Source organism: [Chlorobium] sp. 445 (genome assembly GCA_002763895.1).
Classification (GTDB): domain Bacteria; phylum Bacteroidota; class Chlorobiia; order Chlorobiales; family Thermochlorobacteraceae; genus Thermochlorobacter.
In genome coordinates this window covers 1-57,671 of record NSLH01000013.1, presented here as the reverse complement: position 1 = coordinate 57,671, position 57,671 = coordinate 1, and the positions used below count along the sequence as shown (strand labels likewise).

50 protein-coding genes (1 of these 50 running past the window's edge) are annotated in these 57,671 nt (G+C 47.4%); 20 read left to right on the top strand and 30 right to left on the bottom strand.

Annotation, left to right across the window (positions count from 1 at the left end):
- The 11 genes from CMR00_06980 to CMR00_06930 form a co-directional block, all read left to right on the top strand.
- Positions 1-304, top strand: the end of a protein-coding gene (locus CMR00_06980) for a hypothetical protein (protein PIO48074.1). It extends 1,016 nt beyond the left edge of the window; 304 of the gene's 1,320 nt are visible here — the last part of the coding sequence; its start codon lies beyond the left edge, outside the window; its stop codon occupies positions 302-304.
- Complete coding sequence (locus tag CMR00_06975; GenBank protein PIO48073.1) at positions 301-1,245, top strand: hypothetical protein; 945 nt, start codon at positions 301-303, stop codon at positions 1,243-1,245. The genes CMR00_06980 and CMR00_06975 overlap by 4 nt, the downstream gene beginning before the upstream one ends.
- 77 nt (positions 1,246-1,322) lie before the next feature.
- On the top strand, positions 1,323-2,582 hold the full coding sequence (locus CMR00_06970) for a hypothetical protein (GenBank protein ID PIO48072.1): 1,260 nt from the start codon (positions 1,323-1,325) through the stop codon (positions 2,580-2,582).
- Positions 2,579-3,679 (top strand): hypothetical protein, encoded by a 1,101-nt coding sequence (locus tag CMR00_06965; protein PIO48071.1) that lies wholly within the window; start codon positions 2,579-2,581, stop codon positions 3,677-3,679. The genes CMR00_06970 and CMR00_06965 overlap by 4 nt, the downstream gene beginning before the upstream one ends.
- Positions 3,661-4,713 (top strand): glycosyl transferase, encoded by a 1,053-nt coding sequence (locus CMR00_06960; GenBank protein ID PIO48070.1) that lies wholly within the window; start codon positions 3,661-3,663, stop codon positions 4,711-4,713. Before CMR00_06965 ends, CMR00_06960 begins: the two co-directional genes overlap by 19 nt.
- Entirely contained in the window at positions 4,710-5,684 is a 975-nt protein-coding gene (locus tag CMR00_06955) for a hypothetical protein (GenBank protein ID PIO48069.1), read from the top strand. Before CMR00_06960 ends, CMR00_06955 begins: the two co-directional genes overlap by 4 nt.
- Positions 5,642-6,079, top strand: a complete 438-nt coding sequence (locus tag CMR00_06950; GenBank protein PIO48068.1) for a hypothetical protein — start codon at positions 5,642-5,644, stop codon at positions 6,077-6,079. The genes CMR00_06955 and CMR00_06950 overlap by 43 nt, the downstream gene beginning before the upstream one ends.
- Positions 6,022-10,470: a hypothetical protein gene (locus CMR00_06945; GenBank protein ID PIO48067.1), complete on the top strand. Its 4,449-nt coding sequence runs from the start codon at positions 6,022-6,024 to the stop codon at positions 10,468-10,470. The genes CMR00_06950 and CMR00_06945 overlap by 58 nt, the downstream gene beginning before the upstream one ends.
- Positions 10,194-11,624 carry a hypothetical protein gene (locus tag CMR00_06940; GenBank protein PIO48066.1) on the top strand — a complete coding sequence of 477 codons (1,431 nt, stop codon included), beginning with the start codon at positions 10,194-10,196 and terminating at the stop codon, positions 11,622-11,624. The genes CMR00_06945 and CMR00_06940 overlap by 277 nt, the downstream gene beginning before the upstream one ends.
- A 5-nt stretch (positions 11,625-11,629) precedes the next feature.
- Positions 11,630-12,751: a hypothetical protein gene (locus tag CMR00_06935; protein ID PIO48065.1), complete on the top strand. Its 1,122-nt coding sequence runs from the start codon at positions 11,630-11,632 to the stop codon at positions 12,749-12,751.
- A gap of 4 nt (positions 12,752-12,755) precedes the next feature.
- A complete protein-coding gene (locus CMR00_06930; GenBank protein PIO48064.1) occupies positions 12,756-13,877 on the top strand; it encodes a hypothetical protein in 1,122 nt (373 codons plus the stop codon).
- Here CMR00_06930 and CMR00_06925 read toward each other — a convergent pair.
- Positions 13,864-14,994: a glycosyl transferase gene (locus CMR00_06925; GenBank protein PIO48063.1), complete on the bottom strand. Its 1,131-nt coding sequence runs from the start codon at positions 14,992-14,994 to the stop codon at positions 13,864-13,866. The genes CMR00_06930 and CMR00_06925 overlap by 14 nt on opposite strands.
- Positions 14,987-15,478, bottom strand: a complete 492-nt coding sequence (locus tag CMR00_06920) for a hypothetical protein (GenBank protein ID PIO48062.1) — start codon at positions 15,476-15,478, stop codon at positions 14,987-14,989. Before CMR00_06920 ends, CMR00_06925 begins: the two co-directional genes overlap by 8 nt.
- 296 nt (positions 15,479-15,774) lie before the next feature.
- On the opposite strand from CMR00_06920, the gene CMR00_06915 reads away from it, so the two are divergent.
- The gene (locus CMR00_06915; protein ID PIO48061.1) at positions 15,775-17,244 is read left to right on the top strand and encodes a hypothetical protein; all 1,470 of its coding nucleotides are present in this window, start codon (positions 15,775-15,777) and stop codon (positions 17,242-17,244) included.
- 46 nt (positions 17,245-17,290) lie between these two features.
- Here the strand turns inward: CMR00_06915 and CMR00_06910 are convergent, their stop codons facing one another.
- The 6 genes from CMR00_06910 to CMR00_06885 all read right to left on the bottom strand — a co-directional run bounded on the left by CMR00_06910 (position 17,291) and on the right by CMR00_06885 (position 23,715).
- The gene (locus CMR00_06910) at positions 17,291-17,890 is read right to left on the bottom strand and encodes a phosphatase PAP2 family protein (protein PIO48093.1); all 600 of its coding nucleotides are present in this window, start codon (positions 17,888-17,890) and stop codon (positions 17,291-17,293) included.
- Positions 17,891-17,939: 49 nt separating this feature from the next.
- Complete coding sequence (locus CMR00_06905; GenBank protein ID PIO48060.1) at positions 17,940-19,733, bottom strand: protein translocase component YidC; 1,794 nt, start codon at positions 19,731-19,733, stop codon at positions 17,940-17,942.
- 12 nt (positions 19,734-19,745) lie between these two features.
- Complete coding sequence (locus tag CMR00_06900; GenBank protein PIO48059.1) at positions 19,746-20,066, bottom strand: membrane protein insertion efficiency factor YidD; 321 nt, start codon at positions 20,064-20,066, stop codon at positions 19,746-19,748.
- Positions 20,067-20,077: 11 nt separating this feature from the next.
- On the bottom strand, positions 20,078-20,785 hold the full coding sequence (locus CMR00_06895; protein PIO48058.1) for a hypothetical protein: 708 nt from the start codon (positions 20,783-20,785) through the stop codon (positions 20,078-20,080).
- A 47-nt stretch (positions 20,786-20,832) separates the two neighbouring features.
- Positions 20,833-21,498 carry a hypothetical protein gene (locus CMR00_06890; protein ID PIO48057.1) on the bottom strand — a complete coding sequence of 222 codons (666 nt, stop codon included), beginning with the start codon at positions 21,496-21,498 and terminating at the stop codon, positions 20,833-20,835.
- Positions 21,499-21,603: 105 nt separating this feature from the next.
- On the bottom strand, positions 21,604-23,715 hold the full coding sequence (locus CMR00_06885; GenBank protein PIO48056.1) for a hypothetical protein: 2,112 nt from the start codon (positions 23,713-23,715) through the stop codon (positions 21,604-21,606).
- Between the two features lie 173 nt (positions 23,716-23,888).
- Between CMR00_06885 and CMR00_06880 the strand changes: the two genes are divergently transcribed.
- Entirely contained in the window at positions 23,889-24,446 is a 558-nt protein-coding gene (locus CMR00_06880; GenBank protein PIO48055.1) for a thioredoxin family protein, read from the top strand.
- Positions 24,447-24,476: 30 nt separating this feature from the next.
- On the opposite strand, the gene CMR00_06875 is transcribed toward CMR00_06880, so the two are convergent.
- Both CMR00_06875 and CMR00_06870 read right to left on the bottom strand, forming a co-directional pair.
- On the bottom strand, positions 24,477-25,445 hold the full coding sequence (locus tag CMR00_06875) for a hypothetical protein (GenBank protein ID PIO48054.1): 969 nt from the start codon (positions 25,443-25,445) through the stop codon (positions 24,477-24,479).
- A 133-nt stretch (positions 25,446-25,578) separates the two neighbouring features.
- A complete protein-coding gene (locus CMR00_06870; GenBank protein ID PIO48053.1) occupies positions 25,579-26,568 on the bottom strand; it encodes a hypothetical protein in 990 nt (329 codons plus the stop codon).
- A gap of 117 nt (positions 26,569-26,685) precedes the next feature.
- Here CMR00_06870 and CMR00_06865 point away from each other — a divergent pair, with 117 nt between their 5' ends.
- Positions 26,686-27,006 (top strand): hypothetical protein, encoded by a 321-nt coding sequence (locus CMR00_06865; GenBank protein PIO48052.1) that lies wholly within the window; start codon positions 26,686-26,688, stop codon positions 27,004-27,006.
- 82 nt (positions 27,007-27,088) lie between these two features.
- Here the strand turns inward: CMR00_06865 and bchY are convergent, their stop codons facing one another.
- Both bchY and CMR00_06855 read right to left on the bottom strand, forming a co-directional pair.
- A complete protein-coding gene (gene bchY / locus CMR00_06860) occupies positions 27,089-28,282 on the bottom strand; it encodes a chlorophyllide a reductase subunit Y (GenBank protein ID PIO48092.1) in 1,194 nt (397 codons plus the stop codon).
- 176 nt (positions 28,283-28,458) lie between these two features.
- Positions 28,459-30,072, bottom strand: coding sequence for a hypothetical protein (locus tag CMR00_06855; protein PIO48051.1), 1,614 nt, complete (start codon positions 30,070-30,072; stop codon positions 28,459-28,461).
- Between the two features lie 75 nt (positions 30,073-30,147).
- Here CMR00_06855 and CMR00_06850 point away from each other — a divergent pair, with 75 nt between their 5' ends.
- Complete coding sequence (locus tag CMR00_06850) at positions 30,148-31,338, top strand: exodeoxyribonuclease VII large subunit (GenBank protein ID PIO48050.1); 1,191 nt, start codon at positions 30,148-30,150, stop codon at positions 31,336-31,338.
- An 86-nt stretch (positions 31,339-31,424) separates the two neighbouring features.
- Here CMR00_06850 and CMR00_06845 read toward each other — a convergent pair whose 3' ends face one another.
- From CMR00_06845 to CMR00_06835, 3 genes are all read right to left on the bottom strand, one after another.
- A complete protein-coding gene (locus CMR00_06845) occupies positions 31,425-32,393 on the bottom strand; it encodes a response regulator (protein ID PIO48049.1) in 969 nt (322 codons plus the stop codon).
- 169 nt (positions 32,394-32,562) lie between these two features.
- Positions 32,563-33,774, bottom strand: coding sequence for a proline dehydrogenase (locus CMR00_06840; protein PIO48091.1), 1,212 nt, complete (start codon positions 33,772-33,774; stop codon positions 32,563-32,565).
- 105 nt (positions 33,775-33,879) lie between these two features.
- The gene (locus CMR00_06835; protein ID PIO48048.1) at positions 33,880-35,046 is read right to left on the bottom strand and encodes a lipid-A-disaccharide synthase; all 1,167 of its coding nucleotides are present in this window, start codon (positions 35,044-35,046) and stop codon (positions 33,880-33,882) included.
- Between the two features lie 199 nt (positions 35,047-35,245).
- Here CMR00_06835 and CMR00_06830 point away from each other — a divergent pair, with 199 nt between their 5' ends.
- Positions 35,246-37,183, top strand: coding sequence for a hypothetical protein (locus CMR00_06830; GenBank protein PIO48047.1), 1,938 nt, complete (start codon positions 35,246-35,248; stop codon positions 37,181-37,183).
- Positions 37,184-37,234: 51 nt separating this feature from the next.
- Here CMR00_06830 and CMR00_06825 read toward each other — a convergent pair whose 3' ends face one another.
- From CMR00_06825 to CMR00_06810, 4 genes are read right to left on the bottom strand one after another with little or no spacing between them, the layout of a single operon-like run.
- Positions 37,235-38,455 carry a hypothetical protein gene (locus CMR00_06825; GenBank protein PIO48046.1) on the bottom strand — a complete coding sequence of 407 codons (1,221 nt, stop codon included), beginning with the start codon at positions 38,453-38,455 and terminating at the stop codon, positions 37,235-37,237.
- 12 nt (positions 38,456-38,467) lie between these two features.
- The gene (locus tag CMR00_06820) at positions 38,468-39,262 is read right to left on the bottom strand and encodes a hypothetical protein (protein ID PIO48045.1); all 795 of its coding nucleotides are present in this window, start codon (positions 39,260-39,262) and stop codon (positions 38,468-38,470) included.
- Positions 39,263-39,298: 36 nt separating this feature from the next.
- A complete protein-coding gene (locus CMR00_06815) occupies positions 39,299-39,910 on the bottom strand; it encodes a D,D-heptose 1,7-bisphosphate phosphatase (GenBank protein PIO48044.1) in 612 nt (203 codons plus the stop codon).
- A 30-nt stretch (positions 39,911-39,940) separates the two neighbouring features.
- Complete coding sequence (locus CMR00_06810; GenBank protein PIO48043.1) at positions 39,941-41,416, bottom strand: glycogen synthase GlgA; 1,476 nt, start codon at positions 41,414-41,416, stop codon at positions 39,941-39,943.
- Positions 41,417-41,474: 58 nt separating this feature from the next.
- On the opposite strand from CMR00_06810, the gene CMR00_06805 reads away from it, so the two are divergent.
- The gene (locus CMR00_06805; protein PIO48042.1) at positions 41,475-43,286 is read left to right on the top strand and encodes a hypothetical protein; all 1,812 of its coding nucleotides are present in this window, start codon (positions 41,475-41,477) and stop codon (positions 43,284-43,286) included.
- Here the strand turns inward: CMR00_06805 and CMR00_06800 are convergent.
- The 7 genes from CMR00_06800 to CMR00_06770 form a co-directional block, all read right to left on the bottom strand.
- Positions 43,255-43,557, bottom strand: a complete 303-nt coding sequence (locus CMR00_06800; protein PIO48041.1) for a hypothetical protein — start codon at positions 43,555-43,557, stop codon at positions 43,255-43,257. The two genes, CMR00_06805 and CMR00_06800, sit on opposite strands and share 32 nt — an antisense overlap.
- Positions 43,558-43,765: 208 nt before the next feature.
- The gene (locus tag CMR00_06795; protein PIO48040.1) at positions 43,766-44,203 is read right to left on the bottom strand and encodes a hypothetical protein; all 438 of its coding nucleotides are present in this window, start codon (positions 44,201-44,203) and stop codon (positions 43,766-43,768) included.
- Between the two features lie 92 nt (positions 44,204-44,295).
- Positions 44,296-45,735 (bottom strand): hypothetical protein, encoded by a 1,440-nt coding sequence (locus CMR00_06790; GenBank protein ID PIO48039.1) that lies wholly within the window; start codon positions 45,733-45,735, stop codon positions 44,296-44,298.
- A gap of 154 nt (positions 45,736-45,889) precedes the next feature.
- Entirely contained in the window at positions 45,890-48,103 is a 2,214-nt protein-coding gene (locus tag CMR00_06785) for a cation acetate symporter (GenBank protein ID PIO48090.1), read from the bottom strand.
- 11 nt (positions 48,104-48,114) lie between these two features.
- Positions 48,115-48,417 carry a hypothetical protein gene (locus CMR00_06780; GenBank protein PIO48038.1) on the bottom strand — a complete coding sequence of 101 codons (303 nt, stop codon included), beginning with the start codon at positions 48,415-48,417 and terminating at the stop codon, positions 48,115-48,117.
- A 469-nt stretch (positions 48,418-48,886) separates the two neighbouring features.
- On the bottom strand, positions 48,887-49,600 hold the full coding sequence (locus tag CMR00_06775; GenBank protein PIO48037.1) for a DNA polymerase III subunit epsilon: 714 nt from the start codon (positions 49,598-49,600) through the stop codon (positions 48,887-48,889).
- 72 nt (positions 49,601-49,672) lie between these two features.
- Positions 49,673-51,601: a hypothetical protein gene (locus CMR00_06770; protein ID PIO48036.1), complete on the bottom strand. Its 1,929-nt coding sequence runs from the start codon at positions 51,599-51,601 to the stop codon at positions 49,673-49,675.
- Positions 51,602-51,806: 205 nt separating this feature from the next.
- Here CMR00_06770 and CMR00_06765 point away from each other — a divergent pair, with 205 nt between their 5' ends.
- A complete protein-coding gene (locus CMR00_06765) occupies positions 51,807-52,064 on the top strand; it encodes a hypothetical protein (GenBank protein ID PIO48035.1) in 258 nt (85 codons plus the stop codon).
- A 39-nt stretch (positions 52,065-52,103) separates the two neighbouring features.
- On the opposite strand, the gene dprA is transcribed toward CMR00_06765, so the two are convergent.
- Together dprA and CMR00_06755 are read right to left on the bottom strand one after the other, a co-directional pair.
- Complete coding sequence (gene dprA, locus CMR00_06760) at positions 52,104-53,225, bottom strand: DNA-protecting protein DprA (GenBank protein ID PIO48089.1); 1,122 nt, start codon at positions 53,223-53,225, stop codon at positions 52,104-52,106.
- Positions 53,212-55,833: a hypothetical protein gene (locus CMR00_06755; protein PIO48034.1), complete on the bottom strand. Its 2,622-nt coding sequence runs from the start codon at positions 55,831-55,833 to the stop codon at positions 53,212-53,214. Before CMR00_06755 ends, dprA begins: the two co-directional genes overlap by 14 nt.
- Before the next feature lie 100 nt (positions 55,834-55,933).
- On the opposite strand from CMR00_06755, the gene CMR00_06750 reads away from it, so the two are divergent.
- On the top strand, positions 55,934-56,638 hold the full coding sequence (locus CMR00_06750) for a hypothetical protein (GenBank protein PIO48033.1): 705 nt from the start codon (positions 55,934-55,936) through the stop codon (positions 56,636-56,638).
- Positions 56,639-56,723: 85 nt separating this feature from the next.
- Complete coding sequence (locus tag CMR00_06745) at positions 56,724-57,002, top strand: hypothetical protein (protein PIO48032.1); 279 nt, start codon at positions 56,724-56,726, stop codon at positions 57,000-57,002.
- 67 nt (positions 57,003-57,069) lie between these two features.
- On the opposite strand, the gene CMR00_06740 is transcribed toward CMR00_06745, so the two are convergent.
- Both CMR00_06740 and CMR00_06735 read right to left on the bottom strand, forming a co-directional pair.
- Positions 57,070-57,336: a hypothetical protein gene (locus CMR00_06740; GenBank protein PIO48031.1), complete on the bottom strand. Its 267-nt coding sequence runs from the start codon at positions 57,334-57,336 to the stop codon at positions 57,070-57,072.
- A 107-nt stretch (positions 57,337-57,443) separates the two neighbouring features.
- Positions 57,444-57,671 (bottom strand): flavodoxin FldA (locus tag CMR00_06735; protein PIO48030.1); only part of this gene is annotated, 228 nt, incomplete at its 5' end.

The following is a 57,671-nucleotide window of genomic DNA, read 5'->3' as shown; positions in this document are numbered from 1 at the left end:
GTTCTATGATGTGTTTTTAGGTCGTGAGTTTTTAGTAGGTGCTGAAGCGTTTCGCATCTTAGCCATAGCCCGACTTACAGGTTTTATCGCCCAAGTGTATGTGCAAACGCTTGTAGCCATGAAGCGCGATCTTGATTTTTTGATGATCTGCGTTATCGGCTCCGCTACGAGCATTGGGCTAAGCATTGTTCTCATTCCAAATCTTGGGGCGCTTGGGGCAGCATGGAGCGCTGCAACTGGCGAGGTCTTGATTAACGTGGCTTCCGTCATCTGGGTGAAGATGTTTCAACGCAATGTCAGATGAGTGCTACAACTGTGCCGCGCTGTCCGCTAACTTATAGCACGAAGGTGGAATTGCTACAACGGATTGCGTCGTTAGATGTCATAAAACTGTACCGACGCATCGGGCTTGATGTCTCATCGGAGTTTGAGGGCATTGCGGAGTTTGGGTTTTACTATGCTCCGCACTCCTGCGTGAAGTTTTTTTATCCTGCAGTCTGTGGCTCGGCTTTATTTTATCAGCAATTGCAGTTGAAAGGAAATTATTATGAGGAACACAAATTTGAATTTGCACTTGCTGCTGATTTTATCAAGCCTTTTGCACGTGTCTTAGAAGTCGGCTGCGGTGATGGTGCATTTGCAAAATTTTTGTCTTCCAAGCATCCCGATTATCTTGGCATAGAAACAAACCCCGCGGCGGTCGTGGCAGCGCAGGCTGCAGGAATAAACGTGGAAAATATCATGCTCGAGCAAATGGTTGAACGTCAATACTCCGCATTTGATGTGGTCTGTGCTTTTCAGGTGCTGGAACATGTTGCAGATGCAAAAGCCTTCCTTGAAAAAATGTTGGCGCTGCTCTCAGCCAATGGATACTTGATTCTCTCAGTTCCAAATGATGATGGATTTATTGGGAAGACTCTTAATCACATTTACAATGTTCCACCGCATCATGTTACGCGCTGGAATGAAGCAGCGCTGAGACACATTGGCTATCAATTTAAGTTGAAAGTGTGTGCTGTGGCGTTTGAGCCATTGCCACATGTCCATTGGCAATGGTATAGAGAAGCAATGTTTTTTGACCGCTTGAGAGCCCGTTTTGCCCCAAGCTATCGCTGCGCTGTAGACCTGCGGTTTTCGACGCGTCTCATCGTCAAATTCTCCAATTTTCTTTCTGCCATGAATCAAAAGGAATTAGCAGCTGAGCCATTGCTTGGTCACACACTTGTCATTGTGTTCCAAAAATAATCTCCTCTTAAGATAGGGCTCACTTTAACTTTATAGAAAGCGTGATTGAGACGTGTAAAAAGTGTCTGGCATTACTCATGCAAAAGGCTGCTCACTTAGGCTCATCATCTTTGATGCGAGAGGGCGTCAGTATTTCGCTGTTGAATATCTCTTCGAGAGCAGTGAGTTTTGTGGCAAGTGCGTTTGCTGCACAGTGTGTCGGCGCTTCAAACTTCGGTGTCTCTGGCATCATCATAACTTGGGCAATGCAGGTCTCACTTTTATTTCACGGCGGACTCGACCCTATTGTCTCGCGTGAAATTGCACAACATCCTGCTCAGTCGCGCAATTTACTGACTGCTGTGGCAAGATTTCGTTTGTCTATTGCCCTACTTCTTGCCTTACTTTGGGTGATTATCACACGCTTGCTTGTCTCGGCAGAACAGTGGGCAGTGTGGCAACTTGGTGCAGTTTTGTTGTTATGCAACGCACTCAATCTTGTCTATTTTTTTCAAGGCTTGGGGAAACTGCGCACACTAAATCTCATTACGGCAATCAGCTCTCTCTTGACTGCGCTCATCTACTCAACTTTTTTGCCAAAAATGCCCTTAGGTTCTGATTTAGTCGTTTTTGTTGGCTTGAATGTGCTATCCACGGCTGCAACATGGCTCGTTGCCTCAATGATCATAGCTCCCTCACATTCACCAAAACTGCATACACATCGTGTCTTTCAACTGCTTGGAACATCCTGGAAATACTGGCTGGTTGCGGTTGCTCAATTTTTTTACACGAACTTTCAGCTCTTAATTCTCTCCACAGCTGTCCCTGAGCAAGCAATTGGCGCTTATCGTAGCGCGCTCATCATCGCTGGGGCATTGGACATGGTTTTTAGTAGTTTCTATAATTTACTCTTGCCGCGTTTTGTCGAGTGCCATGCAGCAGGTGAAGCAGTATTCAACAGAGAGCGCCGCAACATGCTATGGCTCTTCGTTGCAATTGGCATTGTGCCCACAGGCGCGTTGATACTCTCGAGTTCCATCATCTATGATGTGCTCTTTGGGGCAGAATTTGCTGGTGGGTCTTTTCCACTTGTGTTTCTTGCATGCGCAAAGTTTATCAACTTTATTGGTCAAATTTATGCCTACACACTAATTGTGAATAAACAAGACACGGCAGTGATGACAGGTTGCTTAACGGGATCGCTGGCAAGCATTATGCTATCGCTTTTGCTGGTTAGAGCATATGGCACGCTTGCTGCAGCAGCATCCACTCTTTTAGGTGAAGCCATCATTACAGCTTTGTATTTGTGGTTTTCATTACCGAAGAATACTCATCGTTGGTCTCGTGTGGCAAGATGAAGATTACCTTTTTGTGCCCAATGCCGCTCTATAATCCCGTAGGTGGTTTGAAAGTTGTGATAGAATACGCGAATCGGCTTGCGCAAAGAGGGCATTGTGTAACACTTGTTGCAGCAACTGGCAACGTGCCTTACGACAGGCAAGCTACAAGTCAGCATAAGATAAAGCGCGCTCTACTTTTTCTTTTGAGAAGTCTGGGCTACAAAGGCGGCTACAAGCCCGATCAATGGATACGACTTGCACAAAGCGTAAGACTGCTTTGGAGACCGAGTTTGGATGTGCGTTGGATTCCTGACGCAGATGTGGTGATTGCTACAGCTTGGGAGAGTGCCGAATGGGCAGCTGCTTATCCTGACTCTAAAGGTCGAAAATTTTATTTAATTCAAAACGATGAATCCGCCTTTACCAGCGACCCCGTCTTATCACAGCGCGCACAAGCCACATGGAAATTACCCCTAAAAAAATTAGTTACGGGAAAGTGGCTACAGACGTTCTTGGCTTCCAGAGGTGAAAGCGCTTGTTGGGTATCGCAGGGTGTGGATTATCAAGATGGCTACTTTTCACTTATGCACCCTATTGACAGACGCTCGCCCACAACGGTTATCATGATGTATCATACGATGCCCTGGAAGGGCTCAGCAGATGGTCTTGCCGCACTGAACATCGTTAAACAAACTGTTGATACACTTACTGTGCGTCTTTTTGGCACACCCAATGCGCCACCCAATCTACCTGCGTGGATAGAGTATGTCCAAAACCCGCCACAGCGTCAGTTATGTGAGCTCTACAACGCATCAGCAATTTTTGTTAGTCCAAGTTGGGTAGAAGGTATGGCTTTACCACCTGCTGAAGCCATGCAATGCGGTGCAGCTGTCTGTCTGACACAGATTGGTGGTCACACTGATTACGGCATTCATCAGCAGACGGCTTTACTCTCTCCACCTCGAAAGCCTGAGGCACTGGCAGCAAATATCTTGCAGCTCATTGAAAATCCGCAACTCCGTATTCAACTTGCAATGAATGGACATCAGTATATCCAACGATTTACTTGGGAGAGTGCTGTAAAAAAATTTGAGCAATGTATCACAGCCGATTAAATCACGATAGCCTTCCAAAAGTCTATATTCTGCTGCTGAACTGGAATGGCTGGCAAGATACGATTGAGTGCTTGGAGAGTGTCTTTCGCCTGCACTATCCACACTATCGTGTCATTGTGTGTGATAATGGCTCAACCGATGATTCGCTTTGGCACATTCAGCAATGGGCAACCGGGCGGCTTTCGGTGTGGACACCACCGCACAACGCACTGCGTTCATATTCTTACCCACCAATTGACAAACCAATCACTTACTGTGAGTACACTTGCGCCGATGTTGAGTCTGCACTCAGCGCAGATGAACACGATGCAAAACTCATCTTCATTCAAACTGGTGAGAACCGTGGCTTTGCTGCTGGCAATAACATTGGCTTACGCTATGCACTTGCCAAAGGCGACTTTGACTACATTTGGCTTCTCAACAGCGATACCGTTGTTGCACCCGACGCCTTGCTGAACCTCGTTGAGCATGCCTTGCAAGACACGACCATCGGACTTTGCGGCTCAACCCTACTTTACTATCACCATCCGACGCTGATTCAAACGCTTGGAGGCGGACACTACAACAAGTGGTTCGGTCTGACCTCACACATCGCTGAAAATCAGCCCCTTGAGCAGTTCCCGTCTGAACATCGTCATCAGTGTTGCGCCTCAATGGATTATGTCATGGGCGCATCTATGCTGGTCTCAAAGGCTTTTTTAGAAACAGTCGGGTTGATGAGCGAAGAGTATTTTCTTTACTTCGAGGAATTAGATTGGACTATGCGGGCTCATGGACAGTTTAGGTTAGGATATGCCGAAAAAAGTATTGTCTACCACAAAAGCGGGCAAAGCGTTGGTAATACACCGAGAAAGTGGAGTGCAATGTCGGTATTTTATACAACGCGCAGTCGGATTAAATTTGTGCGCAAGTTTTATCCGCAGTCTCTGCCACTGGTTTATCTGCGGCTTGTCCTATCTTTTTTTCGTCAATGGCTAAACGGTCGGCGCGCACAGGCACAAGCAATTTGGGACGCAATGCGACAGTACCCATGAACACCCTTCGCTACGCCGTACTGCTGACAGTTGTTTTCACCATTCCTTTGCAGCAGTTGCTTTATGTCTCCATAGCTGGTATCAGTCTAAAAACCTATCAATTGCTCTTGCTCCTGCTTGGTGCGCTTTCGCTCTTGGACATGCGTGAAAATCAATCTATGTCTGAGTGGCAAAAGCTCGGGTTAGCATTCTTTCTCATTAGCGTATGCGCTGAAATTGCAGGGTATATTGAACTACTCAACTTTGGTGATTTACCTGAGTTGAAATACATCGGTTCGCTGGATAGCTCACGCTTTACTATCAATCTCTACCTGTTGCTCAATATGCTTTTTGCCTGGCAAGTGGTTCGCTTCATTACAGAAGTGCAAAATGGGTTGAGAACAGTTTTAACAGTAGCCGCACTCGGGTCAGTGTTTCCAGCACTCTATGCACTCTATCAACTCTTTAGCTTTTTATTTAGCTTTGAAATTCAAGCACTGCAGTTCAACAGAATTATTGAACGCCCTGATGCGCCGCGCGGAATTTTTTTTGAGAGTGGCATTGTCCGCTTTGCCTCCACTTATTTTGAGCCCGGTCCCTATGGCGGATATCTTAGCATTATCCTTCCACTGACCGTGATGGCTATCATGCAGTGGCAGTCGAGTGAGAAACGCTCGTCGCTGCCGCAATGGCTCAAATTGATTTTTCTGCTTAATATCGTGGCGCTGCTACTTTCTTTTTCGACATCGGCTTTGGTGGGCATGATACTTTTTGCTCTGCTTGTACCGATACTCATCTATCCGCTTCGGCAAGTTATCAAAACAACCCTCCTCACACTGCTCGCTATCCTGCTTGTCATCACATTCGCTGGGCAATGCGAGTTTGTGCTTAGCGCAATAGATAATGCATTTCTGCAAAAATTTTTGCTGAAGAGACGGATATCTCTGCTGTGTCGCGCGTTGCAAGATTCCATCAAGCTAAAGTCGGACTGAGAATTTTTCTTGATCATCCCCTTATCGGCATTGGTCCATTTATTCCTTACTTCTTTGAAATCTATGCGCCAAGCGTAGATGCCACACCGCAAGCAGTTTCCATCATCTATATCAATGTACTTGTACAGACAGGTCTTGTGGGCGCCAGCGTTTTTTTCTATGCTCTTGCAAAACTTTTGAAAGCATTACTCACTCACACTGTAAGCGCTCCAGATGAGACGAGTAAAGCGCACGGCATCATACTCTTGGGTTTATTTGTGGTCATTTTGACCTTATTTTTTACGCTTGGTTCATTGGTTGCCGTTCACTTTTGGCTTGCCATAGGGGTGATGATAGGATGGCTCAACTTGCAAGCAAAAGTTCTCACGCTATCTCAAACTGTGAAAATTGCCTAATGCGTATTGTGCTTATTGTGAAAAGGCTTGCGCTATGCTGCGTTGCGCTGTTTCCATTTCTTCTTTACGCTCAACCTAAACCCACCGAGCAGTTTTCTGGTCAAACCTTTGTGCAAACTTATGATTTACGTCTAAGAGAGGAAACGATTGGTAGCACAAAACTCTTCTACGCTGAATTTGATGCAGGACATTTGCCTGAAGCGGCACTTAAAGCTATGTCCTCATACGAACTTGTGCCGTTTGTGCCGGTCAAATCCATTTACATTGGTCTGCCTGCTGGTGCCACACTTACAGTTTCAGCAAAGCGTCTTGCAGGGGAAACCAAGCAGAATATTCGTTTAGCGCCTGTAGCAAGTGACAATACCCTACTGCAAGAGAGTAATATCACACAAAGACTTAAAAACAGTGCAGCTTATGCTTCGGCAGACTTTCTGCCGGCATCGATAGCAAATGTTGTGCGTTACTTCTATGTGGGGACACAATATGTGGCGCAAGTACAAATTGCACCGCTGCAGTATTCAGCTGCACGAAAGGAACTGCGCTGGCATCGCTTGATAGAAGTCAACTGGTCGATTGTAAAAGCCCCAAACTCCAACACGCTGGTTCAACCGCACACACATAGCTTTCTCGATGAGCAATTTCTTTGCCAACATCTGCTAAACTACAACGAAGCCAAAGCCTTCCGAGTCAGTTCTTCTACATTGCCCGAAGTTATGAGCATAGCAAGTGATAGCACCGCAAATTGGTATAATCCTTCTCAGCCTTACCTCAAACTACTGACCACAGAAGATGGTCTCTATCGCCTCTCTGGTGCTGAGATTGCAGCAGCAGGAGTCAGTCTTTCGGGCATCAATCCACGTACTTTGCGACTCATTTACAAGGGCAAAGAACTACCGATTTTCGTGCGCGGCGAAGAAGATGGGCGACTTGATGCAAACGATGAAATCGAGTTTCTTGGCAGCTTTAATCGTGCTACGCCCGAGCCTGTACTGGACGAATTTACAGGCAATGTGATTGGCAGTGTTACAGAGCTACGAAATGTGTACAGCGATACCAATGTCTATTGGCTTACATGGGGCGGTACGCAAGGTCGGCGTGTGGTAACGGCAACTGCAACGCCAAGAGGCACTGCGCTCTCACAAAGTTTTCTTGCCACACATCGCATTGAGCAAGATTGTATCTATGTCGCTGCACTTACAGAGCAAGGTCAGTATGTTACTGAGCGTGTGCTCGGTGAAGGTTGGGCGCAGCGGTATTTTCAATCTAACCCCTCTCTGCCAATCGACACGGCACAGACTACTTTTCAACTTGAAGGCGTAGTGAGCGCTGGCACAGCACGCGCCGCTGTGCGTTTTGCGCATACCACTTCTGGCACCGCAGAGTTTGAAATTATTCTCAACGGCACATCGATTGGTTCAATCTCACTCTCGAGCAGGGGAGCTAATGTCTATACACTATCGTTCAACGCTGCAGTGCTGCGCAATGGACAAAATCAACTGCTCTATCGTCTGCGACGCACAAGTGCCCAGACCAGCATTGCAATTGTTGCCTTAGACTGGATTGAATTTTCTTTCCCGCGCAATTTCACGCTGCCCACAGCATCACGTCAATTCTTTTTTGCCTCCGATAACGCCGCCCAAGATCTTGAGCTTGCAGGCATACAGGATAGCGACTATACACTCTACAACCTTACTGACACTGTTCGACTAACTATCACAGCTCAAAGTGTCGAGCGATTGCGCATCGGTGTTGAAGCAAACAAAACTTATGTGTTTGCCGAGCGGCGAAATTTTTATCGCCCGCTTATTCGGCTACATAACGCAAAGCCGTTACTTCGCAATCCCAGTCGCACTGCTGATTACATTATCATCACGCATCCGCTTTTTTGCGAGCAAGCAAGTCGTTTGGCAGCGCATCGCGCCTCAGCTCAAGGCGGTAGTTATCGCGTTGAAGTTGTAGAGACCGAGCAGATTTATGATGAGTTTAATTTCGGCCTCTATGACCCTATAGCGATTCGGCAGTTTTTGAAATATGCTTTTGAGAACTGGCGCGCACCACAACCGCGCTATGTCTTGCTCTTCGGTGGCGCCAACCGCGACTTCAAAGGCAACCTGCCTGTTTCACGAGCGCGCCCTGCACTTGTACCAACATATGGACAGCCCGTTAGCGACATCTGGTTTGTGAGTTTCGATAATGCCCCAACTCGACGCTTTCGCAACATTCCAAAAATGATGATTGGGCGCATTCCTGTCTATAGCGTCGCTGAAGCTGAAACATATCTGCGCAAGCTCATTGGCGATAGCCAACCATTTAGAGCAGAAGCATGGCATAAGAATTTTCTTTTTGTCAATGGTGGATTCAATTTGCTGGAGCAGCAACTTTTTCGCACTTACTCTAACAGCATTATCTCTAACTTCATCATACCGCCGCCAATCGCTGGCAGAGCTGATACGCTCTATCGCGACGACCAAAATCCTTTTATCAGTACACAACTCGAGTCGCAGATTCGTAACGCTATGGCAACAGGCGCCGCTCTAGTGCATTACATTGGACACGCCGGCTCAAACAGCTGGGACCTTGCCCTTGGCGATCCGCTCACACTGCAAAATCGTGGTCGCTATCCGCTCGTGCTGAGTTGGACATGTAACACTGGTCGCTTTGCAGAACCTTTCGGGAAATCCTTTACCGAACAATTTCTACTCTCACCCAATGGTGGTGCACTTTGCTTCATTGGAACAGCCGGCTGGGGCTTTCCATCGTTAGATCATATGCTGAGCCAGAATGTCTTTCGAGCGATTCAAAATGCGCAGCGCACCGCAGGCGAAATCTGGTTTTCAGCGCATCGTGCGTTTAGCGAGCAATTTGCTTTTTTCAGCGCTGCTGTGGAAGGCACCATCGATCACTACAACATTCAAGGCGACCCCGCCGAACCTATGGCACTTGCCACCTTGCCTGATTTGGCACTCACGCCCGAGCAACTCACATTTCTTAATCCTGTGCTCAACGAAAGCGACCTGCAGCCGCTTGCTCTTGTCATCTCAAACTATGGCTTAGCTACTCGTGATAGCGTCAATGTGCGCATCTATGACCGCTGGGCAGAAAGTCCAACGCCAATTTTAGTGCTCGATACCACTCTGCGTCCGATTGGTCTGCGCGATTCTATCGTGGTCAGATTGGATTTTTCAGGCAGATTAGGCATACACGACCTTGAAGTTCGCCTCGATGAAAGCAATCGCATTGTGGAAGTCTCAAAAGAGAATAATCGCGCTTCGTTGCGTATCAATGTACTCACAAATGCCGTTGCTGTTGCAACGCCACAAGCCTTTGGCACGATGCTGCGCTTATCACCTCGTTTCGTTGTCCTCAACCCAAGCGAACGCCCCAAAAGTGAGCGCATCTATCAATTTGAACTTGATACAACCGACCGCTTCGATAGCCCTCTTTGTCAGCGCAGCGCTAATGTACCTGAAGGACTTTACACGACGGAGTGGCAACCCAATCTTCCACCGCTTGCAAATGTGCCTTACTTCTGGCGCGTCCGCAGCCTTGATGGTTCTGACGAAACACCATGGCAAATCTTGCCTGTAACCTTCTCCGATGAATCAAGTGATGCAGACGCATGGCAACAGCTCGGTTCACAACTCTGGCGTAATCAACTGGTGGGCTTAAACCGCGTGTCTGACGGTCTTACCAATGGCGATGGTCGCTTGCCGCTCATTGTACGCTCTGTGGGACTAAACGCGCAATTACCCAATCTTTTTTATGAAATTATTGTCGGCGATGATCGTCAGTTTGATGTCATCGGACTTAGCACACCACCGCGCGGACCATTGCGCGGCTTGAATATCGCCATCTTAGACACATCGCAAGTTGTGCGTGTAACGCGCGTAGAAAACTTTGACTTTCTGACCATGTTCCCCTACACACTTATCAATCCTGATACTTCCTTGCCCGCTCGCTTTAATCGTTTAATCGATAATATGGCACCGCATCAACTTGCGCTGATAAGTCTGGTCGATGCCATTCCCGACACACGCGATCTGCCAATGAATCCCATTCGTCAACGCCTTGAGCAGCTCGGCAGCCAACACTTTGGCAATTTGCGCTTTCGTGAATCGTGGGCATTTATTGGTTCAAAAACCGCCGTTTTTATGCCGAAGCATGGGGCACGCGCTGTGCTTCATCGTTACAGGGCTGCGACTCTGCTGGAATCGTTACCACCATTGACACCGCCATCACGATTCAACGCCTCAGTGCCGGCTTTGCAACCGACCGTATTGGTCCAGCCTCGCGCTGGCAGCAGCTTTCGTGGCAAAGCACTGGCAACCGCACACAAACCCGCTTTACCGTGCTGGGTCTGCGTCTCGATGGCAAAGAAGATTCACTTCTGACAACCACGCAAAGTGCTGGTATAGACCTCTCATTCATCGATGCAAAGCGGTATCCCTATCTGCGACTGCATGCATTACTTCAACGTGACACTAACACAGGCATAGCTCCCAAGCTCACCACTGTGCGTCTGACTTACACCAAAGCCGGCGATGCAGCTATTTCTTACCGCACTTTCCGTGCCGAGCACGATTCTCTTGACGCAGGCGAACCTATATCGATTTCAGCTGAAGTGCGAAACTTAGGTCAAGCACGGCTTGACTCCATCACCGTTCGCATCTCACTCGTCTTGCCCACCGGTCAGCGACAAACTCTGCAAACCCTTCAAATCGATTCACTAAGTGCAGGCGCAACACATCCGCTCACCATAACCTTGCCTGCTTTTGTGCAAACTGGATTGCAAACACTTGCGCTGGAACTCGACCCTGACTCACGTTTAGCCGAGCTCTCAAAGCAAAACAACCGCGCTAGCCTTTCCATTTTCGTGCGAGCAGACACGGTGCGTCCGACCGCTACCATTGAGTTCGATGGACGACGCATCAGCAACGGTGAAACAGTTCGCCAGCGTCCGCGCATCGTGATTCGAGCATTTGATAATACACTCTCGCTTACCGACACAAATGCCATTCGAGTGTTTCTCAATCGCCGCCCGATTTTCTACGCCCAATCTCAGCAACTGACTTTTATACCAGCTACAGCGAATAACCCTACTGCGACTGCCATCTTCACGCCAACGCTTACCGACGGCGACTATACACTCTTTGCCACTATACGCGATGCTGCTGGAAATCTTGCTGATAGCGCCTCCACTGTGGTGCGCTTTCGTGTCGACTCAGAATTCAGAGTAGAAAATCTTTTCAACTACCCGAATCCCTTTTCGGACAAAACCGAATTTGCTTTTCGCCTCACGAGCCCCGATGATGAACGACCTACAGAATTCAAAATTTTTATCTATACCATCGCTGGACGGCTGGTACAGGAGCTTGATGTTATGCCTGTCATCAATGCAGGATGGAGTGAATACTACCGCATTCCTTGGGACGGACGTGATAAAGATGGCGATCTGCTTGCTAATGGCGTTTATCTTTATCGTGTTGTTGTTCGCTCATCCAAAGGCACGATTACCAAAACGGAGCGACTTGCTATCGTACGCTGACTGCAATGGAAATTATCTATCTTACCCCGAAGTTGCATCCTCTCAATGGCATTTCTCAGTATGCGAGCCTGCTTTGTTCTGCGATGAAAAAATATGCTCCCGAATTTGTCTTCCGCCGTGTCGATGACATGGAGTTTGAGCAATGCTATCGCTCTCTGCCCAAGCACAGCATCATCATGGCAGAGATGAGCGTGGGCGAAGGCAAAATTTTTCAGGCACTCCGCCGTCAGAAAAAGCAGCGACCAGACCTGCGGCGACTGATTACTATTCATGACCCACCGCGCTTTGCCGTTGAAATGACGCCTCTCTTGGAAAAGATGTCCGCCTTCACATTGACGCGCGCCCTGCGACGCCTTTTTCTAGATGCACTGGATTGGACGCTTGAACGAGACATGATTCAGCAGTGCGACATCTTCGTTACACTCACGCCCCTTGGCAAACAAATCTTAGAAGAAAAGTTTAAGCGATTTTTTCCGTTTGTGCCGCAGGTGTTTTATGTTCCGCATCTGCTGTATCTTGACCCGCCTGAATGCGCACCTGCTCCAACTTCATCCGTACCCACGCTGGGATACTTCGGCTACATCAATCCGCATAAAGGCTTGCATATTTTGATTGAAGCTGCATATCGCCTGAAGAAAGAAAACAAACCTTGTCCGCGTCTCGTCATTTATGGCGAACCGATTACGAGAAAAGGCTCGCTCTACTTGCAGCGCGTTCAAGGTCTGGTACAAAAGTATGCGCTTACGGACAGCGTGCAGTTCAGAGGCTATTTAGATGAGCCTGAGATTATGGCATTTTTGCGGTCGGTCAATGCGCTCGCGATGCCGTATTCAGACTTAGGATTTGTCTCTGCAAGTGGTGTTTTGCAGTGGGCACGAAGCGTTGGCATACCAGTGTTAGCCAGCAAAACACAAGCTTTCACTTCACTGCTTGCTGATGGTGTAGAAGGCAGAACAATTGCAACGCATGATATTGCCGGTTGGGCAGAGGCGATGCACTCTATTGTGGTCGAGCATGAAACATGGCAACGCTTCCGTAGCGGTGTGATTATGCAGCGTGCTGATGCCGAGTGGAAATCCGTTGCAACAAGGCTTAGTCATATTCTTCAAATAATTCAGAGAAGCTAAAACGATGCATGTTGCAATCGATGCACTGCTCCTAAAAAATCAAAATGCCGGCACAGGTTTGTACACGCATCATTTGCTCAAAGCGCTGGCTCAAGTTCCTTCTGCATATCATTTCACGGTCTTCACTGATGCCGCATATCACTTCGCTAGTGGGTTTGAATCCAGTAGCATGAACAGTGAGAAAGTAAAATTATATGGCACCGCACACCGCATTGCCTGGGAGCAACTTATCTTGCCGAAGCGACTGCGTGATATGCAAGTTGATGTTACGCTCTATCCCTTCTTTACTAAGCCTGTGTTAAGCCATGTGCCTGCTGTTGTGATTGTCCACGATGCGCTCATCAAAGTTTATCCTGAACTCATTGAACGCCCCCGCCGATGGTATCTTGATACCATGATTACACACGCTATCAAGCAAGCGGCATATATTCTCACAGTATCGGAGTATGCCAAGTCTGACCTTGTCAAGCACTACGGTATAGAGCCTGCCCGCATTTTGCTTGCGCCAGCGGCAGCGGCACCACATTTTGAGGTAAAGATTTCTGAAGAAGAACGCTGCGCCACACTCCACAAATACGCTGTGCCTTTTGACCAATTTTTCTTGAGTGTCGGTATTAGCCACAAGTATAAAAACTACATCGAACTGCTATCTGCATTCCGAGCGGCTTTGGTCGAAAATCCTGCTCTACGACTGGTGATGGTCGGCAGTGCTGGCAATGATCAAGAAGCAATTGATGCCTTCATTGAGCAACATGCGTTGGACACAAAAGTTTTTTGCGCACGGTATGTAAAGTCAGAAGACCTGCGGGCGTTTTATGCGTCAGCAGTTGCACTTGTGATGACAAGCCGCTATGAGTCGTTTGCCATGCCGATTGTGGAAGCGATGCATGTCGGGTGCCCCGTGATTATTGCTAATCGGACCGCAATGCCCGAGACCGCAGGCGATGCAGCACTGCGATACGACACCATGGAAGACTTAACGCATCGGCTACTTGACATGTGGAGCAATGAGATGTTGCGGCAGCGTCTTGTGACAAGCGGCTATGCGCAAGCAAAGAAATTTTCATGGCTCAACACTGCGCAATGCGTGCTTGAAGCCTTGGAAAAAGCTGTTAGAGCAGTTTAAGCCGACGCAGCATGTCATCGTAGCACCGCAGAACCAAAGATTCGTCGAACTCCTTAATCATTTTTAGCCGTGCGCGTTTGCCCATTTCTAAGCGTGCTGCCTCTGGCATTGTGATTATTCGCTCGAGCTTTTCTACCAAATCACTCACGCTGTTGGGCTGCACTAAGAAACCCGTTACACCATCTTCAACAATCTGACGGCAACCCACTGAATCAGTAGCGATTACAGGTTTCTCAAGACTTGCTGCTTCGAGCAATGTGCGCGGTGTGCCTTCACGATATAGCGATGGGAGCACCACGCAGTCCGCTGCTTGCACATAAGGCAAAACCTCTTGTGTTTCACCCAAATAACTGATGTAGTCCTTCCAACGCTCAATCTCATCTCTGGAGACAAACGCCGGATCTTTTGCCGAAAGAAAGCCAAGCAAGCGAAATTCAGCGTGTGGATATTTGGTCTTTAATTGTTTTGCTGCTCGAGCGTAGAGCTCGATTCCTTTCTTGCGCAGCAGTCGCGCGCTCAGCAAAAAAACGATTTTCTTTGACGAAGTGTGTGTGCTAGCTGTCATCGGACAAAAGTGACGCGTATCAATCCCTTCTCCGGGGAAAAGATACGCTTTTTCTGAACTGACCAATTTTTCGGACACAAACAGTGCACGGTCTTCGGGATTAACAAACCACACTTCTCTTGAATAACGCAGAGCTTTTCGTAGCAGAAGCTTGGCGATGCTATTGAGCCAACCCTTGTGCGCAAAGGCATGTCCTGCACCACTCACGACCGCCACGGAGGGCAAGCCCAGCAACATGGCTGCCAGCGAGCCATAGATATTCGGCTTTATGGTATAGTGGATGATGAGGGATGGGTGCTCATCTGCATAGATTTTGTAAAGATGCCAGAAATAGCGCACATCGTTTAGCGGATTGATACCACGCGGCTGTAAAAAAACATCTATGGTGCGGCAGCCGTGATTGCGTAACCGCTGAGCATAAGCATCACTGGGCGCAACTGCAACCGTCTCAACATCTTGAGCTTGAAAGTGCCTGATAACACCAAAGCGAAAGTTGTAGAGAAACCACGAAGTATTTGCGACGAGCAAAATCTTTTTGCGCGATTTATCCATTCAAATTTCGAATCCAACGAGAGAGGGTACGCTCAATGCGACGCATCATGCGGCGCAGAGAAAAACGCGACATCACTTCATCTTCGGAACTTTCAATGAAGCGCTCGCAATATTCTTTAAGGTTCATCTGCATTCGAAGTTGCAAGCGTCGATAGCGCATTTCGCCGAAGTAATGTGCAATGTCGCGCTCATTAGCTTGGCGCATACGAACTTGCGATTCGTAGTCGCAGTTTTCTCTTACACGGCGCATTTCTTCCAAACGCTCTCGCAAATATGCCACTTCCTTGCGTGTTAGCTCTCCTGAGTAGATGTAGAGTTCGGGTATTTCAAGAAAGTCGAAGTTATCGAGTTGGATGTTGGAGAGCAGTTTTTCGTTGCGCTTGTCAACTTTGCCGGTCATTTTACTTCCTCCTTCCAGCAGATTGAAGATGGGAATCAACAAGCAAAATTTCACAAACTTCTTTGTGATTTCAAAACTGCACAAAAAAAGACTGGCTCAATTAGCCTGTAAGACTTAGCAGACAAGAACATCTACACCCTTTGCTTTTGCCCTTTGCGTTTTCATTTTCAATTTCGTGCGCAGGGTTTAGGATTTTACAGGATTTGCATGTATCTTTAGTTTTTAACAAGACACGCTTGTTCTAAGCGAGCATTTCGCTGCACGCTTGCATCCAAGCTCGGCGAAGCGAAGCAGGCGAACTGCCGATCACAGTCCCCAGTTGTCCGTCATCTGCATTCATTCTGTTTCACTCCAATTTTATAGCGCGTCTTTTCACTTAAATGCAACAACATATGTCATTTTCGCAACTGGGTCTTGCCGATGCGCTCGTGCAAGGCATTCTTGCCACGGGCTATACCGCTCCTACAGAAATTCAAGCCAAAGCAATTCCGCTCGCTGTGCAAGGCAACGACATCATCGGGCTTGCCAACACCGGCACGGGTAAAACCGCAGCATTTGTGCTGCCTATGCTGAATTTGCTTTCGAGCACGCCGACACCAACTCGCCACTTAATACGCGCGCTTATTCTTACACCGACGCGCGAGCTGGCTACACAAGTTGAGTCATCTGTGAAAAATTATGGTCGCTTTATGAAACTGTCTTCAGCTACAATTTATGGCGGCGCGGATATGCACAAACAAGTGCAACAGTTACGGCGCGGTGTGGATATTCTGATTGCAACGCCCGGACGCTTGCTTGATCATATTCAGCGCCGTACCATTGACCTCTCACATGTGCAAATCCTTGTGCTTGATGAAGCAGACCGTATGCTGGATATGGGTTTTGTCAATGATGTCAAAAAAATTATCGCTGCTATGCCGCGCGAGCGACAAACCCTGCTATTTTCTGCCACGATGTCTAAGAATATCGAATCGCTGGCGGCAACTGTTCAGCGTCAGCCAAAAGTTGTGGAAATAGGGGAACGACGCGCCGTAACAACTTCAGTTACACAGCACTTCTATGCAGTTTCTTCGGAACAAAAACTCGCTTTGCTCTTTCACATTCTCGATACGGTAGAGATGGATAGCGTTTTAGTTTTCTCTCGCACTAAGCACGGCGCAGATAAACTTGCACATCAGTTAGAGCGACATGGCATAACCGCAGTAGCGATTCATGCAAATCGCACGCAAGCCCAGCGCCAGCGTGCATTAGCAGGATTTCGCAAGAAGCATTACAAAGTCCTTGTTGCTACAGACATTGCCGCCCGCGGTCTTGATATCGAGGGCATTTCACATGTCATCAACTTTGATGTACCGACTTTTGCTGAAGACTACGTGCATCGCATTGGTCGGACAGGACGCGCTTCTGCCACAGGCGACGCGCTGACGCTTGTCTCAGACGAAGAGTTTCACTATTTCCGCCGTATTTGCAGTTATGTGGGCACGCGTTTCGAGCTGCGCCGCTATCCAGAGTTTGAATACGCTGCACGTGCCATTCATCGTAACTCTGTAGCGCCTGCGCCGCCAAAGTCTGTCTCTCGCACATCGGAGCGTGCACAGGGTCAGGCTTCTACCGCAGAGAAAAAATTGCGCAGACCGTCATCACATCATAGCTCGTTTCAGACAAATGCCGCAACAGTTGGCATGAGCACAGCAAGTTCTGCCTCGCACACTTATTCTCATCAGGCTGGAGCAAAGCAAGGTCATCAAGCCTCAGTTGAGCACCACGCTAAGTCAGAGAAAAAGTGGTGGCGCAATTTTCTAACTAACAATGAGCCTTACTCAAAGCGCGAGCGCAAAACATCATCTTGAGCGTATCTGACCACATTATTCTCTGCCCTCTTCCGATGCCTGATTTTCAGCGCTCATGGTCAGCAGCATGTCTTCGACGTGGCTCAACAAAGTTTTTCCAGACAAAGGCAAAGCACAGATAGGTGATTGCTCCTGCGCCGACGCCAATCCCCCACCCAGCTATGACATCAAGTGGATAATGTACACCGACATAGACGCGTGAGTATCCCGACAAGAATGCAAATAGGACTAAACTCCACGCTACTATCTTATCAATCGTGCCAGATTTTGAGAAAAACACCCATACGATTGTTGCAACTGCCGCTGTATTTGCAGCATGTGAGGATGCAAATGAAAACGAGTGCGTTTGGTCTAAGAGCAGCCGTACCTGTTCAAGTTCAAAGCATGGACGTGTGCGCTGCACGAGTGGTTTGAAGAAACCAGATGCAGTTTGGTCAGCTATACCAATTGCCATGAGACACAATACCAGCGGTGCTATACTTTCTTTGCGACGCGTCCAGACGATATAAAGCGATGCTGCCGCTGCAACAATCCAAGAGCGTTTGAAATCCGTAATGAACAGCATGATGCCATCAAGATACGGCTGCCCACCTCCTTCATTGATGCAGCGAAACAGCCAGACATCAAGCTGATACAGCGTCTCAATCATTGAATTTTTGCGCAACTCAAAGCGCGTCTCTATTCGGCGCTACGGTTTAACTTACCTTTGCTTTCTTTTTGGGATTTTTCTTTTGTGTCTCTTGTACCGCATTTGATTTTGACGCCGGTGCCAGCTTAGAACCGACAGGCGCAGGGTTGCGTTTAGCTTGCCAATTGACATAGAGCTGCTGCACGATGCTGAAGACATTGAACATTAGGTAGTAGAGTCCTAATCCCGACGGCATGTTGTTGAAGAAGAGCAAGAGCATGATGGGCAGTATAATATTGAACACTTTCGTCTGTTCGCTTGGTGCGCTTGTCGGCGTGATTTTCTGCTGGAAATATGTGGTAATCGCCATCAAAATTGGAAAGACTGCGATGTGCGAGCCATAGAGCGGAATAGAGAAAGGAAGTGTGATAATAGCGTCAGCTGTGGACAGGTCGCTTGCCCAGAGGAAACTCTCTTGCCGCAATTGGATTGAGGAGCGAATCACATAGAACATGGCAAAGAGTAGTGGCATTTGCAGCAGTACAGGCAAACACCCACTCAACGGATTAACACCTGCTTCTTTGTAGATTTTGCCTAATTCGCTTTGCAATTTTGCCGCATCGTTTGCATACTTCTTTTGCAGTTCTTGAATTTGCGGCTGCAATTGCGCCATTTTCTTCATTGAGTTTGTGGAGGCAACCGTCAGTGGATAGGTAACAAGTTTAATCAGCAGTGCAAAGATGATGATGATAATCCCATAATTTGAGATAAAGCGTTCCAACAAGTTAAAGACTGGTAAAATAATCCACTCTGCAAATGGGCGTGTAATCCACTCCCAGCCGAAATCCATTGTCTTTTCAAGATCGGATCCTGCTTCGCGAACCAAGACGTAATCCAGAGGACCGATGTAGAGCGTGAAAGCATGTTGTACGAGGCTTTGATTGGCGGGCAATCGTGGCTTTAACGCAACAGTGTAATCTTCAAAAACATGCTTATCGTCTTTCACAGTGCGTTTGCCTTGCAAATAGGCACCTTCGGCAGGTTCATCGGCAATGATAGCTGCAAGAAAGTATTTGCTTTGCACCGATACCCACTTCGTTGAGCCATCGGGCTGCAATTTGAACTCTTTGTCCTTGCTATCGGCATCCAATCTCTCGAGTGAGCCGTTAAAGTAAGCATGAGCATAGGAACTGTTAGCTTCTTCGTTTTCATCTTTTTCTGAATGTGCTAGTCCACCATTCCACGCAACTTGGTAGGTTGCACCCCGCACAAGCTCACTTAAGCCTACGAGTTCCGTTTGGTATCGAATTTGATATTTATCGCCTGTAAAGGTATAAACGACTTTGATGCGCTTGCCATTTGCAAGGTCTATCTCAAAAGGAATTGTTGCAGATTGCTTGCCACTGAGTTTGAAGTTGCGCTCCGATGTTTTTGGTGTAAAGTAAAGGTCATTTGTATTGACGACAGATTGACGCGCATCTGTGGTTTCAAAAAGCAAAGATAGTGCCCCATCTTTTGCTGTGATAAGGTCGAAGGGTTTGCGCTCCCAGTCAAGGTACTTTTTTTGCACGAAAGAGATGAGGGTCGCGCCTTTACTTGAAAGTTTCGCTGTAAAGAGGTCTGTTTCCACGGTGATGGTGTCGGTAGTGCCTTCCATGACCGCTGCAAATTCGCCCACTTTTTGGGTGCGCAATGCTTTTTGGGCGAGGGCTTTTTCTACCGAATCAGCATAGGCTAATGCCGCTGAATCTAGCACTTTGGGTTTCGGCGGCTTAGGTGGTGTCGAAGGTGTGAGGAGTTGAAACCAGACAATAAAAATGAGTCCGATGAGTAAAAAGCCAATAAGCGTGTTTCTGTCCATTGTCGGTGTATGTTATGAATGCTTGTGCTTGTGTGAATGCGGTTTCGGTACAGGATCGTATCCGCCTTTCACAAATGGATTGCAGCGTAGAATGCGCCATAGCGTAAGCCAAAACGCTGCAAAAAAGTTATGCGTTTGAAATGCTTCTAGTCCATAACTCGAACAGGTTGGCTCAAAGCGACAACTGCCTCCAAAATAAGGCGAAAGCACCAGTTTGTAGAAGCGAATCAGTAAAATTGGCAAGAAATTCGTGATTTTCCAGCCCCACCAGAGTTCAGGGCTATCTTCATGCACTTGGGGCGTCTGTTGATCTTTATCGTGCTGACTTGTCATTTTCGTAAAAATTACACACCTGAATCTAAAATTGTGTCACCTAAATCATAGCTTACGGCACGCGTGCGACGGATCACATCGATTGCTTTGAGTTCGTTATGAATTTGCTCAAACACATATCGCGCTTTACCGTCAGACATATCTGCTTCAAGTCTGCCGCGCAGCTCGAGCAGTAAGTTATCCAAAATGTGCTGAATTGTCTGTCTTGAGAGTTTTTCCATATTCGGCTCGGAATTTACAAGTCTTTCAATTTCCTCGAGGGTTTTTGGCGCAGCTTGATTTGCGAAGATAGCTTTCATCACGCGCCGCCGCATGTTGGCTTCATGGCGCTCTTTCTGTTTCTTGAGTACCCACACTCCACGCACGAGTGGAATGAGAAAAAACAAAACAGAATAAATAAACGGTACCCAGCCCAGTGCAAGGCGCACTGCAGGTGTAATCACAATCAACTCCAGAATTGTATGCTCTGCTGTAAGCACCAAAAACGAGAAAATCAGATTAAACAAATTCATAAGTACGATAACAAGATTGCGCCCAAAGTCGTTGCCTGTCCAAAGATATTCCGGCTCGTATTCATCCCAGTAGTAGACGATTTGCGTTTCATCGGTCTTGATTTTGCCGCGCAAGAGTTCATCGAATTCGGCATAGAGCACGCCCTCTTCTGTAACTTTCAATCGTCCGTGAAACTTTGCTGAGTAAGCGGCAAGGAAGTCTTCCATTTGGTCAGTGGTCCAGCCTGCCAGGGCTTGAAGTTCTGCGCCAACGGTTACTCCTCTATTTTCCGCAAAAAGGCAGCAAGTTCTTTTTCATTGCTGAGGTGGTCGACAGGCACGCGCGGCGGTCCGAAGACAAAGTCATAGACAGACGCCATGAATCCCTTTTTGTTTTCGTTGAGGGCAGCTGGCTCAGGTTGATACTGCGGATAGCGATAGCCTGCCGCGTCTGTTACATACATTACCGTATTTGTCATGTGTGAGAAGCGAAAGATGGCTGCAAATAAATCGCCGATAATGTTCAAATTCAGGGAAGAGCCTTTCTTTTCATTTTTGCTCGAAGACGATGCTAGGATGACGGCAACCACAATTATGACGACAAAGATGACAAAATAGACCACCATCACGAGGGCAATACAGACCTTGTAAATGGCTTGAAAGCCTTTCCAGAGCCAATTGAGAATCTCAAGAAAAATTTCAGTTGCTGTTTTAGCGTTGCGTCGCCGCAGCGTTTCACCAAAGTCGTAGATAACATCGCCTTGCGACGTGGCTTGCACACGGCAGTAGTACTTGCTAATCAATTCGTCGAACGCATTTACAAGGTCTTGCACAGCAATGCCTGTGCCTGCAGCTGCATCATTGAGTGTGAAGGGTTGCCGCCGCTTTTCTATCCATGCCTCAAGCGTGGAGAGCGTATTTACTTTTTGATTATCTGCCATGCCAAGATTGTGGTCCGTTGCTGGTGCAAGTTTGTAAAGATAGCAATTTGTGCGCCTCAAACGACGAACTGCACGCCGCAGTCTGACAATTTACCTTACCGCTTATTATGCAATGACCTTTGACTCAGTCGCTATAAGTGGCAGTTCAATAAAGAATGTGCTACCTTTGCCCTTGCCTTCGGATTCTGCCCAGACTCTGCCACTGTGTAACTCCACGATTTTCTTAACGATTGAAAGCCCCAAACCTGTTGAGCTTTCACCATCCGTCGGACGCGCAGAGAGGCGTTGGAATTTGCCGAAGAGTTTTTTCATGTCGTCCTGTGTTAGTCCCTGACCTTCGTCTTGAATGCTAATGAGAATGGTGGTATCAAGATTGTTGTTTTGTATTTCTGCACGGCTTATGGGAGAAGTCTCGCTGGTTTTACTTCTCCTATTACTGGAGATTGTGATACAGGTGCCTTTCGGTGAATACTTAATTGCATTGCTAATCAAATTTTCGAGTACCTCTCTCATTCGTTCGCTATCCATCTCAGCATAAAGATGAGGTTCAAGGCTCACTGTAATTTTTTGCAACTTGCGCTCTGCGGCATACATATTTTCTGAGATCACAGTTTGCAGCAGTGCATTGACATTGATCATCCTTTTGTTCAACATCAATGTACCGCTATCGAGCGCCGAGGTCTTCAGCAAGTCCGTGATAATGTGCAACATGCGCCGAGCAGCATGCGTGATGTTTTCAGCCATGAACTTTACTTCAGCTTGCCCTTCCAATTTTTCGATCATCAGCATCGAGAAGCCCATAATGCTTTGAAGAGGATTTTGTAAGTCATGTGCTGCAATCCCCAACAGCTCGGTCTTGAACGCATTGGCTTCTTCGGCAGCTTGACGCTCCTTGTCAGCTTTTTCGCGTGCGACAGTTAGCATGGCATTGAGCTCCGAGAGTTTTGCATTCTGCTTTACTTTCTGCCGATAGCTTAAGGCAATCAACACGATAATCATCAGCGAGAGCATGGCTAAAAGTACAAGTGAGCGCTGCACAATCATTTTCGCTTCACGGTCTTTTTGCAAGGCTTCGATTTCATGGTCTTTGCGCTCGTTTTCGAGGCTCAGTTGCAATTCAGCGATGTGCTTTTCCGTCTCTAGCGAAAAAAGTGAATCCTTCAGCGCTGTAAATTTCTCAAAGTAGGTCAGTGCATTTGCATAATCACTTTTGCTGCGGTAAATGTCGGAGAGCAGTTTGTAGGCGTTTTTTGCTTCGTTGCGTGCTTGCACTTGCTCAGCGACTTCAAGCGCGCGCTGAGCATATTGCAGGGCGGCATCATATTTCTTTTGCAGAAAAAGTGTTCTTCCAATTCGCTCAAGCGACTCTGCGACGGCGTTTTGCATCTTTCGCTCTTGACGGATTGCTAAGCCTTTGATAAAGTATTGCATGGCTTGGTCATAATTGCCTTCTTGCATTTCGCTTTCACCGAGCGTCGTCAGTGCCATGTCAGCGTATCGCTGATCGCCAATTCTTTGAGCTATCGTTAGGGCGTTGAGTGCATAGCGCTTTGCTTCTGCATAGTCTGCAAGATTCAGATAGCTCATGGCTACGCCAATTGCTGCCGAGCAGATGCCCTCTTGCACATCAAGTTCTTCAGCTAACTTCAGTGCCTTTGTGCGATACTCGAGCGATAGTAAATGCTTGCCTTGGTTTGCGTAGCTATCTCCAATGCGGTTCAGCGACCACAATATGCCCTTTCGGTCTTGAAGTTCTTCTCGCAATCGCAGCGCTTTGAAGTGATAGTCCAGAGAAAGGTCATATTTTGCTTGATAGTCGTAGATATTGCCTAAGCTGTGGTAGCACCATGCAATACCGTTTTTATCTTTTATAGATTCATAGGCTGCTAGTGCCTGCATGCGGGTCTCCATAGCTTTGGGGAAATCTGCACGCCGCTCATAGACATAACTTACTGCGTTGTAAGCATGCGCTATACCGCGCTTGTAATTAAGTGCTTGAGACAGCCAGAGCAATTCTTTTGCATAGTGCATTACGCTATCGAGCTCATTACGCCAATAGTAGCGCACAAGACGATGCAAGAGCTCTGCACGCGCTGTGTCCCTCGCATCGGCAAGCTCGCTCAGCAGACTGTCTCGGTCTGGTTTTATCTGCTCTTGCGTCCACCCGCAGCACCATATGCCACCGAGCCAGAGCATTAAGGAGTACACAAACTTCATCTCTAAACTATTCTGTGAGCCAGGGTATTTGAATTTAGCAAAAGCACGTCAAAGCACATATTTTTGTGCTACAAAACTTGATGCTCTGCCGAGCTTAATACTGTAGATTGTACAGCGGTTTTCCCAATACTCGACTTACATTTTTTCGTAACTGCTTTAACACACTTCAACCTATGGCGCTGACTTATTCAACCATGTTGCCACTTGGTACAGTGGCTCCGCCTTTTACGCTACCCGACGTGGTGTCAGGCAAAATGATGTCGCTTGCCGAACTTAAATCTGACAAAGCTACGCTTGTGATGTTCATTTGCAATCATTGTCCATATGTTCAGCACATTCAGGGTGGGCTTGTGCGATTTGCAAAAGACTATGTCGCAAAAGGCGTCTCGATTATTGCGATTAACTCCAACGATATTGTAGCTTATCCTGAGGATTCACCTGAAAAGATGAAGGAAGTTGCGCAGCGTTTAGGATATGTGTTTCCGTATCTGTTCGATGAAACACAAGAGGTAGCGCGCGCTTATGATGCAGCATGCACCCCTGACTTTTTTCTCTTTGATAGCTCTCTTCGCTTAGTCTATCGCGGTCAGTTTGATGACTCACGACCTGGCAATGCAATTGAAGTAACAGGTAAGGACTTGCGCGCTGCACTTGATGATCTTTTAGCAGGTCGTCCTATATCCATTGAGCAGAAGCCATCTGTGGGCTGCAATATCAAATGGAAAAAGTAACGGATGCAAACCTGCGCTTTTGACAAGCACTCAATGCTTATGCCCGTCGTGATGATGATGTTCGGCACTGCAATTCTCAGATGCTGTGCCATTCTGATTTATGCTGACAGGTTCGCTCAGAGGCGTTACTTTCTCGAAGATTCTGGCTTCGACAAACACATTGAAGAGGTCTTTGTCGATTTTACCGCTTTTGACCTCATAGTGGAGAATGTCTAGTGCTTTTTCTGCTGGCACTGCCGGTTTGTAGGGGCGGTCTTGTGCGGTGAGTGCATCGTAGATATCAGAAATCGTCATCATGCGGGCTTGCAGGGGAATCGCCTCAGCCGTGATGTGGCGCGGGTAGCCTGACCCATCAAGTTTTTCGTGATGTGCAAAAGCAATTTCAGGTACACGGCGTAAGTCGTTTGTCCAGGGAATGTTGCGCAGGAAGTTGAACGTATGCGTCACATGCGATTCAATCTCACGTCGCTCGCGTTCATCAAGGCTTCCCTTTGGAATGGAAAGTCGCTGCACTTCATGTTCTAAAAGGTACGGATAGACTTCATCTTCGCTGTAGATAAAGACTTTGGATTGAATCTCACGCAATTTGCCAAACCCTTCTGAACGCAAAATGCTGGGTTCATTGACTTTGATGATGAACTCCAAAAAGCTATCGAGCTCCGCGATTTTTTCTGCCATTTCTGCATCTAATCGTCGCAGTTCAGGCTCCACTTCGCTGCGTGTACGCTCCAAGAGATAGAGCAGTTTTTGTTTTGTGTATTTGAGTTCAATGGCTTTTTTGATTAGTGCGTAGCGCTCCTTGATAGAGTGCATTTCATAGTCATAGAGTTTCTTTGCTTTGACCAGGACCCGCTCACGCACGCCAATTTTGCCGAAGTCATGCAGGAGCGAGGCATAACGAATTTCTTCAAGGTCGCGCCGTGAGAACTTAACATTTTTGAATATCCCTGTCTGAATTCTATCTACGGCTTCAGCGATACCAACGGTTAAAATTGCCACACGCTCTGAGTGACCCGAGGTCGTGGGGTCTCGCGCTTCAATGGCAGTAACAGACGCTTGATGAAACCTTCGAACAGATTTCTGATGCTGTCGTAGAGCAACCGATTTTCGTACGCCACTGCCGCCTGTGATGCTAACGCATAAATGAATGTTTCATCTTTGCGTGTGAAAGGAATAATGTGCTTAACTGCATCTTGCGGGTCTGGCAAGACAATGCGAAAGTCTGGTTTTTGTTGATTAGTTGAATGACGCCAATTGTTTCTTTGTCGTGATTAAGCATTGGCACCGTGAGCATCGACTTTGTGCGGTAGTTGATGGATTGGTCAAATGCTCGACCGCCGAAACTGTACGGCACACGATCTGGCAAGTGATAGACATCAGGAATGTTGAGTGGCTCGCGTGACAGAGCAGCATAGCCCACAATGCTATTTGGCGTAATGGGCATCACCCACTCTTTGAAAGGCACCTCACGGCTGATATTTTGAGCTAGTTTGAAGCGTAGCTGCTTATTGGCAAGGTAGTTGTTGCGGTCAAACTCTACGCCCGGTTTTTCCTCCACGATGTAAAGACTGCCTGCGTCAGCGCCAGAGATTTCCATGCTGATAGAAAGAATCATCTCCAAAAGGCGCGTGATATCTTGTTCGCTCGAGAGTGCAATCCCAATGTCCTTGAGTTTTTCTAATTCTTCGCGCTGTTCGGAAAGCTCTCGGCGCAGCAGCATTTGGCGCTCACGCTCTTGGAAGTGCACCTGTACGCGCTGCAAAAGCAACTTAAAGCGTAACGGACTTACAGGAATTTCCAGAAAGTCAATCAGCTGTTGCTTGTGCACCAGTGTGCTAAAATCACCGAACGCTTCAAACTCTTCTGGTAAGCCAACCACAGCTACTGCAAACATTCTTGAGAGACTTTGCGGGATAATTTTATTGATGCGGTGCAGCATAGTTACATCTACCAGCAGCAAGATGGGCGTCATATGGAATGCAGTGCCAATCGCTTTGAGATGCTCTTCGGATTGCCTTGGAGAAAAGTACTCGAAGGCGTATTGCAACGATTTCAGAGCGTCTTGTGTAATCTCTGCCGAGAGCCCTACTCGGTCGAAAATTAAAATCTTCTTTGTGCTCATTGTCTTCCCTTTAAGTGATACAAATGCTCTATCTTGGTTTTTTAGCGTGCCGGCAAAACTCTAAAAATACAAATTTTCTTATTTTCAAATTTGAGGAAATTACATGAGATCTCGATTATGCCCATAAAAATGCAACCGTCATCTCAGAAGAAAGCTTTGCATGTTTTCTCTTATTTGCTGCTGTGTTCCGCCTTCGTTAATTTTGTCTCTGCACTTGCCTTGCTACACGCCGCCACAGATGGCTTTCAGGTAAGTATTCCTGCCACACGCGAAGGCTCAGTGGTTTTTGCCGCAACATTTGCTTCTGCCATGCTGATTGCTGCAAATTTTGTCTATCAACTCGTCTTGAAAATGAATATCCCCTTCTCTTCTACTATGCTGATAGGCTTTGTTGCCAGCGAGCTGCTCTTTTCAGCTTTTCTGTGGAGTCTGCGCTGAGCTTGCTGCACTCACATGTGAGACATATTTCCAAACGCTGCGTTCTTTTTCTTCTTGCCCTGCGCGCGCTTGCACATTAATTCTATCCCTCGAAAAATGCTTTTATTTTTTGATATGCGTCTCGTTTTCCTACAAGCGCGTTCATCAGTTGCAGCATAGCGCTTGCACCTTGTGCAAAGTAAATCGGACGCGAAGAAATAATATTGGTATAATAAACAGCAGGTATGCCTAACTCTTTGACATAACTATCAAGTGAGGTTGTCCCGACGACCAAATCGGGCTTGTATTGCAGCACAGCGCGACGATCTTCTTCAAGGTACTTGCGGTAACGCAACTCTGTGCCGAGCATGGTCAGTAACTTGTGGTCATCATCGCCAAGTTCAGTACGCGCAATAGATGTTGACGCATAAGGGACATTGGCTCCAGCTTCCAGCAAGAGACGCACAAGCGGAAATTCATTGCCTTCGTAGCCTGCCACGATAATGGTCGCCTTGAGTCGATTAGCCTCAAGCGCAGCTTTGACTTTTGCTTTTTCTTCCTGTGCCACTTGTTCAACACGTGCTTCATCTAAGCCGAGTGCCTTGCCGACATCTTTTATCCATTTATATGTAGAATTGACACCGACTGGATTACCTGCAATAATCGGTACGCCACGCGTCTTGAAGAATTCTTCTGTAAGTTCATAAAAGGGGTGCAAGATAGCTACTGCGCTTACGCTTCCTGCTTCAATGAAATCATCGATATGCTGTGAAGGCAGCGTAATGACGGACTCTACACCCATGCGCTGCAAGACTGCACCGATAGCCATGGCATCCAGCGGGAAAATTTCACCGACAATGACAATCGATTTCTCGCGTTTGTTTGAAGACTTTGCAAGCCGTTTGAGCACCGCTTCCAATGCAATATCTTTGGCTTCAGGATGCGATTTAAGCAGATACGCTGGCAGGCGCACTAGCACCACTTCAGCATGACCCACTTTTTTGGGCAAGAGTTCTTCAGCTACGCCAGCTGTTTCAGCCACACATAAACTTACCACGGGAATCAGGCGAATCGTTGGATCTTTAGCAATCTCTTCAATCGTTGCACGCAAATCATCAATGATACTGCCGCTGGCAAGCTGTGTGGACATCACTTCTGGGGAGACAATAGACTTGCGTGCTGCATAAAAGTGCGTCACAAACGTCAAGCCATACATGCAGCCTTTGTCAGTTGCCATGCAGACCTGCGCACCGTCAATGCGCGTTAGCACACGCAGTCCACCGAAGGCTGGACACATCGTTTGAGGATGCAAATTATTTGCATCGCTATTGCTTTCTGCTGGACGCTGCTCTGCTTGCAGCACTTTGAAAAGATGCGAGAATTGCTCGTCGCTTACCTCAGCGCGATGAGTTTGTGGATTCATAGTAACTTCCCCTTTCTGAAATGTTGCACGTTCAAGCGAACGCAATCTGATTACTGAACTTTATCGAGAAATGCACCTTTTGGCAACTGCGCTGAGTATTGCTTGATGGCTTTGAGCGCATCACTTTGCTGTGCGAATTGTCCAATCCGCACACGGTAGCGCAGCTCACCATTCACTGTGCGCGGCTTGATGCTTACATTGAATCCTTTCTGCGCATACATAGTAGCAACTTCCCGCGCTTCAGCTTCTGTCGGACGTGACGCTACCACAATTGCCCAACCCCCTTTGGCTTCATTAACAGGCGTAGAGAGTTCGGGCGGCAGACTGCTTTTTTCGCCCGAGGCCGGGGGTTCTGAATTTGTTCTTACACTTTTTTGCTCCACTGTTGGCGCTGATACGGGCTTACTACTACTTGAAGACCCCGATGGCTTTGCAATGAGATTTTCTGCGGCATTATTCTGTTTTGATGATGCCGTGTTATCAGCGCTTGTTGCACCCTTTTCAGAGGTTTGTTGGCTATCGGATGTTTTGGCTTCACTTTTAGCAGCAGGGACAGGCATCGTGCTGCTTGATGTCGGACTTGGAGCTGGCGTGTGACTGTGCGACACCCAGAAAAACATGGTGATGATTACCAAGACAGCAACACTGACACCAATGAGTGTAAAAATCGCGCTTTTGCTCACGCCCTCTTTTGGTACTCTAAGCGGTGGTGCGGCTTCGGCAGCCGTCTTTGTACTTGCTTGCTCAGTAGGAGGTGTATCTTGATTTTCCAGAAAATTGCGCACTTGCTCCTTCTGTGTGTCTATTGCTAAGGATTCTACCTCATCCAATGACAACGGTATGGGCGGCTGAAATGTGGTCTTTCTCTTCTCTGTTTTGCTGCGCTTTATGCCTAACTCCGCCCGAAAACCCGACTGCTCCAGAAAAATTTTCTCTTCATCTTGCTTCTCTACGGGGATATTGTCCAGACCAAAGTCAGCAGGATTAAACCCGGTTGGGGCAACCTGCGGCGTAGGTGGCGCTGCAGTTAAGTTAGCAGAAGCGGTCGCTTGCGTTGGCTTTGCGGTTTCTGCACGATGTTCTGTCTCTGAAGTCTCTTGTTGGCTCAGTTCAGGTTTTGCAGATAATGTGTTACTTTGCGGAGTTTGAGCGCTGGATTTTTTCGTGAGCGGTATTGGCGCAAGATTTTGATAGGGCTTATTGAGCAAATCAAGTAGCCACTCCGATGGCTCTAACGCTATATTTTTTTCGGTCCGTACAATCACGCCTAAGGGCTCGAGCTCTACACGATTTTTGAACTCTAGTGTTTTTCGAACGGCAGTTGCAAAACCTGCACTAAACTTTTCAGCCAGATCATCATCTAAGCCGAGGCTCTCAAGTGCAACATCGTAGAGCAATCCGCCGTTGCTGTCATCGGATTCGGGCATGAGCTCCACACTGTAACGTGGCGGCGTCACTAAAATGACATCCTCCCGCTCTACTGGTCGTGATGGAACATGCGCTTTGCGCACTACACCGATGCCTGAGAGCTGAGCTGTCCCTGACAGTAAGAGCTCTTCGCATACGCGATACATTACGATTTGCAACCACTCGCTCACTTTTGCTTCGGGCACCCCCAGCACAGGCGCAAGAGATTTTGCAATAACGCTTAGTGTTGAAGACATGTTGCTTTAGTTAGTGTCTTGTACTATCATTCTAACTTAACCAAATTGCTCTATCCACACAACCTCATATTAGCTATGTTTGACAGTCAGATTTTTTCGGTTAGCGAACTCAGCGCGCATATCAAAGCAATCCTTGAGCAAGGCATTGGCTTTGTACGGTTACGCGGTGAGGTCTCGAACTTCAGGCAACAGACTTCAGGCCATCTTTATTTCACACTTAAAGATGCTTCAGCACAAATCAACGCTGTCATGTGGCGCAATTATGCTGAGAAATTGCGCTTTGAGATGAAAGACGGGCTTGAGCTTGTGGTAGAAGGTGAATTGCAAGTCTATGTGCCACAAGGTCGCTATCAAGTCAGTTGCTTTTCAGCACAGCCTGTCGGTGAAGGTTATCTAAAACAAAAGTTTTTACAATTGTTTGAGAAGTTGCGTACAGCAGGTCTGTTTGATGAAGCGCGTAAGAAGCCTTTGCCTCACTTGCCCGAACGCATTGGCATTATCACTTCACGGACTGGGGCGGTTATTGAAGATATGAGAAGGATTTTGGAGCGGCGCTATCCTGTCGCAAAATTGATTCTTTATCCAGCACGTGTGCAAGGTGAAGAGGCAACTAAAGAACTCATTGCAGGCGTGCGCTATTTCAACACTATGCAACCGCGCCCTGATGTGCTGATTTTGGCACGCGGTGGTGGCTCTATTGAAGATCTCTGGTGTTTCAACAGTGAAGAGCTTGCATATGAAATCTCTTGCTCCAAGATTCCAATTGTAAGTGCTGTTGGACACGAAACGGATTTCACCATTGCTGACTATGTCGCTGATGTGCGCGCCAGCACGCCATCGATGGCTGCAGAGATTGTTGCGCCTCCTGCCGAGCAAATTTTAGAGCAAATCACGCGCATAACCCGCACAATGCACACCTCGCTATACAACAGAGTTGAACAGTGTAAAATCGATCTTGACGCTCTTGTGAACAGCTATGCTTTCAACCGTCCAAAGCGCGAACTTGATACGCTCTTGCAGCGCCTTGACTATGCACAAGAACGCCTTGCACACGGCATTATACAGCGTATGCATTACACTTCTTCAGCGCTTGACAGTGCAATCAAACGCTTATCTGCTTTAGGACATGAGCAAATCTTGCATCGTGGATATGTTGTGGCTTACAAGGAAGGGCGAGCCATTCGATCTGCGGCTGAAGCACAAACAGGTGATGAACTGATGCTGCATTTTCACGATGGCACCAAACATGTTCGTGTTCTGCTGTAACTGCCCTTGCGCACTCCTGTGCAGCGTAGAAATTGTAAAGCCCGAAGGCCATTCGGGCTTTATGCATTTGATATGCTCTTTGTGTCCTAGTAGGTCTTACGCATTTTAGCCAGTTCGCGCACTTTAGCCAGTGCTTCCTCGAGCGAGTGTGCATCACTTTGCGACAGTGGTGCTGTCAGTTGTGTGTTAGCTACAACACGCGTGTTGAGTTGCGGTGCGCTTACCAGTGTTTGATGGCGTGAAATGGCAAGCTCGATCGTGGATTTGAGCAGCTCTCGCTGCATCGGCTTGACGAGATAGCGAAAGACTTGCGCCTCATTGATGAGACGAATCGCAATGCTGGCATCACGGCTGTCGCTTAAAAGAATCATTACTACATCAGGCTTTTCGATTGCCGCTGCAACCAGAAAATCTGCTGCGCTGATATCAGGTAGATTAACTTCGGAAATCAGTACAGAAATCGGCTTTGTTTTCAAAATTTTGAAGGCTTCTGCTGCATTTATTGCCGTGTAGACCTCGTACTTATCACCCAGCACTTGTTGATAGGCTTGTAAGTTTGCAGGTCTTGGATCAACGAAGAGCAAATTTTCTTTGACTGCAGTAGGCGGTAAATTAACCCCAAGCGTACTTAGTAGCCCTGCTGATGTACTCGCTGTCTTTGGCGCAGGTCTGGGCGTCCTTTTAAGCCTTTCGGCATATTCACCTGCGAGCGCGACCGTTTCCTTGAGTTTGTTACTCTGCCACGGCTTATTGATGTAGCGGAAAATTTCACCGGCGTTAACGGATTCAATAATTGCATCTAAGTCAGAATAGCCTGTTAGCAAGATGCGCACCGTATTTGGACTGATCCGACACACTTCGCGCAGCAGTTCAACACCTAACATCCCGGGCATGCGCTGATCACTAATGATGATATCAATTGGCTCACCACGCTTGAAAAACTCTAAGGCTTCAAAGCCGCTGTGTGCAGTATAAACTTTATGGTCATCAAAGAGCAGGCTAAGCGATTGTACGATGTTAGGTTCATCATCGACTATAAGAAGTGAGTGTGGCATACTTCTATAAAACGGTTAAGGTTAAAAAAAACTCCTCTCCTCAGTAAAATGCAAAACAGCGTGCACTACTTCAAAAGTAATGCCAAAACAATTTTCATGCGATTTGTGGTAGGGAATCTCGCAAATACAGTAAAAAGTTGAGCAGCATAATCATTTCTGTGATAATTTTTCACAACATTTTTCGCCGACGCGCCACTTCTGCCTCGATTAGGCGAAGTTCGCGGCTCACATAGCCTGAGAGTGCAGAATTTTCTTCAGCGCGCCGCATTAGATATGGCAAAACATCTCGTACAGCCCCAAACGGGACATATTTGGTCACATTAAACCCGTTTGCCGCCAGTGTGTAGGAAATATGATCCCCCATGCCATAGAGTTGTGAAAAATAGACATGAGGATGCCCAGGATTATCTAAGGCATTAGCCAGTTTGAGACTGCTCACCTCATTATGTGTACCTGCACACACCGCGATGCGGTCTAAATGCGCCAGGCAAAAATCCAGTGCTGCGTCGTAATCTCGGTCGGTATCACTTTTGGTGTCATGAATTGGTGACGGGTAGCCCAGCTGTGCCGCACGCTCGCGCTCCTTTTCCATATAGGCGCCACGCACAAGTTTGACGCCTAAGTAAAATCCTTTTGCTTCTGCCTCAGCAAAGGACGCTTTGAGAAATTCCAACCGATCGCGCCGATAGAGTTGAATGGTATTGAAGACCATAGCGCGCTGGCGGTTATGCTGACGCATTGCGCTCATAGCAAGTTCATCAATCGCATCTTGAATCCAAGATTCTTCAGCGTCCATCATCACAGGGACATTTGCTGCTTCCGCTGCTGTGGTGATGCGCCTGAGACGCTCTTTTACTTTTTCCCACTCAATCTTTTCTGCACCAGATAACGCATGCTTTGCGCTTACTTTCTCAAGCAGCTCAAAACGCGCAATGCCTGTAACTTTGAAGACCGCAAAGGGAATGGCTGGATTTACTTTTGCGTAGGCAATGTTTTGCAAGACCATTTGAGTAACACGCTCAAAGCCTGCTTCACTGCACTCACCCTCGACGGCGTAATCCAAGATAGTCTTGATATTGGCCTGTGCCAGCTCTGCTACAGTTGCAGCACAGTCGTCTGCCGTCTCACCGCCGCAGAATTGTCGGAAAAGTGTCGCCTTGATAAGCGGTTCAACAGGCAAATGCCACTTGATTGCCATGCGCAACGCCGCAATGCCAAATTTGTTAAGCCTCGGACTGTTCATTAGCCGAAACAGCCAGCGCCTTCGCTGCAGGTCTCGATTGCTCAACCGTTTGAAAGCAAGTTCCGTACCGTCGAAATCGCTCAGACGCAGTACAGCATCGTTGGATAGCAGGGAGAGTACAGATGGCGGTGCTTGCATTGCTTCAGGCATGAGCACTCATGATTTGGATGAACAAACTTCCCTACAAAATTACAAATCAAATTTGGCTCCACCACAAAGTACAACAATTTTTTTTGCAGAAAGTTAGACTTTCTTCTGCCGTAGTGTCTCAATCAGCACTTTTGAGACTTCGTGTGAAGGCAATAGACTACCAAGTTTTGACCTTGCCGCAAGTAAGCGAGTGCGTATCTCTTGCATTCGCATACTATCGCTTAGCAGAGATTTTGCCGTGTGGTAAATCGTCTCTGGATTCATGGCATCTTGCAAAAGTTCAGGCACAAGTTTCCTTTCGCCTGCAAGTCCTTCAGCAATAATGTTTGCTAATGCAATTTTTTTAATCTTCACCAAGCGTTTGCCGATTTCATAATTGAGTCGACTGGTTTTGTAATGCACAATCATTGGGGTTCCAAATAGTAGTGTCTCCAGTGTCGCTGTGCCAGAGGCTACCAGTACAAGGTCGCTGTATGCCATTGTTTGGTAGGCAGAGGTGAAGAGCGGTTTTGTAGGAGCATCTGCCAGCACGCGCTCATACAGCCTCTGATCAATCGTGTTAGCTACACCTAAGAGAGACCGAAAGCCACATTCTTGTTCTAAGCGTGCGGCTGCCTTGAGCATTGGCGGCAGCATTGCTATCACTTCACTTTTGCGGCTACCGGGCAACAGTCCCAAAAAATGCTGCGTCGGTGCAAGTGCGTGCTGCGCTATAAAGTCTGACTTTGGCAGTATCTCGTGTGCAGCAATTTCCTCGACGATGGGGTGACCGACAAATTCAGCCTTGATACCATAGCGCTGGAAAAACTCTACTTCAAATTCGAAGACCACCAAGAGCCGAGAGACATACTTACGAATTTGTTCAACGCGGTTTTCTTTCCATGCCCACACCTGCGGTGCAATGTAGTAGATGACAGGCACGCCCTGCTCACTCAAAAATTTGGCGAGCCGCAAGTTCATTCCTGGGTAATCAATCAGCAGAGCGGCATCGGGTTTTTCTTGAACAATTGCTGTCTTCAAATCATGTATGACACGGCGCAGAAAGCCAATGCGTTTGGCAACATCAACGAAGCCAACAACATTTACTTCGTCTGCGCGATAAAGCTCTTGCATGCCAAGTTCTGCAAGGCGCACACCACCGATACCAAACACGTGCAAATCTGGCAGTGCTTTTAGCGTCTGGCGCAGCACAAACGCACCATGCAAATCACCAGAGGCTTCACCTGCTACAAGAAATAATTTGGATATTGCTTTAGACATTCGATGTGGTTAGACCATGCAAGTAATACGGCTCCAACAATTTTTTCAGCGCAGTCATGTTCAGCGTTGTCAGTAGTCTGCGCAGCTTTGCGTGTTTATGTGCACCGTTCTTTGATTCATGCACTGTGCTCAAGTGCAACCGTGAGATGCTTTTTGTTGTAATTTCGCAAAAAATTTCGGCTCTTCAACTTGCCAAATCATGACGCTTTCGGTTGTTATCGTCAGTTACAACGTCAAAACCTTTCTGGAGCAATGTTTGCAATCGGTGCTGAAAGCTGCAGAAGGTATTGAGACAGAAATTTTCGTTGTCGATAACAATTCCGTCGATGGCACAGAAGCTATGCTTAAGGCAAAGTTTTCACACCTGCCTCAGCTGCATCTCATCTTCAATCGTGAAAATGTTGGATTCAGCAAAGCCAATAATCAAGCCTTTCGTGTGTGTCGTGGTCAATATGTGCTTGCGCTCAATCCAGATACGCTGGTAGAGGAAGATACCTTCCGTAAAATGATTGCATTCATGGAGCGCGATGAGACCATCGGTGCTGCAGGCTGTAAGTTGCTCAATGCTGATGGCTCGTTTCAGCTCTCGTGTCGGCGCAGTTTTCCCACGCCTGCGGTCTCGCTCTATAAACTCATTGGTCTCTCGGCACTTTTTCCGAAGAGTCGGCGGTTTGGGCGCTATAATCTAACTTACTTACCGATTGATGCCACCTACGAAGTTGATGCCCTGATGGGCGCGTTTATGTTTATGCGTCGCGCTGCGCTTGAGCAAGTTGGCTTTTTTGATGAATCGTTTTTTATGTATGGTGAAGATCTTGATTTGTGTTACCGCATCAAGCAAGCTGGCTGGAAAATCTACTACTACCACGAGACGCAGATTATTCACTACAAAGGTGAGAGCACAAAGAAAGACAGTTTCAACTACGTTGTGCGCTTCTATGAAGCGATGCTGATTTTTGTGCGTAAGCATTACCATTCGCGCTATTCGCGTCTCTTTGAAGCGCTGTTGGTCGCAGGAATTTATTTGCGTGCCTCGCTTGCGTTTTTGCGCCGCTTGATTCAGCCACTTGCTGCACCGCTTCTTGACCTTGCGCTTATCGTGCTTTCCATTTTTATTGGGTTTCGCTACAAGTTTGCAGTTTATCCCGCAGAGTTTTTAGGCATCGTGCTACCCGCCTACACCAGCATTTGGTTTTCTTCGCTATTAGCGTTTGGGCAATACAGTGCCATGCGCCGGTATTCTTTGAAAACCCTCAGCGTAGCTTTGCTGATTGGATTCTTGGTCAATGCCTCGCTGACGTTCTTTTTCAAGCAATATGCCTTTTCCAGAGTTGGTCTGACCGCCTCATTTCTTTGTGCTCTATTTTTCTTGAGCACCTGGCGCGTGCTCTGGCGCGCAACTGCACTCAAAGCTTTCAGCGGCACGGCAATTCAACGGCGGCGGCTCGCGGTTGTCGGTACAGGTGCAGCAGCGATAGAAGTTGCTACAAAATTGCAAGCTAATGTCTCAAAGAATTATGAGTTCGTAGGGTATGTCAGCGCAAGTGATGGGATAGCTAATGAACAGACACTCGGACGCATCGAGAATATCGACGACATTGTGCGCATCAATCGTATTCATGAACTGGTGTTTGTCTCTTCTGAAGTGAGCAATGCCGAAGCCCTTGCGGCAATTTCAAAATGCAGTCGCTCTGCGGTCGAGTGTAAAATTGCGCCGAGCGGATTAGATGTGATCATCAGCAAAGGCTCTATCGAGGATTTTTCTGTATCCATGCCGCTGCTTGATGTGGAGTTGTCACTTTTGCGTCCTACGCGTCAACTCTCCAAGCGTATTTTTGACCTTGCACTTTTGCCATTTGTAACGCTCATCTTGCTGATTTGGCGCAAAAAGCCACTTTCAGACATGTGGGCTGTGCTTTGCGGTAGAAAAACGCTTGTCGGAGCCAGCGAAGCCAATTCAAGTTATTCACCTAGCAGCATTTATCTTTGGCGCAAAGGCGTGTGGAGTTTAGCTGAGTTTCAGCATGCCACTCGCCCTGCCGAACGCGAGCAAGCCGATCTTTTTTACGCGAAAAATTCTTCGTTAGGATTAGACCTTGAAATTCTCTTCAAGTCACTTTTTTCCACACATCAATAACGCTGCAGATACAGCGCTTGAGGTTCATCACCAGAGTTGAAGAATAGCGTGCTAAAAATTATTCACGACATAGGTTACAATGAGGCGTGGGCGCAGTGAATCTGGTGCAGATGGACCAAAGAATCGCAGTGGCGAAATACTGCCTGCTTCTGTGCCGGGGATAGATGGACTGACTGAGCGTAAGAGCAAGCCAAAGTTAGTGGCAGGTCGGTTTGCCCATTCTTGCACATTGCCGGTTACAATGACACTGTATTGGTTGCGGTTTGTTACCACCATTCGCTGTTCTGGCAAGTTTGGTTTTGCGCGTCTGTCAGCTGTAGCAGCGGCCACGCCTACTTGATAATCACCAAACTGCATCGGGGTGTAGAGCGTGTCGCGGTGCAAAATTAGTTCGGCGCGTGCAATGACTATACCCGGACGCAACATCGGCAGCTCGAATTTGAGCACGGAACGCGCGCCAATCGTAGGGCTAAGAAAAATCTCGCTCTGATCAATCATAGAAAAATTTTTGCTGCCTGTATAGCCCGCATCGAAGGCATTGATGAGAATTGTGCGGCGCTCAATGCCAGTGGGTGTGCGTAAATCAAAGGTAAGACGCAAGAAAGTGCGCAAGACATCGATGATGATAGTGGCTTCGCCGCGTCGTGGCACTAAAGAGAGTGTGAGTGTCGTGCTATCTTCTAAAAACTTTTGACCACGCCGTGCTGCAGCCAGCAACGAATCGCCGTACCACAGCGGTAAGGGTGTCTCGGTGCTCAGTGAATCACCTTTTAGCCAGCGGATGTCGGCAAGCTTTTCTCTTTCGACGAAGGGCGTATTGTTGAAGAGTTGAGCACCCTTCCACAGCGTCGGTGAGCGGAAAATTTCAGCTTCAAGTGGTGTCAGCGAAGGGACGCTATCGGCTTGTGCACGCACTTGTTGCGTAAGCAGTGCCACATCAACAATGCGTAGAATGGCGCCAGGACGATTGTCGAGGCTTGAATCCAGTCGCGCAAGTGGATAGGAAAATTTTAGTCTTCCAATCGCCTGCAGTTCTTTGCCATCTGGCAATTGCTTAATGCCAACGATGATTGTCGGGATTGCGTTACTAGCACCGGTCTCAACAGAATCAAACTGAAAGTTTGTAATCGTTACGGTATCGGTGTTAAGTGTCAGGAGTTGATTTGGGCGCAAAAAGCGTGTATCAGACCCAACAAGGTCTATGTTTTCATTGCCGCACGCCGCCACACCTACAGCAAGCAGAATGACTCCAAGCAAGCGATAACGCATCATGAGGCGAGCATCTCAGATTTTTTGGGCAACCACGTAGATATCGAGTGCGTTGTCAAGGTTCTCTTGCACAAGATGAAAATCTGCAACTGTGATGTCGGTGGTATGCTTCACCCGCTCCTTGAGGCTTTGACGCATCAGATGTGTAATCATGTTGTAGGGCTTTGCGATGAGTGCCGCTGGCAAAAATTTATGAATGCCCAGCACATCCCAGCGCATGACTTTGCGCACCCATTCTGCATTTTTTTGATAGTAGGCTTCGACTTTTTCATTGCCACACAGTCCATAGAGTTCGTAGCTATGAAAAATGGATTCTAGCTCTGCTGCCATTTCATCGAAGGTGTATTCATGCACGTGGAAAGGATTGCGTGCAAGCGTACGCTTGACATTCGGCGTTGTCAGCAGCAACACGCCCTTGGGTTTCAGGACACGGAAGGCTTCTTTGAGAAACTCACGCCGCTGTTCAAGATGCTCAATGAACTGAAATGCAGCGATGACCTCAATGCTATCGGTCTCAAAGGGCAATGGCGGTACTTTAGCTTGCACGAAGCGCACACTTGAAAGATCTCGATACTCACGCGCATTGGCTTCTACAGTTGCCTTATCGTAGTCGACGCCAATAATCTCTCTTGCATCTTGCGACATCAACGCTGTGCCGTAACCATTGCCGCAACCGACATCTAAGACCACTTTGCCTTGTATGTGCTGGCGTGCAAATTCGTAGGCACACATGCAGCGCTGGTACGTCACATTATTCACGTCGCTTTTGGCAGCACGCTCATACTCTCTTACAATTGTTTCGGTGTGCATTAGGCAGGTTCGTTGTTTGAAGGTTCTGATACGCTGTTAAGTTTTTTCTATATCAATCGGTTCGCGCTTCAAAATGAATGTCACAATTGCCTCGTAAATATCGCTTGCCACTTGGTAGGGCAGCGTATTTTTCTCTTCACATTTTTCTAATTCGCCGTACCCCGTCATCACCAAGATGGGTCGCAGTCCTGCACGGTATGCACATGCGACATCAATTTGTTTATCACCAATCAGATACGACGCTGTGCGGTCGAGTTCAACACCTTGCACTGCAAAATCAGCAATCGCCTGTTCAATCATCCCTGCGTTAGGTTTGCGCCATGAGAGCAGATGGTCATAACGTGGATTGGGGTAGTCAGGATGAGCAGGTGCATAGTAGCAAAGGTCAAGCTCGGCACCGCACGCTTTGAGATGCGCTTGAATGTAGTGATTGATTTCTTGCACGCGCTCCTCCGTGATGATGCCTCTTGCAATGCCAGCTTGATTAGTTACTAAGACGAGCTTGTATCCAGCCTGTTTTGCGGCTGCAAGTGCTTCTTCTGCACGGGGGACAAATCGCACTTGTTCAATCGTTTTGACATAGCCGCCAAGTTCATCGTAAATAATCGTGCCGTCTCGGTCTAAAAATAGTGCTTTTATGCGTTGCATGTCTGTCAAATTAAAACAGCCGTTCTTATGTTATTTACCTTCCACAATTTTGTGGTAGAGCGCATTGTATTTCTTTGCAGAGTTTTCCCAAGAGACATCGGTTGCCATCCCGTTCTGCACGATTTTGACCCAAGTCTTTTGATCTTTATAGACTTCAAGTGCATCTTTGATAGCTTTGAGCATATCGCTTGCCGAATACTTCTCAAAGACAAAGCCGTTGCCTTTACCATTCTTGAACGGTTTGACGGTGTCGTACAGTCCGCCTGTTGCACGCACAATTGGCACGGTGCCATACTTAAGGCTATACATCTGATTCATTCCGCAAGGCTCGTATTTGCTTGGCATCAGGAACATATCGGCGCCGGCTTCAATGAGGTGTGCAAGTTCATCGTTGAAGGAAATGGTCGCACTGAATTTTTCGGGATATTTGCCCGCCATTTTGCGGAAGAAATCTTCGTACTCTTTTTCGCCAGTGCCGAGCAACACAAATTGTAAATCCAGCGCCATAATTTTGTCAAAGGCTTCAATTATCAGATCGAAGCCTTTATGATCAACCAGCCGTGAGATAGTTGCTATAATCGGGATCTTTTCATTGTAGGGCAATTTCAATCGGCGCTGTAGGGCTTGTTTGTTTTCAAGTTTTGCTGCAAGATCATCGGCATTGTAATTTTTCTCAATAAACTCATCGAGCTCTGGCGACCAGATATTTTCATCTATACCGTTGAGAATGCCGTAGAGATCTTTTTTTCGCTTATTGAGAATGCCTTTCATGCCGCAGGAAAGTTCATCGTCGGTGCGGATTTCTTCAGCGTATTTTTCGGAGACCGTCGTGATGGCATCAGCGTAGACGATGCCAATTTTCATAAAGTTAAAACTGTCGTAGAATTCCAAGCCTTCGGGCGTGAATTCAGATTCAGGCAAGCCCGATTTTTGCAATGCGCTCTTATGAAATGCGCCTTGATACGCAATGTTGTGAATTGTGTAGACGGTCTTGACATTTTTGAAGAAAGGATCGTCTTTATAGACAAGTTTCAGATAGGCAGGAATCAGCGCGGTCATCCAGTCATTGCAGTGAATCACGTCGGGTTTCCAGCCTAAGGCTTTGAGTGTCTCGAGTGTGGCACGATTAAAGAAAATGAAGCGCTCGTCGTTGTCCTGATAGTCCTTCTTCGTGGAAGGGCTGACATAGAGCCCATCGCGCTTGAAGTAGTTTTCGTTATAGAGGAAGTAGGTTTGAATTTTACTTGATGGTAGGGCGGTTACCTTCACGCTCAGCAGCTCGGTTTTGTTGCCAATCGGGATTGGAATGTCTTTGAGGCGTAAGACATCGTGCAGACGAAACTTACGGTCGTTAATCACGCCGTATTTTGGCATCATAATTCTTGATTCATTACCACAGTCTTCCACCGCTTGCGGCAATGACCCCATCACATCGGCAAGCCCACCTGTTTTGGCGAATGGGACCACTTCGCCCGCCACGAAGAGAACTTTTAGTTTCTTTGGCATTATATTCGTGTCCTTACTGTTTTTGAAAGACAGAAAATGAGCCTCGAAGGTAACAAAAATTAAGGAGAATCACAACGCTACCGTGCTGCACGAATCGTGCCATAAAGTTATCTTTCGCTATACTTTTTTGTTTGCCCTTGCCCTGCTGCAAGCCTGTGCGACAGAAGTTGCACCGCAAGGCGGTCCAGAGGACCGTACGCCGCCCAAAATTGTTCGCATTTACCCCGATTCAGGGGCGTTACGTTTTTCGGGCAACCTCATTCGTATTGAGTTTGATAAGTTTGTCAATACACAATCGCTGCGCTCTGCTATCTTCTTTTCGCCTGAGCTTGATGATTACGAAATTCGTGGCAGTGGCACAAGCGCAGAAATCATTATCTACGATACCCTAAAGCCTAACCGTACCTACACTTATACGCTGACAAATGACCTCAAAGACACACGCGGTAATGCCCTCGAGAAATCCTACACGTTTGCATTTTCCACTGGCGATAAAATTGATTCGGGCTTTATTGCTGGTAAGGTTTTTGGGCAAAATAATCGTCCCGTCAAGGGGGCGCTTGTCTTAGCCTATTTCTTGCCCAAAGGCGATACACTTTATGCTGATACGCTTAACCCAGCCAAACTTAAACCCGATTACATTGCTCAAACCGACTCAGCCGGCGTATTTCAACTTAATTACCTCACCGAAGGAGACTACCGCCTCATCGCTATCGAGGACAAAGTGACGAATCGGCGCTACGATATCGGGCAGGAAAACTTTGCGGTGCCCTTTCACCCTGTGCATACTGGCATGAAAAACGTGCTAATGCGTTTTGCCACAGAGCCTGACACGTCACGACTTGTGCTTCAAGTCGCCGATGCTCGCACAGCCTACAGTGTAGTGCTGCGTTTTGATCGAGATGTGCCTCCTGATAGCCTTTCTGCTGCGCAGTTCACCATCTTCGATTCCACCGCAAAAAGTCTCGTCAATGTCTATGATCTCTACTCGCTGGTAGAAGGTGGTCGTGAGCAAGTGGTTTTGGTTACAGACTCTCTGGTAGAAAAACATCTCTACGGGGTTCAAGCCTTTGGTGTTAAAGACCGCTTTGGCACTTCTGGCGACTCTCTGTTAGCCACGTTCAACGGCAGCAGCGCCCCTGACACGGTGCAGATACTCTGGCAGCCTACCTTTGCTGACAGCGCAAGAAATATGCTCGAGGCATATGTACCATCGCCAAGAGGAAGAACCTTGCTCTTGCAGTTTAGTGGTGCTATCAATCGCGCTTCGTTAGCCAGTGCCCTCACTTTAGAGCAGGGGATTGGGAATCAGTTCATACCAACGGCATATCGACTGTTTTTCATTGATGCTACACGTGTGGAGATTCAGCCACAGGGTGGGTTCGAGCTTGGTATGTGGTATCGAGTAACTGTCAATCACGGTAAGCTGCTCAGTGCGCGCAAACAGCCTCTGCGCGATACGCTCATCTCACGCCACTTTCAAGTTGTATCAGAAGACCAGTTTGGCAGCCTTGAAGGTAATGTTGTTAGCGATTCAGCAGGCAAAGTCATTCTCTATGCGGAACTTCTAGGTGCGAATCGGTTCTATCCCGTTTTGCTCACAGTGCAACCTGATGCTACTGGTTTTGCATTCGTGCCCTTCACACTCAATGAACTTCCTGAAGGGCGATACTTTCTCAGCGCATTTTACGTACAACAGCCCAAAGTGTCACCTTACGACAAGTGGGACGGCGGTTGTCCATTTCCATTCCGACATGCTCAGCGCTTCGCCTTGGGGTTCGACAGTGTGCGTGTGCGCAAGCGCTGGACTACAACCGACGCGCGGTTACGATTTTCTACTATCGAGTACCTGGGCGACAAAGTGCCCTAAGGTCGCTTAGCAGTGGCATATATTGACTTTTCTCGAACTCGTCAGTCGCCGTTTCATCCCAACTGCGCTCAGGGGTTTTTTCATCGTCTTTGACGGTGAAGACCGTGATTGTTAGCGTATCATTTTGCAGTCGCGCTGTAACAAGATACGGACCGGCTTTGACAGGAGAATCGCCCAGCATGAAGATTTTTTCTGGCTTAAATCCAACAATTTCACCTTGTGCGAAATCCGTAGTTCGCACATAGTAGCCATTGCTTTCAAAGACTTTCACAGCAGTTTCAATGAAAGCATCTGTTGGCACAGCACATCGTGACTTTATCGGTCTGGGCGGCAAAGCCGATGTGCAGGCGCTCCATAGCACAAGCGCACCGATAAAGAATACCGTTCTCATTTAACTCCTCATCACAGCAAAGACGGTCTGCCAGCTTGACCATAGCGTGTATTTACGCCAGCTTGCAAACCGTCTTTATGGGTTTCAGTCATTTTGCTTGACACGCATTTCGAATAGCGGTCAAAATAGGCTTCAAGTGTTTGAGGTCATAGCTGCTAGCGTTACGCTCATCCCAAGTATCAATCAAGATGATTTTGCCACTTGCGTCGAAGCGCACGGTTTCGAAATTTACAACCACTGTATCGCTCTGATAGGAGATATTCATTGCATACGGTCCTAAGACCAGCGTATTTTCACCGATGCCTACGAAAGCAACTGGACGCTCTGCTTCCACGAGCCCTTTTTCTTCATCTGCAGTTTCAATTATGAAGTTGTCTTTCCTGAGCTCTGTTGTTACCAATTTCACGAGTTCGGACTTGGAGAGATTTGAGCATACAATTTTGATAGGACGCGGTGGGGCAATACGCGCTGTAGCACAGCCGTATGCCACGCTGCTGATAAGAAGTAAAACAAAAATTTTTTTCATTGCTAATCTTCATTTAAGGTTTAAGTAATTCGGCAAGCACTATCATGCGCCTGCCAATGGTGTCGTTCTGCTATTTGTACGAAAGTACGCTGTTAAAAATACACCATAGATTGCAAGATAAACTCATTTTTGCTACCATCTCTTGTAATTGCTGGCAAGCCATCAGGTCCTGTAAATGGTGCAGTTACTTCTTGACGATAGGTTGGACGCAAGCGATAGTGCAGTGTAAACTTTGCATGATGACCATCAATGAAGTAATTCAAGCCTAGTTCAGGCAAAATCATGGGGTCTTTGAGGCGATCGAACTGTGAGAAGGTAAACATAAAGTAAGGCGTAAATCTGCCGATTTCTGTTTTTGGGAAAGTATAGCCGGCTTGTACAAAGAAGTGATTGCCTGTACCGATTAGTGGATAGGCAATACCTGTTAAGCCTGCAATGCGCTGTTCAGGAGTGGAAGTCTGTGGGCTAAACCCAGCTCCCATGTTCATAATCCCAATATAGCGGATATTGTTCGGTCCGAAGTCATAGCGGGCAAAGAGTGCGTATGCTGTCAATGAACTGCGTGATGCGCCTTCACCAATCGGCAAATCTAGGAAGGCATCCACACCAAATGCTGCAATAGCGTGAGTATTTAGGGAGTCTTTCGTCAGGTCTTGTACCTCGGGCGTACGAGAGTTTGGGGCTTTTCGCGTAGACATTCCGTCACCATGATAATAAAAGCCTGCGCCGATATTGAAGACGCGTTTCGTGCCTAAGTAGTTACCGACCATAAAGGGCAGCACCTGTGATTCAATATCGAAGAATTGCCAGAAGAAATAGCCTTCAAATGATTTCTGCATGAAGAAGGGGTTATAATTTGCCACATTTGTCAGTTGCCCTGCTGTGGTTGTGCCTCCAGCCGTGATAGTACTCGTTGTTGGTGCAATTCCTGCTCCGGGTCTAAATGGTTGGTTGACAGCAAGTCGATAGTCCAAGCGTTTCTCAAAGAGTTGTCCTTTGATATAGATTGACGGCATGCGGGCAAACTGATCGCTTGCATCAATGACAAGCCATGAGAAAATGGGTGAGTCTATGCCTAAAAAGTTCAGTGTACTAGTGTTAGTCATGCGTGAAAGTCCCTTCCAGTAGGCTAAGCCGAAGCCGATGTAGAGTTCAGGAATGATGCGTTGCTCATACCAAACATCGTGAATGAATGGTTGCGGTCGCTTAGCAGGACCTGTAGGGTCGTTGCCAGCTGTTTGTGCATTAATGAAAGTTTGGTTATTGATACCGATGTGGAACATGAAGAGACTGCCCTTTCCGAATGAGCCATAGGCAAGAAACCGTGCGCGTCTGATACCCACATCAAAAAAGTTATCGACGGGGTTACCGTTGATAACTGTGCCCGGATTCTGCTCTTGAAAGCGTGTCCACATTTGAAGCCAGGTAATGAAGCGGATATATTTGGTGCCCAAAGAATCCAAGTTGAAGCGTGCTCCTACGCCGTAAGTGTCAGAGCCTTGGGCAAAGGCTTGTGCAGAGAGGGTGCACAAACATGTTAGTGCTACCAAGCTGTAGCATAATCTTCTCATTATAGTCTCCTTGTATGGTTTTGTTGTTACTGGATAGTTGAAAAGTTTTTTTGTCTGTTGATAGCAAAAAAAAGCAATGCAAGGCGCGCGTGTGCGCGCCTTAGCAAAGCATAAATCAAGATGTGGAGCCGAGGGCTTCGACTTCTTTGCCTTTCATTGCACCTTTGGGGAAGCGAACACTGTAGACAAATTCCTGAAGTTTCTTATCAGGTTCAGGGGTAAGCAGCGATACCACAATCATGACGATGAATGCGGCTGGCACACCGAAGAGGCCTGCACTGCGGTTGTCAATCCCAAACCAATTTGCTGCCCCATTGAAGTGCGCAAACGAATAGTAGATTGAGATGACCAACCCCACAATCATCCCCGCTACTGCCCCAGCTGCCGTGGTCCGACGCCACCAAATGCCAAGCACTAACGCTGGGAAAATCGACGACGCCGCATAACTAAACGCCCACGCCACCGTGTTTGCAATGACAGGCAACTTCACAAACGCTGCAAACGTGGCCGCCCCTAACGCAATCACTACCAACAAAATCTTTGATATCCACACGCGTGCACTCACCGAGGCTTGCGGATTGATAATCTTGTAATACAAATCATGTGAAATCGCATTGGAAATTGTCAGCAAAAGTCCATCTGCCGTAGACAGCGCGGCCGCTAAACCACCAGCCATCACAAGACCCGTAACCGTGCCTGGCAAATTTGCAATCTCAGGCGTCGCCAACACCACAAAGTCTGTGGATTTGATAACAAAGTCTGCAAATTGCACAATGCCATCCCCATTCTTATCTACCACATCAAACAACCCAACAATTTTCCAGCGTGCAATCCAGCCTGGCAATTCACTAATTGGCGTGCCAACAAGATTGATGAAAACCTCATACTTGGCAAACGCGGCATAGGCAGGCGCCGTAAAATAGAGCAAGAAAATGAAAAAGAGCGACCAGCCTACTGACGCGCGTGCTTGCTTGACACTGGGGGTCGTGTAGTAACGCGTAAGAATGTGGGGCAATCCCGCTGTCCCAATCATCAAGCAGAAAATGAGCCCTAAGAAATTGACCATACCGATGCCTTCAGGAATGGCAAGGTAAGGCTTGGGCGGTGCAGATTGCGCTTTTGCAGTGTTCAGTGCCGCCGTCCATTTCGCCTTGGCATCTTCAACATCTTTGGGCAATGCCGCCTTTTCTTTTTCCGCTTTCTCTTTGGCATTAGCAACCGCTTCAGGTGCAAGTGCTGCAAGCTCTTTATCCAGCGTGGAAAGTCGCGCCGTCAGTTCAGCACGCTTGGCTTCATCAAGCACCTGTGTGGGCGCTGCCGCATTGAGCATCGCATTGATATCCGCTTTCTCTTTTTCAAGTGCCGCCTTCTTTGCCTCAACTGCCTCAGGTGCAAGTGCCGCCAGACGCTGGTCAATACTTGCACGCATCGCTTGCAGTGCAGAGTCTGGATTGGATAGACGCGCCGTCAGCATCTTGACATCATTTGCCCACAAGGCTCGCGTTTCTTTTTCTTTTTCGGGATCAATGCGCTTGTTGAGCCGCTCCTCAGGAATGTTCTGCAAATTGGGGGTGTCTCTGCCCGCAATCTGATTCTCCATTACAGTAATGCTCTGCAAGACTTGACCGTAGGTCAGTTGCGGTAGAGGTACTTTGAAAATCGCTGTGGAGAGTACTACCACCGGAATGAGATAAGCTGTGATGAGCACGATGTACTGCGCCACTTGCGTCCATGTTACCGCTCTCATGCCACCCAAGAACGAACAAACCAGCACACCCAATAATCCAACATAGATTCCAATATCCTGTGGCAATCCAATAAAGCGACTGACAATCAAACCCACCCCCGTCAGTTGTGCCGTCAGGTAGGTGAAGGAGACGATGATAGCACAGATGATGCCAATTGTGCGCGCCACATTTCCATCGTAGCGCGCTCCCAAAAAGTCAGGAATCGTGTATTGACCAAACTTGCGTAGGTAAGGCGCCAGCAGAAGCGCCAGCAATACATAGCCCCCTGTCCAACCCACAATGTAAGCAAGTCCTGCATGCCCTAACGCAAAGAGCAGACCCGCCATGGAAATGAACGATGCAGCACTCATCCAGTCTGAACCTGTTGCCATGCCGTTGTAGATACTATTCACACCACGACCCGCCACATAATACTCCGAGGGGTCGCTTGTGCGCGTCACAAAACCAATTAAGGCATACACCAGAACCGAAAAACCCATGAAAATCCAGCTGATGCTTTGCAATTGCAACACATTGGAGGCTTCCAAAATACCTAATATGACAACCAAACCCGCAAAACCCGCCGTGTAGAGCGTGAAGATGTTCTTGAGTTTCATTTCTCATCCTCCTCTTGCAGTTTATACTTTGCATCCAGTTCATTCATCTTCTTAGCATAGACATAAATCAACACCATGAAGATGATGAGTGTCCCTTGTCCGCCCATGTAGTAGGCAAGTGGAAAACCCACAATCACAATGTTGTTGAGCGCTGATGCAAACAGTTGAACCAGAAATGATGATGCTGCCCAGATTGCTAAGAGCGTCAGCACAAGATTGCGGTTCTCTTTCCAGTAATTCTGTAACTGCTCCTGAGAGAGTTGTCCCGAGCGTTCAAACTCCTCGAGCTCTGCCGACATATCTATGGCTTCACTCTGAGTTTGAGATTTATCTTTTGTCTCTTGCATGATTTGCCTCCTGTTGTTCTGTTTATGAAAGAAAAAAGTAAAAAAGGTAAAAAAGTATAAATGCTCTCATGAAAGTCTTTTATGAACAAATTGTTCGACAGAGTTAGACAGAAGCATCACCTCAGTGTGAGTATGCTCGCATGCTTCTAAACCAGCAAATTGCTTTGCCGCTAAAGACAAATCCATACAGGCAGTTCTGCCTTGACAAGGAACAACACTGTTTTGCAGATTGCGAAATTTTGTTCAGAAAAGCCTGTTTGTTTAGCGGACTAAGCTAATTTTTAGTCGTGCTAGTTATTCAAAACTAGCTTGTCGCTTCGTCGTCTTGTTGTTTTGTTTGAAAGGAAAATAACACTTTTTTGTTATCTGTCAAGTCCTTAACCAAATGGTAATAATGTGATGTGTGCGTGCTTGGGGCAGATTAAATGCGGGAAAGATAGAGCAAATCTTGCAGTGTCAAGACACCTGCTCTGGTTAAGCGTTTGAGCAAGACAGCTGCAACTTGCGCTGTGGTAATTGCATCGTTGAGTGCATCATGGCGCGTTTCAACAGGTATATTCAACGAAGCTGCAAGTCTGCCTAACTCATACTCTTCCATCTGCCTCGGATTCAAGCCGAGATATTCAGAAGATTGATTGGTACTAGCTAAAAAATGTGCTAGGTCAATTGTATCAAGGCAATAATTGCGTAAGTCTCTGCCATAGTGATGCTGAAGTTCTGCATTCAAAAATGCTAAGTCAAAACGGGCATGATGCGCAATCAGTACATCACTTTGAATGAAGGACAAAAATTTGGGTAACACTTCCGAGGGATGCGGTGCATGACGGCTTTCCTCTGGTGTGATCAGATGCACGGCGATTGTCTCTGGCGGGGAATGTCTTTCGCAGTAAATTTTCTCAAAAAAGATCTGGCTCAAATCCACACGCAGTCCTTCAATAGCAACAGCACCAATAGAAAGCAACCGATCGCCTTTTGCAGGATTCAAGCCTGTGGTTTCTGTATCGACGACAACAAACCGCAAGGTATCAATTGGCAATTTTTTTGAAGGTAACTCGGCATTGAAATACGGTGCCACATTATCAGGGAGCTCAACCGCTGATTGTTTGCGTGCAAAGAGTTGTTTTATCCACTTCATCGGCTTGAATTTGTGCTTGTACTTTCTTGCATTGTACGACAAGTCTTGCTCATGCGTGTAGCTTTATGTCAGTTATTCATAGAGTTGCACTTCTCTGCCGCCGCCAAACTTATCGCGCAGTTCTGCTTGCAGTTCTTCAATGACACGAAAGGCTTCTTTGACTGCGTTACGCTCAATTGCAGAAAGATCGTCAGGGTCAATAAAGTTATCAGGCGTTTTGCCTATTTGCCGCTGCCGGCTATGATGTGTCAGGCGTAAGGTCATCAGGTAATCAAAGGCTTCGATGGCATTTTCAAGCAGTGCCTCGCGCAACAGCCCCTGTTCTTTAGCAAGGCTAAGCCGCTTTACCGTCGAAGTTTCTGCTACGCGTGCTGCCAGCGAAAGAATCCGAGCTGAATCAATCAGCGGGCGCAAGGCGCGTTCTTTGAGATTAAACTTGTGCTTGTTCTCACCTGACGATTCCACTACGAATGTACCGAAGAAGCCAATCGGCGGCTTTGTGCGCAGTGCATTCTGCGTCATGAAAAAGAGAAAGTTGGGTGCTTGGTCTATTTCTTTGAAGAGTGTGTCATAGAGTGCATCAATCAGTTCTGTTTTGCCATAGAGGGCACGGAAATCTAAAAAGATGGTCGAGTGCAATAAGGCTTTCGGGTGCGCAGAATGTACCCACTTGCGAAAATGTTGCTTCCACTCATTGAGCGAGACGCACCACTCTGGTGTGGTCGCCATAATAAATCCTTTGCACTTTGGGAACCCACACTGCTCTAAGTCATTGACCACGAACTCTGCCATTTTCAAGAAATAGGCTTTGGCACGCTCACTGTCTGATGTATTCTCAAAGACAATTGCATTGTCTTGATCGGTGGCAGTGGTTTGTTCTTTACGCCCCTCGCTGCCCAGCGCCATCCATGCAAAAGGCAAAGGTGGCGTGCCTTCACCTTGCTCTTGCATGCGTTGCATGGCAAACTCAAGCAGTTTCTCGGTCAGTTTGTCGTTGAATGCCGTGATAATTTCCGTGAGTTTTCTAGCGCGAATACCTTGCGAAATCAGCGAATCAATGACTGCATCCATCTGTGTCCGTGTCTCGAGCAACCCTTGCACGTTTTGCTGCGACTCTAAGTTCTTGACTGCAGCAACGGGACTAATGCCATGCAAGAGCACCAAATCGTGCTTAGAGACAAGGCCTAGGAACTGTTCCGTTGCGCCCTGCGATTCCGTCACGCAAAGATGATGGATGCGTCGCCGTGTCATCAGCATCAGACCATCCAAGATGCTTTGTTCAGCGTCAATTGTTATGACAGGTGAAGACATCACCTTCGAGATTGGGGTATCGGTCGGGATATTTTTCGCTACGATTTTTGCGCGCATATCTGTATCCGTCAGAATCCCAATTGGGCGACGCTGTTCGTCGACAACGACAATTGAGCCGATACGCTCTAAGGTCATCACTTCCGCAGCTTCACGCACGGAGAGTTCAGGCGGACACACCACTGGGCTGCGCTTTATTAAACTGCGAATCGGATTGTAAAGCAAGGAGAGTTCATCCGTAGACTTGCGCTGCGCGAGCCGAAGCGTACCTTCTAGATACGCATTAGCCAGTGAGACCGAGAGTTGGGATGAGAAAAAATCAGCGAGCGCTTTATGCTTACTTAGCAAAGCCTTGAAATCCTCTTTTGGCAAAAGATAGCAAATCGTGTCTTGACTTGTCTTCGCATTGAAGACAAAGGCTTCGTTTTCGAGCACAGATGAGACACCGAAGATGTCCTTTTCACCACAGATGCTGACCAAGCGTTCATTTTCGTCAGCAATACCCCGCGTAATGTGCACCGCGCCTTTGCGCACGACATAGACAAACTCAGCTTTGTCGACATCGCGCCGCAAAATCAGCGTATCTTTCGGGAAAAATTCAATGAGCAGTTTCTTGCCTAATTCCTCAAGTTCTTTATCACTTAGGAGTGAGAATGGCGCAACACCTCTAAGGAAAGTTTGCACAGATTCCATAATTTCGCTCGTACAGTTTTACAGAAGTTACACGTTTTCACGGAGTTTCAATGCCTGAGCCTAAGTTATCTGACTTACCTGAGTCTGCTAGTCCAACTTTGCCTAGTCCGAGGCGCTCTATTTTTTTAGGCGCCCTGATCTACTTTGTGATTGGTATTACTCCTTTCGTCAATCAACTGAATCGTTACGGCATCGGGATGGTGCTATGCGGCGGTCTTACAGCATACCACTACATCAAGACACACAAACTTTTTTGAGCTACTGGGAGGCTTTTCGCATTAGCGTTATGGCAACACTCCTTGGCTGCTTAGCACTTAACATCCTGCAACTTTTGCTATTTGGTGGGTATATCATGCGCTTGCTTTACGATATCGCCGTTGCTATTGTTGTAGGTGGACTCTCAGGCATCATCTCTGCATCGGTTGCGCGCAAAGCATTCAGGAACGTAGAACCGCCGGTTTGAAAATTTTTACACAGAAAAACATCATTAACTTCATTTTCTTCAAGCACGCTGAAAAAACTTGCCGGGCAATTGTTTGGCACAATTTTTTAGTTCCAACTCAAACAAAATGATCAGTGCATCTGATACATCAAGCCCTGTGCTGTCACAAAGATCATCAATGTGCATTGGTGTATCGGAAAGCGCTTGATAGACTTTGAGTTCTTCGGGGGAAAGGTCTGGCAGAGTAAGTGTAGGGTCTTCGGGCGTGCTGCGCGTTTCCACGTGCAGTTCAGAGAGAATATCTTCTGCGCTCATGACTAATTTTGCTCTGTTGTCGCGAATCAGTGCATTTGTTCCATTGGACTTGTGCGAATAAATGCTGCCGGGCACAGCAAAGACCTCACGGTTTTGATCAAGCGCATATCTTGCCGTGATCATTGCGCCGCCCTTGACATCCGATTCCACAATCAGCACGCCTTGCGAGAGCCCTGAAATGATGCGGTTACGCTTCGGAAAGTTTTCAGCAATTGGCACTGTGCCTAGCCACTCTTCAGAGAGAATCGCACCATGCTCAATAATTTTAGGGTAAAGTTTGCCTTTGGGGTCGGTGTAAATGGTGTCGACGCCAGAGCCTAAAACTGCCAGTGTACGCGTGCCTGATTCCAATGCAGTCTGATGTGCCAGAATATCTATGCCAAAGGCTAACCCGCTTACGATTTCAGCTTGTGCATTAGCTAACGCTGCGGTGAGTTTCCGTGTTACATTCTTGCCGTATTCGGTCGGGTGGCGTGTGCCCACAACAGCAATACGCAGCGCATGCTGAGCCAGTGTGCCACGCACAAAAAGGTAAGGCGGCGCATCATAAATGTCTTTGAGCAGCGTAGGATAGGCGGAATCCCATAGCGTTAAAATTTTTGCACCCAGTTTTTGAGCTTGCTCGAGTTGGCGTTCTGCAGCAATATGTGCTGCGCGGTAGTCTGTGCTGCGCAGGTAGGTATAAAGTGAGTGTGCAATTTGTTCACCAATGCCTTCAATGCGCATGAGTTCTGAGGGCGTAGCATCTCGGGCGCGACTGGGGTCATGAAAAAAAGAGACCACTGCCCGTAATCGTGCTGCACCAATAGACGGCGCTCTGGAGAGCGCAAGAAGCTCGAGCATGAATGCTGCATCACTTGGCTGCATCGCTGCCATTCGGCGTTGAGGCGCCGCTTGCTGCCGCTATCTCTGAAGTTCGGCGGCGTTGCCACGCTGTAAATCCTGCAAAGCCAAACATCCCTATCAAGAGTGCATTTGCACCGATTGAAAGCACCTTACCAATCTCAAAGGTACGCGATTCATACACCAAGCGAATCTCATGCGTTCCTTTCGGCACCACAATGCCACGAAAAGCATAGTTTGTCTTGTAAATCTCAGTCTCTTGTCCATCAATGTAACACTTCCACGATGGGTAGTAGATTTCACTGATAAAGAGAAAATGATTGCCTGTAGCTGTGGCTTTAATCTCAATGTCTTGAATGCCATAGCGTGTAATTTCGACTTGTGCTGTGCTATCGACAGGGTCAAGTACCGGCACCTCTTTTTCAATGTAGGCTCTTTCACGCGGGTTGAAGTCTTGCGCAATGATATGCTTCAAGGCTTCTACATTCGTGGCTTGCTGCACTTCCTTGACAAACCACAATCGTGGCGTTGGATTTTCACGCTCTAAAACAAACGCACTGCCGTTGAAGACCGGTTTGAAGCCCACCACCGAGTACGGCGTACTACTCACGATGTATTTGATGTTGAGCAGATCCGTCATCACAGGATTTATGAAGAAAAATGGGGTTTCCGTAGAACCCATTCCAACCGTCTCAATCAAATCTTGATAGAGACGCAACTTTGCGCCTTGATAGCCACCTACACTCTCCATCTTGAAATAGGCTAGCCAGTTTGGCTCTTTGTTAAAATCATGGGGATTGATGCGGAACTTGCTTTTATCTTTTTCCAAAAACTCAACGAAATCTGGCTTTTCAAAGAACGCTTTCTGCTCCTGTGCATCTTTGAGATCTTTGAGCAAATCCGCGCTTGCGCGCCAAAGGTCTAACAATACGGCAATCACTACCAGTGGCACAAAAATTGCAGCTGACAGTCGACGGCGTGCAAAGAAATATCCCCCTACAAACACGACGCTGACAAAGAACAGCGATAAGACCACATCGGTTTTTACTTTATCAAACAAGCGATATTCATCAGAAATCATCTTTATCACATTGGGTATTCCAGGATTTTGTTTGATGAGCATCTGACCGCGCGGACTTGCCGCATACTCTTTGAGATAAATAGGTTCGTAGCTTGAGACGCCAATCATTGCCACAAAAAGTAAGATTACTGCGCCAAGCGCCATATACTGCAGTGCTTTCATAGCCTTCTCAGGCTGAGTTTGACGCAAGTCGTAAAGCGCCTTGATGCCATAGCCGGCAAGAATGCATGCCGAGGTTTGTAGCAAAATCAGAATCATTGAGGGCGCACGGAACTTGTTAAAGAACGGCAAGAAGTAAAACAGCGGGTCAAACAGTATGGGCAAATACTTACCGAAAGAGATAAGCAAAGCAATGGTGCCAATCACGCCTAGAGCCTGCACGAAGTGCTCACGCCGATAGTATATCAAGCCAAAAAGCGCAAGCACCAGAATCGTTGCACCAAAAAATTGTGGGCATGCTGTAAAAGGCTGCGGTCCCCAGTATGTGTTATTGCCGTAGCCGTAGTAGTACGGAATAAAAAACGTCAGCACTTCACTTACGCCAAAAGACCAACTTGTCGCATAGTCGTAATCCAATCCCGAACCCATAGGTTTTTTCTTTGCCTCAGGTGAAGTTGGCAGGCTAAGTTCAGGCGCCACTTCTGTGATGCTGGCAGAACCGCGAATCGAGTGTGGCGTGTATTCTGCCACCGAGAGATAGGTATCTGCCGACATTGACAAGCCAATTGCTACTGCAATAACAAAACCTGCAACACTGCGTAGCCATGCTTGCAGCGACTCTTTACGCACCAGCGCTGAAATAAGTTCAAAAAGAAAGTAAATCCCTACCGCCAGATAAGCATAATAAACCATCTGCACATGCGTAGAGCGAATTTGCAGGTTGAGCACAAATGCGAGCGCAGCAAGATTAAAGATGTTCTTTTTCCAGTCATGCTCTTCGCGCAAGCGTTCCAAGAACACCAGTGTGAAAGGCAGCATAGAGATTGCCACCATTTTGGTGTTATGCCCAACAGGAATCCACACCAGCGACAGCGTAGCAAATGTGCCACCAAGTGCCCCAACCATCGCTGCAAATGGTGTTGCTTTTTTGATACGTAGGAGCGTATAGATTCCAGCGCCATAGATGAAGAAATACACAATTACCCAATCCGAAATATCATTGCTCGATGGCGCCGTAATGAACCGCAGGAATTTGCCCCAGAGCACATTAAGCACATCAAAGGCACGATCGCCAGTGGTAAAGAGCGACCCATATGACGGCATACCACTGAATATGTATGGAATCCACTGCGGGAAGACGCCTTGTTCTATGGCTTCATCTATGTAGGTCTTCAAGCTAAGCGAAGCTGTATTGTCAGGTGTAATAAAAATTTTACCCCCAAACAGTGCTTCCCAAAAGAAAAGCAGGAGCAGTACGCCAATGGTCAGCAGTGCAGCAAGGTCTTGATACGGCTCAGCGATGAGCGGTTTTTCTTCGATAGGCGGCTTTGCAGCGCGCGTGGTCTCTGCCCTCTTTGCTTTTTTCGCTCCTGAAACAGCGGATTTTGACATACTTTTGTGAATGATTCAACGAAAGATTGTTGCGTCGTTTTTATGCCACTCTTAAAAGATTTGTAATTTACAAAACTTTTATGGTTAAACTGCGCGTCCTATGCTTAGCTCCGCGTTAATCATATTTTTCAAATGGGCAAAAGCAAATAAGGTCAAAACGCGCCTTGTACCCGCACTCTCTCCAGATGATGCCGCAGCACTCTATGCCGCATTCGTTAAAGACACCTTCGCAAAGGTTCGGGCATTGAGAGACGTTGAGATTTTTGGATATGTCAGTGGGATGCTCGGCAACGGCGGCGATTTGGAGGCACACTTGACGGCACAATCTTTTACTTTACGTGAACAACAAGGCACCGATTTAGGCGAGCGCATGCAACGCGCCTTTCAAGAGCTCTTCCGAGACGGCTTTCGGCGTATCGTGATTATTGGCACAGACTCGCCAGACTTGCCGCTGAACTATATCACCGCTGCCTTCGACTCGCTGCATTACTCACAAAACGCCCTATGCATCGGTCCAGCAGCAGACGGGGGCTACTACCTTCTCGGTATGAACCACTTTTTCCCTGAGGCCTTCCAAAACGTGCCATACAGTTCGTCTGAGACCTACCGCGCCACCTTGCACCAAATTATCCCCCTTTCAGGGCGTCTTTTCACCTTGCGACACTGGTACGATGTCGATACCCTCGATGATCTCTTGCGCCTTTCTCGAAATCTTCAGCAAGACCATCTACCCTTTACTTCAGCTGCACTTGCAAGGATACACCTAGCGACCCGTGAGCAGATTGCAGTTTCTGCAATGACGTAACTTAATAGACACCACATTCACTTCAACTTTTGAAATTTACCTAAATTTCATCCTAGCGACACTTTTTTAACACAAACCAACAACGATGCAATTTTGGAGCATTTTTTTTACCGTATTCGGCACTGTCTTTCTCGCTGAAATTGGCGATAAGACGCAACTTGCGACTGTACTTTTTGCTACAAAAAACGATACAAGCAAGTGGGCAATTTTCTTCGGTGCCACAACGGCACTGGTCTTGGCAGCTGGTATTAGCGTTGTCGTAGGAGAGCAACTCGGTAAGTGGATCTCTCCGAAAACACTCAAATGGATTGCGGGCATTGGCTTCGTTGCTATCGGCATCTGGACCATGTTTTCAGCTGATTGAGTTAAACTCGCTCTACTTGCCGTAGCGTTCTCAGCGCTGTACAAATTTGCTAGCTCAGACTCATTTATCAATTCAGCGAGAAGCCATGAAAAAATCGTGAGTCTTCTGCTTGCAAATGGCACTGCGAAAGGTGTAGCTCTGATAATTTGCTGCGCCATACTAAATCGTTAGGCGGCACTCGATTCGCAGCGTAGCTTGGGCGGCAACAATGGTTTTTTGTCCGCACGCTTTGAAGCAATGCTAAATAGAGTGCAACACTGCCGCCCACTACTACACCGATTGCAAATACCAGAATCAGCAGATAGAAGCGCACATACTCTAGCATATTGATCATCTCATTAGGCATTTGCATACTTTCAAATTTTATTTTCCTCAACCCCGTGCGTTAGATTGCAAGAAAATAAACTTTGCAAAGAATAAAACTACATGTAAGCTACGCCTCTATGCTTGAGCGTCAATGCCGAGTTCCTCGCGAATTTGCGCGCACCACTGCTTAATACGCTGATCGGTCAAATCACTTTGATTTTCAAAATCGAGCACCAGTCCCCAGAAGTGCTGCTCATCATATAGCCCTTTTGATTGCTCAAACTCGTAGCCTGCGCGTGGCCATAGTCCAAACGCCTGTGCCCCGCGCGCGACAACCGCATTGGCAATCGCTCCGATAGCGTC

Excerpts from the sequence above, each read along its gene's own strand:
- CMR00_06975 (PIO48073.1), top strand. The coding sequence starts at position 301 with ATGAGTGCTACAACTGTGCCGCGCTGTCCGCTAACTTATAGCACGAAG.
- CMR00_06825 (PIO48046.1), bottom strand. The coding sequence starts at position 38,455 with ATGATGCGTTATCGCTTGCTTGGAGTCATTCTGCTTGCTGTAGGTGTG.
- CMR00_06865 (PIO48052.1), top strand. The coding sequence starts at position 26,686 with ATGCCCATAAAAATGCAACCGTCATCTCAGAAGAAAGCTTTGCATGTT.
- CMR00_06810 (PIO48043.1), bottom strand. The coding sequence starts at position 41,416 with ATGCCAAAGAAACTAAAAGTTCTCTTCGTGGCGGGCGAAGTGGTCCCA.
- CMR00_06745 (PIO48032.1), top strand. The coding sequence starts at position 56,724 with ATGCAATTTTGGAGCATTTTTTTTACCGTATTCGGCACTGTCTTTCTC.
- CMR00_06770 (PIO48036.1), bottom strand. The coding sequence starts at position 51,601 with ATGGAATCTGTGCAAACTTTCCTTAGAGGTGTTGCGCCATTCTCACTC.
- CMR00_06965 (PIO48071.1), top strand. The coding sequence starts at position 2,579 with ATGAAGATTACCTTTTTGTGCCCAATGCCGCTCTATAATCCCGTAGGT.
- CMR00_06775 (PIO48037.1), bottom strand. The coding sequence starts at position 49,600 with ATGAAGTGGATAAAACAACTCTTTGCACGCAAACAATCAGCGGTTGAG.
- CMR00_06890 (PIO48057.1), bottom strand. The coding sequence starts at position 21,498 with ATGGCAGATAATCAAAAAGTAAATACGCTCTCCACGCTTGAGGCATGG.
- CMR00_06925 (PIO48063.1), bottom strand. The coding sequence starts at position 14,994 with ATGGATAAATCGCGCAAAAAGATTTTGCTCGTCGCAAATACTTCGTGG.
- CMR00_06765 (PIO48035.1), top strand. The coding sequence starts at position 51,807 with ATGCGGCGGTCTTACAGCATACCACTACATCAAGACACACAAACTTTT.
- CMR00_06880 (PIO48055.1), top strand. The coding sequence starts at position 23,889 with ATGGCGCTGACTTATTCAACCATGTTGCCACTTGGTACAGTGGCTCCG.
- CMR00_06870 (PIO48053.1), bottom strand. The coding sequence starts at position 26,568 with ATGAGCACAAAGAAGATTTTAATTTTCGACCGAGTAGGGCTCTCGGCA.
- CMR00_06840 (PIO48091.1), bottom strand. The coding sequence starts at position 33,774 with ATGCAAGCACCGCCATCTGTACTCTCCCTGCTATCCAACGATGCTGTA.
- CMR00_06900 (PIO48059.1), bottom strand. The coding sequence starts at position 20,066 with ATGACAAGTCAGCACGATAAAGATCAACAGACGCCCCAAGTGCATGAA.
- CMR00_06780 (PIO48038.1), bottom strand. The coding sequence starts at position 48,417 with ATGTCGGCAGAGCTCGAGGAGTTTGAACGCTCGGGACAACTCTCTCAG.
- dprA (PIO48089.1), bottom strand. The coding sequence starts at position 53,225 with ATGCAGCCAAGTGATGCAGCATTCATGCTCGAGCTTCTTGCGCTCTCC.
- CMR00_06855 (PIO48051.1), bottom strand. The coding sequence starts at position 30,072 with ATGTCTTCAACACTAAGCGTTATTGCAAAATCTCTTGCGCCTGTGCTG.
- CMR00_06850 (PIO48050.1), top strand. The coding sequence starts at position 30,148 with ATGTTTGACAGTCAGATTTTTTCGGTTAGCGAACTCAGCGCGCATATC.
- CMR00_06820 (PIO48045.1), bottom strand. The coding sequence starts at position 39,262 with ATGCACACCGAAACAATTGTAAGAGAGTATGAGCGTGCTGCCAAAAGC.
- CMR00_06895 (PIO48058.1), bottom strand. The coding sequence starts at position 20,785 with ATGGAAGACTTCCTTGCCGCTTACTCAGCAAAGTTTCACGGACGATTG.
- bchY (PIO48092.1), bottom strand. The coding sequence starts at position 28,282 with ATGTGTCCAGCCTTCGGTGGACTGCGTGTGCTAACGCGCATTGACGGT.
- CMR00_06750 (PIO48033.1), top strand. The coding sequence starts at position 55,934 with ATGCTTAGCTCCGCGTTAATCATATTTTTCAAATGGGCAAAAGCAAAT.
- CMR00_06970 (PIO48072.1), top strand. The coding sequence starts at position 1,323 with ATGCAAAAGGCTGCTCACTTAGGCTCATCATCTTTGATGCGAGAGGGC.
- CMR00_06935 (PIO48065.1), top strand. The coding sequence starts at position 11,630 with ATGGAAATTATCTATCTTACCCCGAAGTTGCATCCTCTCAATGGCATT.
- CMR00_06905 (PIO48060.1), bottom strand. The coding sequence starts at position 19,733 with ATGGACAGAAACACGCTTATTGGCTTTTTACTCATCGGACTCATTTTT.
- CMR00_06815 (PIO48044.1), bottom strand. The coding sequence starts at position 39,910 with ATGCAACGCATAAAAGCACTATTTTTAGACCGAGACGGCACGATTATT.
- CMR00_06960 (PIO48070.1), top strand. The coding sequence starts at position 3,661 with ATGTATCACAGCCGATTAAATCACGATAGCCTTCCAAAAGTCTATATT.
- CMR00_06795 (PIO48040.1), bottom strand. The coding sequence starts at position 44,203 with ATGAAAAAAATTTTTGTTTTACTTCTTATCAGCAGCGTGGCATACGGC.
- CMR00_06755 (PIO48034.1), bottom strand. The coding sequence starts at position 55,833 with ATGTCAAAATCCGCTGTTTCAGGAGCGAAAAAAGCAAAGAGGGCAGAG.
- CMR00_06885 (PIO48056.1), bottom strand. The coding sequence starts at position 23,715 with ATGAAGTTTGTGTACTCCTTAATGCTCTGGCTCGGTGGCATATGGTGC.
- CMR00_06740 (PIO48031.1), bottom strand. The coding sequence starts at position 57,336 with ATGATCAATATGCTAGAGTATGTGCGCTTCTATCTGCTGATTCTGGTA.
- CMR00_06835 (PIO48048.1), bottom strand. The coding sequence starts at position 35,046 with ATGTCTAAAGCAATATCCAAATTATTTCTTGTAGCAGGTGAAGCCTCT.
- CMR00_06930 (PIO48064.1), top strand. The coding sequence starts at position 12,756 with ATGCATGTTGCAATCGATGCACTGCTCCTAAAAAATCAAAATGCCGGC.
- CMR00_06845 (PIO48049.1), bottom strand. The coding sequence starts at position 32,393 with ATGCCACACTCACTTCTTATAGTCGATGATGAACCTAACATCGTACAA.
- CMR00_06955 (PIO48069.1), top strand. The coding sequence starts at position 4,710 with ATGAACACCCTTCGCTACGCCGTACTGCTGACAGTTGTTTTCACCATT.
- CMR00_06945 (PIO48067.1), top strand. The coding sequence starts at position 6,022 with ATGGCTCAACTTGCAAGCAAAAGTTCTCACGCTATCTCAAACTGTGAA.
- CMR00_06915 (PIO48061.1), top strand. The coding sequence starts at position 15,775 with ATGCAACAACATATGTCATTTTCGCAACTGGGTCTTGCCGATGCGCTC.
- CMR00_06830 (PIO48047.1), top strand. The coding sequence starts at position 35,246 with ATGACGCTTTCGGTTGTTATCGTCAGTTACAACGTCAAAACCTTTCTG.